Raw genomic sequence first — 57,671 nt, 5'->3', positions numbered from 1 at the left:
CTTCAGCAGATGCATTTCCGGTTCAGGGATACTGCCATCTGCGCGGGGACCAATATCCAGCAGGAGATTGCCGCCATTGCCAATGACTTCTGCAAAAATATGTATCACTTCATAAGGTGATTTCCAGGCGGTGTCGCGCTGTTTAAAGCCCCAGGAATTGTTGATGGTCATACACAGTTCCCACCAGCGATTTTTGGAAGCGCCAACGGCCCAATCCTGCTCGGGAGTGGCGTAGTCGCCATAGTCCGGAAGCCGGGCATTAATGATGGCATTCGGATTATGAGAAAGAATCTGTTGACGGATATCTGCTGCTTTCCATTGCGCAGCGGTAAGATCCCAGTCGCCGTCAAACCAGAACAGGTCTGGATTATAGCGAACGGATAAATCTTTTATTTCTCTTGCAGCCAGGTCAGTGAAGCGTTTCAGCCGTACTGTATCCTGCTTGGCATCATACCGGAGACTATCTTTCCGGAAGCGGGGAAAGTCTTCATGCGCCCAGTTGAGTAAAGAAAAATACGCGCCGCATTTAATATCGCGTTTACGAAGCTCATCAAACAGTGGTTGTACCAAATCCCGTTTGGCGGGCGTTTTTTTTACTACTGTCATTGGGTAATCGGTGGCCGGCCACAGCGCAACGCCATCATGGTGTTGCGTTACAAATACGGCATAGCGGGCGCCGCTTTCTTTGATCAGTCCGGCCATGCCGGCAGGATCGTATTTGCTGGCCGTGAAGTCTTTCAGTTGCAGCATGTAATCCGGTAGTGAAATCTGGTTGAGATAGAATGCCCATGATTCAGGAATGCCTTTTACCGCGTAGATGCCCCAGGTAATGAAGATGCCCAGTTTAGCATCATTGAACCACCTCATTTTTGTTTGGATACTGTCCGGGTTAACCGCTTTTCCCTGCGCCTGTATGGTGACACTTTTACACAATAGCATCCCTATTACCAGGCTGGTAAACAGTTTTTTCATAAATAAAATTTAAAGAGAGGGGTGTATCCATTACGGATACACCCGCTGATGGTTAGTGAAAGGTAACTTTAATGGGTATACGGTTTTCGTTGGCCAGTAATTGTAAAGTGTAGGTGCGGCCGCTGGTAATTTGATTCGGACTAAAGCTCAGCGTATGTGCGCCAGGGTTAGTGGCGGTAGCTGGTTGCAATGTACGAACGGTAGCACCGTTGTCGTCGAGCAGTGTAAACGTGGTGGTAGTACCGGCTTCTTTGATATAGTACGCCATTTCATACACCTGTCTATCCGGGTGCAGCAATAGATCATAGCTGCCGGAAACGGTTTCCGGTACGGCTTCGGGGAAACCCGTTTCATAGGCTGGAGCACCGATGCCGGCCAGTTGTAATCCCTGTTTCACTTCCGGCGCACTCATTAGCAGGTCCCATATTTTTCCGGAGCGATAGTTTTCTATCATCACTACAATAGGGCCCTGATCAATGGCGAGGTATTGATTGTCGTACCAGTTTTTGCTGATATTAAAGGCATCATGAAAACCGTATACTCCCCAAAGCTGGTAGCCGAGGTCGTTGCCGTAATGTTGTAATGCCTGCATGGAATAGTACGGCGTATACGGCATCGCAGATAATGCGGCGGTGGGCGCCAGCGTGCCTTCGTCCAGGTCCGGGGCATGTGCGCGGTAGCCGTTTACGCCATCTGCGGCGGTGAGGCCCCATTGATTAGGTGCATACTGATTCGCTTTAGGTGCGTCTGTTAAGCAGTAGGCGCGGTTGATGAGGGTGTGGTTAATGTTTTGTTGAATGTAGCTGCAGTATTGATCCTGCATCAGGTGTGGGTTTAAGCCCAGGAAAGAGTAATGCGACAGGAACAGGGGACCTCCTTTATCTCTGCCGAGGTATTGTTTGTAGCCATAAAAGGTTTTGCCGTTACGGAAGTTACCGTTACGGGTCCAGCCGGTTTTATAGATGTTGGGTGTAATGGCATGGGTGGGAGCGCCTAATGCCAGGATATATGTGATCAGGCTTTCATTCCAGCCGCTGATAGGCAGCTCAAAAATATTGCCCTGTGGATACCAGCCCCAGTAAAGACTTTGGGTGTTATTGGTATACCAGTCCCATTCAATCGTTTGATAGAACTTATCTGTTAGCTGACGAATTTCTGTTTCTTCGGCAGTGTTGCCGGTCAGGTAGGCTTTGGCGCTGAGCAGGCCTGCCATCATGAACGACGTTTCTACGAGATCGCCTGCGTTGCCTTTACCGCTGAAGGGATTGGCTTTACCGGTTTCTCCGTTCATCCAGTGCGACCACGCACCATGGAAACGATCTGCTTTATCGAGGAAGCGCACGATGCTGAGGATACGTTGTATACCTTCGGGTTTGGTGATCCAGCCGCGTTCCATACCGCAGATAGTGGCCATTACGCCGAAGCCGCTGCCACCGGTGGTAACGGTGTTACCGGAAGTAGCAGTGGCCCGCTCTGGCGCCATGCCGGAGAAGTTTTTGCCCAACTGCCAGAAGTATTGGAAGCAGCCTTGCTGTGCTTTGTCCAGTAATGCCCGGTTGGCGGCGGCGCTGTCTGTAGTAACGGTAGCTACTGCATTGGATTTTGTACAGGCGCCACCCGGCATGATCATAACGAGTACGGCTATACTAATTAATAGTTTTTTCATCGTATGTTTTTAGTGAGATATTAATAGCCGGGGTTCTGTACTAAAACGCCCTGTGCTTTGTCCATTTCATCTTGTGGAATAGGTAACAGTTCATGTTTGCCATCCACATAATTATTTTTTCCGGCGGCGGCGAGTGTTTTCTTCGCGATGCCCCAGCGTACGATGTCATAGAAGCGTTCCTGTTCCATGGCCAGCTCAATGCGGCGCTCGTTGCGGATCAGGTCTGTGAGCTTCACGGGATCGCGTTCCGTGATTTTAGGCAGGATGCCGGCATTGTTGCCCCGCGCGCGTGCGCGAACTATTTCCAGTTTCGCCAGCGCTTCATCGGTTTGTCCCAGTTCTTCCGCTGCTTCTGCATGCATCAGCAATACGTCGGAGTAGTGCAGCAGGCGTACATTCATCCACTGTCCGAAGGCGCTGTTATTTTGCGTACGTACTTTAGGGTTAGAATATACTTTCTGGTTATACATGGGATTAGGAAGACTCAAAGGTAACGTTTCCCCATATGGCGTAGTTTCTCCAGCATACAGGATGGTGGCATCTCTGCGGGGATCACCGGTTTCGTAGGCGGCCGCGAGTGCTGCCGAGGGAACATTGAATCCCCAGCCCTGATTGAATTGACCGGCGCCGCGAATGCCCTGTACCTGGGCATATTGACAACCATAAGTGGTATAAGCCGCCGTATATAATGCCTGTACTTCAAAGACAGACTCACTGCAGTTCTCTCCATCTTCCGTAAAAAGATAACTATAAGAAGGCTGTAGGCTGTACACGCCGGAATTAATCACTGCAGTGGTCATGCTCAATGCGGGTGCATATTTTTTCTCATAAAGATATACTTTGGCCAGCAGTGATTGTGCTGCGCCTTTGGTGACGCGGCCAATATATTTTGGGTCCCATTTCAGTGGCAGATCCGCTACCGCCACAGACAAATCGGCTTCTATCATTGCATAGATGGCATCTTTAGTGGCTCTCGGAATATTAAATTTCGCTTCATCTGTAATGAGGGAATCTACTTTGGGAACACCCCCAAAAGCACGCACCAGGTTAAAGTAGAAATATCCGCGGAGCATTTTGGCTTCGGCGATACTCACTTTTTTATCTGATTCAGATACGTTGCCGGTGGCCAGTGCTACTTGTTGCAGCACCAGGTTGCATTTGTTCACACCGGCATATAAGCCGGTATAGTAGGCCTTTACCAGGCCGCTGCTGGGCGCAATGGTGAATTCATCCATCGACTTCTGGTCTGCACCATCAGCAGGGGTGCTGCCTTTGTCGGCGTCATCAGAGCGGATGCCGGCGGTGGCAATGAAGGGCATGACGTGTACATTGTAATCACGCAGTTGTGCGTACATGCCATAGATATATTGTTCAAATTGACCACCGGGATAGGTTTCCGTGGTAAAGCGACCTTGTGGCTGCCGTTCCAGGAAATCTTTGCCGCAGCCTGTCATGGCAGCGGCCAGCATCATCACCAGTGAACTTTTTATATAGCGTTGCATCGGATACTGTTTTTGAAATTAGAAATTGAGATTAATACCCGCCATGAACGTGGCTGGCAGCGGATAAGTGGTTTCATCTACCCCAAACCTGATCGGAGAATCACCACCTACTTCCGGCGTATAGCCGCTGGCTTTAGTAAATGTTTTCAGGTTCTGTGCATTCACGAATAACCGGCAGCTTTTAATTTTCATCTCTTTCATATAGGCCGCATTAAAGCTGTAAGAGAGCTGTACATAGCGGATACGGAAGTAATCGCCGGGCTCAATGAAATAAGTGGACGGTTCCAGGTTCCAGCCACGGGTATCATCCATAATAGGTTCTTTGTTGGAAGTACCTGGACCTGTCCACCGGTTTAAGCGGTTGGTTTCATAGTTGAGGGTGGCAAATTTATTGCGGGAGCGGTTCACAAATATTTTGTTGCCACTTACGCCTTGTCCTTCTACTTCCAGTCCCCAGCCTTTATAGGCGAAGCTGAAAGACATGCCATACACGAAGTTGGGAGTAGGAGAGCCGATGTAGGTGCGGTCTTTGTCGGTTATTTTACCATCGCCGTCTACATCGCGGAAGCGGATGTCTCCCGGCTTCAGGCGTACATCTCCAGCCTGGGCGGATTTTTCAATTTCTTCCACCGACTGAAAAATACCATCCTGTATATAGCCAAAGAAGCCGCCAATAGGATAACCAACGATGGTGCGGGAAGGTGTATTGGTAATATTGTAGCCGATGTTGTCACCGATGGACAGCACTTTATTTTTGATGGTGGTGGCATTGGCGCTGATGGCGTAGCGTATATTTTTACCGATCACATCTTTCCAGCCGGCAGCTACTTCAAAGCCACTGTTCAGGATAGTTCCTGCATTGGTTTGCGATTGTGTAGTACCAACAGCGCCGGGGATATCGAGTGTAACCAGGATATCGTTGGTTTTACGGTGGTAGTAATCGGCTTCTATAGAGAGGCGGTCTTTCAGCATCGATAGCTCAAAGCCGGCATCGGTGCCTTCCATCACTTCCCAGTGAATATTGGGGTTGGCGATGTACTGTGGTACCACCGCGGGATACAGCTTATCGCCAAATACGGCGCTGTTGGCGTTGTTCAGGATAGGATAAAAGAGGTAGTTCCCGATTTTATCATTTCCTAAGCGTCCCCAGGAAACTTTCATTTTGAGGAAGTCGATAACGGGAACGGTTGAACGAAAGAAGGGTTCTTCACTCACTACCCAGGCGGCGCCGGCAGCAGGGAAATTGCCCCAACGTTTATTCGGACCAAATTTGGAAGTACCATCGCGGCGTACAGATACATTCAGCAGGTAGCGGTTGTGGAAGCCGTAGCCGGCGCGGAACAGGTACGATTTAAATGCCTGTTCCTCGCCACCACCACCATTGGCTTGATTTTCCCTGTCTGGGCTGGTATTCAGGTACCACAAATCCGGGTTATCGGGAATGGCGACGGAAGTACTCTGACGGGAACCACTGAGGTTATCGGTCCCTTTGTATTGTGCGGTGAAGCCGGCTAACAAAGTGAGGTGGTGCTTGCCAAAGGTGTTATCATAGTTCAGGGTGTGATCTGCCTGGAAAGTTTGATAATCTGACTTGGCCATGCTTACCGCCGTGATGTTGTTGTATTGTGCAGAATCGCCTACCATGTATTTAGGGGTGTAATTACGACTGGCATTGAATCCCAGATCGGTGTATACCACGGATTTCCAGGTGAGGTGCTGCAGGAATTTTATTTCGGCAAAAGCGCTACCTACAAAGCGATAGCCGTAGTTACGGGCGTGTCCTTTGGGAATATCCCTGTTGGCTACCGGGTTGCCTACCTGTGCACGTTGAAAAGAGGGAGAGGCGTTGTAACCACCCGCGGCATTATATGGAGCATAGATAGGTGCGGCCATGAGGGCATTGCCAATCAGGCTGTTTTCTGCACCGCTGCGGTCCCACCGGGAGCCGGATACGTCTACGCCTACACGAATATTTTTGTTTACCTGGTATTCGTCGTTGACGTGCAGCATAAACTTCTTAAACGCGTCGTATTTGAGGATACCATCCTGGGTATAATATCCCGCGCTGAGATAGGCGCGATTCTTTTGCGTGCCGGTAGAAATGCTCAGGTTATAGCTTTGTAACATGGCATCGCGGAAAATCTGGTCCTGCCAGTCGGTGTTGGCGGTATAAGGACCATAGTCGAATGCTGCACCATTCACATTTTTCAGTTGCTCATTGTACAGGGTTTTAAATCCTGTAGCGTCGGTTACTTTTATTTTATTGGTCAGCTGTTGAATGCCCGTATAGGCGTTGAAGTTAACATTCATCTCCCCGGTGCGTGCCCGTTTAGTACTGATAATGATGACCCCGTTGGCCCCCTGTACGCCAAACATGGCCAGGGAAGAAGGATCTTTCAGTATTTCCATGGAGGAAATATCGCCGCTATTGAGGAAGTCGATGTTATCATGAAATACACCGTCTACCACGTACAAGGGGTTGGTGTTGGTAATGGAGCCTACACCGCGGATACGTACGGTGGGTGCGGCGCCGGCGCGGCCGGAATTGGTGATCGTGACGCCGGTTACTTTACCCTGCAGGGCGCTCAGTGGATTGGAGCCGGCATGGTTTACAATTTCTTCTCCTTTCACGGAAACGATGGTGCCGGTGAGGTCCCGCTTGCGGGAGGTACCATAACCAATTACCACTACCTGGTCTACATCTTTCGCAGTGGTTTTAAGCCCCACCGTCAGGAAGGCGTTATTGGTGTTGGGAATGTCCTGCGTTTCATACCCTATCAGTTGAAAGCGCAACACGGCGCCGGTATGGGTGCTGATGGTAAATGAACCATCTGCGGCGCTGACGGTTCCCCGGGTAGGATGCTCTTTTTCAAAAATGGTGACTCCCGGTAATGGTGATCCGGTAGCCACGTCTTTGATTTTGCCGCGTACATTTTGTTGTGCTGTCGCCCACAAGGGAAGTAGCAACATGAATAACAGATAGTAGCTTTTCATAACGAACGTTTGGTGATAAAATGGAATAGCGCCGTTGAGGCCTGACAAGAAATTTTGTCGGCGATAAATGTAGGACAGGAAGTAACGGATACGCATATCCGCTCCCCCAACATGACTACTTCACGAAGGGCAAATGAAGGAGCGATACCTACAACATCGCTACTTCATTTGTGAATATTTGTATGTGTAAAAAGATAATTTACAGGCGTTTATATCTGTAACATGAACTCGGTGAGGTTTTGATCTCCGGGCAGCCCCAGCTTCTTGCGGAGGCGGTAGCGTTTCACTTCTACCCCCCTGATCGTGATGTTAAACCGGTGGGCAATGTCCTTGGAAGAGAGGTTCATTTTAAGGTAAGCAGCCAGTTTTAAGTCCTGGGGTGTGAGGTCAGGATACCGGAGATGCAGTTGTTGGAAAAAGCGTTCATGTGCGCTGTTGAATCCATCGTCAAAAACTTTTTGTTCATCGCCTGCCGACAAATTTTTGTCGATCATCTTCATCAGACGGTTATACCGGGTAACGGAAAATTCGGGATTACTTTGTGCTTTTAGCTGCAACAATTCCTTTTTCATCTTCAATAAAAACTCATTCTTTTCCAGCAGGGTAACACCGGAATTGGCCAGCGCTTCGCTTTTACTGACTACTGCTGCGGTCAGCTGTTGCTGTTGGAGCAGCAGCAGTTTGCGTTCGTTTTCCTGTTGCTCCCGCAGCAGTCGTTCTTCCAGCTGCTGGTGTAACTTTTCATGTGCCAGCCGCAGCTTACGCCGGTAGGTATAATATAGGAAGATGCCAGCCGCCACCGCTAATAATGCATAAACAGTCCTTGCCCACCAGCGCTGATACCAGGGCGCCTGAATGGTGAAATGAAAAACGGCTTCTTCTTCCTGCTGATCAGATTTCACATGAAAGGTATAGGCGCCGGGCGGCATATTACTGAATTCCTTATAGGGCAATGTACTCCAGGTACTCCACTGCTCATGCCCTTCGAAACCATCCATTTTTACAGCATACCGGGGCTGCTCATCATAGGCAGGCGTGGCAAATTTAAAGAGGAGGTTATTTTGTTTGCTGGAAAGACTGGCAGCTGTGCTTTCCGACAGCACGGTGCGTTGGGTGTCGGTAATTATCTGCACCTGCTGTATGGCCGGCGCCACTTCCGGCTGACGGATATTGCCGGCCACAGATACATTGTACAACGAAAAACCGTCTTCTGTACAGAACAGGGTCCAGTCGCCAAACTGGTAAAGGTTTTCAAAATCGTTGACCAGGAATATATTCCGGTGCCGCAGTGGTTGGATCACCACACTGTCGTTCAACTGCCACGTGAGCAAGACCAGCTTGTTGTCGTTATTGATCACCCACCAATGTTGTTCATCTGCCTTCATAATTCTCCGGATGCTGCCCAGTGGCGCCAGTAGCCGGTTGAGCAGGGTGTCGGGTTTAAATATACCCGGTGATGCTTCATAATAAAGTCCTTTATCCGGCGATACTACCCGTATAGTGCCGTGGTAACTGAGCAGGTTCAGCTTACCGGGAACCGGCAGCCCCTGCATGGCTTCCATGGGCACAATGCGGGATACCTTGTCGGGCACGGCCGCCAGTGTTATTTTATACAATCCCATGTAGGCGTGTCGCACCCAGATATCGCCGTTTTTATCTTCTATCAACCCTTTGGCAGCAATACCTTCGGTACCGGCCATGTGACGAAAGTGAACGATTTTTCCGGATTCATCACGTTTGTAGATATCAAGTCCGAGATAATTTCCCTGTACATAATAGCCCGGATATTTAGTCAGCGGCTTGAAACTCCAGCCACCTGGTGCATCCGATATTTTTTCCACGCGGTTCTGGTCAATGCGATAGGTAGCGGCATTATGACCACAAATCAGCTGGTGATCATATTCCACCAGGTTCCATACCTGCCCTTTGAGTTCGGGAACCAACGTGAAATCTTTGTCGCCTGGCAGGCAATAAAACAATCCATGATTAGTAGCCAGATAAAACCTGCCCTGAAATAAAGCTGCGCTGTAAACCGTGCCCAGCTTGCCTTCTATATCTTTGTAGTGCAAAAAGGGCGATTGCAGTACCACCTGGTCTATACCCTGATCCAGCGCCGCCCACAGGTTACCGGCTTTATCCGTAAATAGTCCCAGTACGGTATTATTCTGCAAGGCATTGCGTTGATGCAGATGTTGCCGGATTTGTCCTTTCCCATCCGTAATGATAATACCATTCAAAATGGACCCAAACACAAAAGTGTTTTCATTGATCCGCAAACAACGGTTGGCTTCATTGATTTTAAGGAAGTCGTTGGCGGGAGAAGAAAAAGGAGTGAAGGTGTTGCCATCATAAAGAAATAATCCTTTCCTGGTGGTGCATACCAACATTTTATCAAGTGCATAAGGCAGTATGCCGGCGATATTCATTTCTTTCATGGCCTCACTGCCACGGATAAACGTCAGGGCATTATTTTTATATTCAAACATCCCGATGCCTTTACATCCCATCAGGTAGCGCCCTGCTACATAATGTACGAAGCTGATGGGTGAAGGAGTAACGGTAGTGGTAATACGATTTTTCTTCCATTGATAGATACGGGAGAAAGAATGAAAGATGACGGCATTATCGTTTGCCGGCAGGATGTTCCATATTTCTTCTCTCCGGAAAACACTATCCGTGATGCCGCTACTCAGTGAATGATATTGCAGCCGGTTGCTACTATCTTTTTCCCAGTAGCCAAATTCAGCAAAGCCGCCGGTATATATTTTATTGTGATTGTCTACTGCTACACTCCTTACAATTTGCCGGTAGGGCAGGTGATATAGTTGCCATTCGCTGCCATTGAACCGGAGCAGCCCTCTTGAGTTGGCTACATATATTTGTCCCTGCGCATCCTGCGCCACACACCAGTTCTGTTTGTATGCATTGAATTCCTGCCGGGTATAATGTATCACTTCCGGTACGCCCAGGCTACCGGGTAGGTCCTGCGTAATACCAGCATGGAAGAAGAAAAATTGGATAACAAAAAATAAGGCAATAGGCCACCTGTTCATGTGCTTCAATAAGTTGGTTGATGAGGGCGAATGTAGCTTTTTTGCGGAATTTTGAACAGATAATCCAATACCACGAAGGGAAAACACTCGTCCTGGGGCCCGGTAGTGATCGGCTGGATTTTTTTTAGTATTTTTAAAGATGATCAACCAAAGTCGGGGCCGTCTGTATGGCGCATTTTTAGCGCAGGCTATCCAACAAAATCACCCTGAGCAAGAAAAAATATATTGCCCGTTATGCAAGTAATCAAGTTTACTTCGGCTATCCGGATTAACGCAGCTGCTGCGAATGTTTTCGAATATACGCAGGACTACGGTAAGCGCCTCCAATGGGATAGCTTCCTCAAAAAGGCCGACCTGATGAACGGCGCCAGTGCCGTCGGCAAAGGAGTGAAAGCCTATTGTGTGGCACAAAATGGCATCGGGATGGTGACTGAATATGTTACCTTCAACCCACCCAATGTGACTGCCGTCAGGATGACCAAAGGTCCTTATATGTTTAAATCATTTCTCGGATCATGGACCTTCAAAGCCATCGATCACCACACCACCGAAGTGATATTCCTGTATTCCTTTGCGGTGCGCTTTCCCTTTACCTTACTGGACAAATTTATTAAACGCCATCTCGAAAAAAATGTCAAACAACGGCTGGCAGATCTGAAGTATCACATAGAGTATCAGCCCGCTATCTGAAAAAAGATAGCAGCTGATGTCACATTGCCGGAATTCCATTTGTTATAAGGGTGTAGTACAAATTATTAAAGCACACTAAAAACTTACAAGATGGACGAGTTTATGTTAATTTTCAGACATGAAGACGGCAAAAAAGTAGCTTCTCCTGAACAGATACAGATCTGGATGAAACAAACCATGGACTGGATTGGCGGTATCGCCGCCCAAAACAAATTTATCGGTGGCAATGGACTGTTTTTTGACGACGCCAAAATAGTACATGCCAAAGGTGTGGTAACCAATGGTCCTTTCGGTGAAATAAAAGAAACCATTGGAGGTTATATCATGGTGAAAGGTAATTCTATGGAGGAAGCCGTCGCATTTGCCAAAGGATGCCCTGTTTTGCAGGGAGAAGGCAACACCGTGGAAGTGCGTAAAATTGCCAAAGCAGATGGTATTCATTAAAAAGTAAATGGTTCCGCCCCGGCGTGCCCCGCTATATCGGAGCTGTCACGGGGCGGAATTAATGTTCGTATGATGCAACCCGATCTGATACCTCACTTGTTCCGGACGGAGTTCCGGAAAATTACAGCAGTGCTCTGTAAAGTGTTTGGTATGGAACATATGGAAATTGCAGAAGACCTTGCCAGTGAAACGTTTTTGTCTGCCCTGGAAACGTGGCCCTACAAAGGTATTCCGGAGAACCCCACCGCCTGGCTTTACCTCGTGGCAAAAAATAAAGCCAAAAATTATTATCAGCGTAACCAATTATTTGCTGAAAAAATAGCGGCAAAAATAAAGACTGAATCCCCGGAAGCCACTGAAATGGACATCAATCTTTCTGAGGAAAATATCGCCGACAGCCAGTTACAGATGCTGTTCGCCATTTGTCACCCGGCTATCCCCATGGAGGCGCAAATCGGCCTGGCGCTCCGTATCCTCTGTGGCTTCGGCATCGAAGAAATTGCCAACGCGTTTTTGACCAGCAAAGACGTCATCAACAAACGATTATTCCGCGCCAAAGAAAAATTGAGAACAGAAAACATCGCGATCGTATTTCCCGGCAACGCCGATATTCAAGACCGCCTGGATACGGTATTAACTACCTTATACTTATTATTCAACGAAGGCTATTATTCAGAAAGCCAGGACGCCGTGCTAAGAGAAGATCTTTGCCTGGAAGCCATGCGCATCACATACCTGCTGATTGAACATGAACAAACTAATCAGCCGCGTGTAAATGCTTTGCTGTCGCTCATGTGTTTTCATGCTTCCCGATTTGAAGCACGCAGAAATGAAAACGGTGAAATTGTATTGTACCAGGACCAGGACGAAACCCGCTGGAATGAAGAGCTAATCGCCAGAGGCGCCTGGTTTTTACACGCCGCATCACAGGGGAAGGAAATGTCGAGGTACCATATTGAAGCTACCATCGCTTATTGGAATACACAGAAAACAGATACGCTTGAAAAGTRGGAACATATTCTGCAATTATACAATCGCCTGTTGCGGCTCGTATATTCACCGATGGCGGCACTGAACAGAACATATGCCTTGTCGAAGGTACAAGGGAAAGCGGCGGCTATTGCAGAAGCGGAGAAGCTGGAGTTAGCCGGTAACCATTACTACTATGTACTGCTGGGAGAATTATATAGGGAGATAGATAACGCTAAGGCGTTGCTGCATCTGCAACATGCGCTGACGCTTGCGAAAACGGAAACGGATAAACGAACTATACAACAGAAAATAACGGCGCTTGCTTAAATGAAAAAGCGGCCCGGGGAAGGCCGCTTTTTAGAATGCTTATTGTTGTTGTCTGAAAATTCCCAGTTCCGAAATCATCGGTGCTGTACGACTGGAAGTAATCCGTAGCCGCACCAACTGCGCTTGCACATCCGGGAAAGTGAGTATCCGTTTATAACCAATGGTAGTACCATTGGTGGCTTCTTTCCAATCATCGCCATCTTTGTATTCCAGCACAAAACTTTCCACCCGTTGTCCTTTTTTAATGTATTCCTGCAGGCGGCATACATTGAATGTTTGTGGCTTGCCGAGATCGAAAGTGACCGTGCCGGTAGTATCCTTGGGCGAGGTGGTCCAATAGGTATCTTTGTTGCCATCCGCCACGGTATTTGGATTTTTACCCGTAGAAGAAGTGCCCTTTGCGCCATGCAGCAGGTTTTGAGAGAAGATCTGATCGATGGATTTTTTCCATGCAGTCAGATTTTTTACGTCGCTATCTGCTATCAGCCCTCTTGTATCCGGTGGGATATTCAGGAGCAGTACCCCATTTTTACCAACAGAGTTAAAGTAGATGTCCAGCAGCTTTTCCGGGGATTTTACTTCATCGTCTTCCTTTTTGTGATAGAACCATCCTGGCCGGATAGATACATCTGTTTCAGCCGGATACCATACCAGGCTACCTGCTTTATAGAGCGCATCACGGCCGCCCATGTCTTCCCCGTTACCATAACCGGAAGGCTTTATCAGTAAGTCTTTCTGGGATAAAGCGGCCACCGCTTGCTGGTTCAGATTATTGGCTGGTACTACACTCCATTCGGTACTTCTGCCGTAGCCGGATTCGGTACCTACCCAGCGTACATCAGGGCCCATTACGGCAATCACCGCGTTGGGCTGTAGTTTGCGGATCAGGGTATACCAGCGTTGAAAATCGTATTCCTGTTTTTTGCCGTTAGGTCCTTCGCCATTGGCGCCATCAAACCATACTTCGTCTACACGGCCGTAATTGGTAAGCAGCTCCGTTAGCTGATGAACAAAGTAATCGTTATAGGCGTCGGTGCCGTATACCGGAGAATTTCTGTCCCATGGCGACAAATACACGCCGAAGCCCATGCCGGCTTTATGACAGGCATCCGCTACTTCTTTTACCACGTCGCCATGGCCGTTTTTCCATGGACTGTTTTTTACAGAATGTTCCGTGTACTTGCTGGGCCATAAACAAAAGCCATCGTGATGTTTGGCCGTAAGAATTAATTGTTTAATGCCACCAGCTTGCGCAGCCCGTACCCACTGGGTGGCATCCAATGCCGTAGGGTTAAAGCTGGCGGGCGATTCTTTCCCATCTCCCCATTCCCTTCCTGTAAATGTATTCATGCCGAAATGAAGGAAGCCGGTTACCTCCAGCTCCTGCCAGCGAAGCTGCCGTGCAGTAGGCCGTACATTGGCCGCTTTACGGATAATGGCCGGGCCACTATCTCCGGGCGCTATGGGTATATAGGACGACTGTTGCGCAGCAGCGCCAATAGCCGTTCCCATACTGCAGGCAAGCGCTAAATAAAAGGTGTTTTTCTTCATGTTCATCTGTATGAACAACCATAATACAGCAAAATTTTTATTAAAAAAAACAGGCCCGTAGCATATTAGCCGCTGATGGCTTAACTTAACAGTCTAATGCCTATACTTTTTAATCAGGTACTAATGAAAAAATATCATCCGCTGACGAAAAAAGTGACCCTGTTTTTTTGTTGTCTTTTTTTTCTCCCGCTAAAAATAAATGCTCAAAATAATCCGGCCAACAGTATATCCGGCATCTGGATGAATGAAGAGAAAACCGGAAAAATTGAAATTTATCAGTCGGGAAATATCTACCTGGGGAAATTATTATGGGGTATTTACATGTTAGATGAAAAAGGGCATCCCCGTAAAGATACAAAGAACCCAAATCCTGCCTTACGAAGCCGTGAATGGCCGAATATGGTGATGCTCACCGGATTTCAATACCGCAACGGGCAATGGGACGGGGGCGAAATTTACGATGCTACCAGCGGTAAATCCTACCGCGCTATCATGAAAATAAGAAATGGCCGGTTGGAAATAAGGGGTTATGTAGGTATCTCGCTGTTTGGAAAAACTATTTACTGGGACCGGGTACCCTAACTCAGGAGCGGGCATGTGCTTTTTCATGATCCAGCAACCACTTCTTCCTCCAGATACCGCCGCCATAGCCTGCCAGTTGTCCGTCTTCCGCAATCACCCGGTGACAGGGTACCAGGATGGAAATGCGATTCATACCATTGGCATTCGCCACCGCACGCACCGCTTCCGGACGCTTCAAGGCCAGTGCCTGCTGTTTATAGGAACTGGTAGTACCATAAGCAACGGTTTGTAATATCTCCCAGATGCTTTGCTGGAAAGGTGTTCCCAGTGAATACAAAGGTACGGTGAACGTTTTCCGGCTGCCGGCAAAGTACTCCTCCAGTTGTTGCTGCAGGGTATCAAAATGTGGATTGGCGCCCTGAATGATATTGGCATTTAATTGTTTGGCCAGCGACTTGAGTTCTGTTTCCAGCATCTTACGGTCTGTGAATTCCAGTAAACAGACGCCCTGTTCCACCGCACAGGCAAACATCGTCCCCAGCGGCGTTTCCAGTCGCGTGATGTTAATTACCTGCTTGTTTTTACTGTTCACGGGAGACACCCCAAATATCGATTTAAAGGAATCCGCGAAACCGCTCAGCGATTCGTAACCGGCATCAAATGCCACAGCGGTAACGGCTTCGCCCTGCTGTATTTTTTTGAAGGCCGCATTGATGCGGAACATCCTTTGGTAGGCCTGAAAGGTGACCCCATGATTTTTTAAAAACCATCTACGGATGGTAATAGGTTCTATCCCTCTTTGTGCCAGGTCGGCGTCTTTAAATTTCGTGGATGGGTCGGCATTTAAGGCATCCAGTATTGCTTTTATGGGTGGCGGTGTTTCATTCAGCTTCTCCAGTGGATTGCACACTTTACAAGGGCGGTATCCTTTCAGGATAGCTTCTTTGACGGTTTGAAAAAATTCTACATTCTCCGACCTGGGTTTGCGGGCAGTGCAGGTAGGGCGGCAAAATATGCCGGTGGTTTTTACCCCGGCAATGAAAGTCCCTTCGTAAGACACATCTTTATCAACAAGTGCCTGGTACATAATCTCGTGTGTCAGCATGTATATTCTTTTTTCAAAAGTACGCATGTTGCTACCGGACAGCAACCGGAAAATGGACAAGTATTTTCCGGCCACTACCTGCCGCGGTTTTTAGCCTTTTGTTGTGAAGCGGGTCTGTAAATATATTTCACCCACCGTTAATATTACTACCAGCAGCAGAAAAATCCAGTAGCCTTTTTTAATGAGCGGTGGTTGTTTGCGTAGAAGTCCCACCAGCAGAAGGGTTGTCATGCAACCGGTAATAATAGCCACCAGAACATTATACMAGAAGAAGAACAGCTGGCTCACCTGGTAGTAAAGGTAAAGACTGCCGTTCAAACCGCTTTGTGCGGTTATGGTGGCGAAGGCAGTCCATGAATAAGTAAAGAATAACACGAAACCAATAGTAATGACAACAAGTGTCAAAGTGTTTTTGACAGGTAATGGTATAGACATAGGATAGGAGTTTGATTTTAAATAACTGATCAGGAAGATGCCGGTATTTCAGCGGTGCAATACAGCGAATGCATTTTCCAACCAAGGGTTTCGTATAATGCTTTGCCATCATCGGTGGCTACCAGCAAACCCTTTTTAATGCCGCGGGCATTTCCGATGGCTTCCAGTTCTTTCATGATGATGGTACCCAGTTTACGGCGACGGTGATTTTCATGGGTGGCAATACGATCGTATATGCCATAATCTTCTACGAAGCCCACGCGGCCAATGGCAGCTTCGTCACCGTTGGCCGCCATAATTCTCACAATCGATACACCTGGGTTTTCCGTGATTTGCAACGTATATTCTTCGGGCAGCGGAATGTTAACCGGTATCATCCCGTCGAGGGCTGTCATCATATAGGCAGGCGATTGCAACACCCAGTTCGGTGGGAGCAAGGCCTGCACTACATCCGGCGGCGCACATACTTTGATGAACACATAAGGCTCCGTAATCCTGTCGGCCAGTTGGCGAACAGCAGGAGAAGGTGCATCAAAAATATAGCGTCTCACGTGATCGGGTAGTCCTACTTCAATGCGATAAGCACCACTGTCTGGTACCGGAGGAGTTACTTCGCGGGCGTGTGCCCATCCTTTTGCCCAAATGGCTACAATTTGCGGGTCGGCTTTATAAAGTTGGTCATGCATAGATTGTGGGTGTATATCTCCTAAAGGTAAAGTATGTGTTGGAAAATCAGCCGCTAATTTACTGTAAATCAATTTCGTTTTTTTTGCTAATTTTTTTTTACATTTACGAAATACACCAATAAACGGGCTTTGAAAAATCAACGCAATCAAATGATAAAACATACATCTATTTGATGCATCAAAAAAAGCCGGTGCCCCTATTTATAATATACCCTGAAATACATGTGATACCCTCAAAATATACGACCACAGCATGTTTAATTACATCAGAAAAGAAGTATCCAATTCCTGTGAGAGCAATTTCTTCCGGAACCATACTGCGTACATTGGTAGCAGCTATTCAGTAACACATTCGTATCCCGGTAGTAAAGTGACAGATGCCTAGCGGCAACTGACGAGCATCGATTTATTACTACTACATGGTGCATCCGCGCCGTGCAGGATAGTTATGCCATGTCGGATGGATGATGTGTGTCTGTCTAGCGCATATCTGTGATACACCCCTTATGTATTTCCCCTCAATACTGATATTAAAACCTGTTTTATGGAAACAAAGTTGAATGAATTGGACGATTTTATAGCGATCTCCGTACCACTGACCGGCTATTCAAAAGTGGAATTACAAACCACCGGCCTATGCGCCGAGTATCTAAAAGCATTGAACGACATTCTGGGCGCCACACTGTTGAAAGAGTGGTTGTCTGTGGCCACCACCCTGCTGAAAGACACGGGTGGTAAAGCGCCGGCGGTGGATAAAGCTATCCGGCAACAGCTGCTGGCCAGCCTGAAGTATGGACCCATTACCCGCAATGTAATCCAACTATGGTATTGGGGCTCCTGGCTCCCCCTGCCCAAAGATTGGGTGGCAGCGTATGGAAAAGGAATTAAGCATAACGACAACTACTTTATTTCTCCGGCCGCCTATAAAGAAGGATTGGTATGGAAAGCGATGGGTGGCCATCCACAGGGCGCCAAACAACCCGGTTTCGGCTCCTGGGAAGTAGCTCCTCTTTCCGCTACCGCCGAGGTGAAACACTAACTAATAGGTATATACGAAAATGTGAATCCTAAAAAAATCCTGCACAAATGGAAAATACAGAATATGATGTAGTGATTGTGGGCAGCGGCATTGCCGGCGCCATTGTTGCCAAAATGCTGACGCATGCCGGCAAAAAAGTATTGGTACTCGAAGCCGGCCTGGAAGCAGGGATGGCCCTGAGTGGCAACAACGCCTATGATAATTATCAGCGTTACATGGACACCTATTATACCTCGCTGGCAAAAGTACCCAATGCACCCTATCCTAATGTGAAAGATGCGGAATCGCCCACGGTACTTGATATTACCAAGGCGTCCGAAGAGCACCCGGATACAAAGGGGTATTTTGTACAAAAAGGTCCGTTACCTTTTGGGAGCGACTATAACCGTTCTCCCGGTGGCACCACACTGCATTGGTTGGGTACCTGTTTGCGTATGCTCCCCAATGATTTTAAATTATTCAGCAAATACGGAATAGCAGTAGACTGGCCCATCGACTACGAATATCTGAAGCGATTCTATGAAATGGCAGAACATGAAATAGGCGTTTCCAGCGATGTGGAAGAACAACGTTATCCGAATATGGGCAACAATTTCTTTGGAAAGGAATATGTATTTCCGATGTATAAAATTCCACAGAGCTATATCGATAAAAAGTTTATCAAAAATATGGAGGGGGCGAAAGTAACCCTGAATGGGGAAACGTATTCCCCCTGGTGTACCAGCACACCACAAGGCCGAAACTCCACCCCTAATGCTACCTATCGATATGCAGGCACCGTTTGGAATCCTGCTAAAAAGATACTGGAGATGCAGCAATTCGCAAAAGATACCGATGTATATACTGCAGTAGGCGCTATCTGGGACCCTTATACCGGCCAGCGCTGCGAAGGCAATGCCAGCTGCGTGCCTATTTGCCCGGTGCAGGCGAAATATAATGCGCTTAAAACACTCAAAAGTTCTAAACAGGAKAATATCACGCTGGTGAGCCAGGCGGTGGTGACAAATATCGAAATCGATAAATCCGGTAAGGTCAGCAGCGTGGTATACAAGCAGTATAAAAACCCTGACGACAAAACAGCGGAGAAAAAATATGCCCGTGGTAAAATATATGTGCTGGCAGCCAATGCTATTGAGAATGCTAAAATATTGCTGGCATCTGAGGCATGTAAATCCAGCAAACAGGTAGGGTGTAATCTCATGGATCATACCGTATTGCTCACCTGGGGGCTGATGAAAGAGAAGGTATTTCCTTTCCGCGGTCCCGGGTCTACTACCAACATCCCTACTTTCCGCGATGGCGACTTCAGAAAACACTTCGCCGCCTGGATATCTCCGGTCGATAACTGGGGCTGGGGCTGGCCCACCGGATCGCCGGACACCGATCTGGATAACGCTATTTATAAGTTGAATCTCTTTGGGAAGGAATTAAGGGATTACCTGGACGACTTACTATCCCGGCAATTGCTGCTGCATTTCGAATGTGAACAGCTCCCCGATAAAAAGAACTGCGTGACTATCAGTAAAGACTATGTGGATAATCTTGGCAATTATCGCCCTATTATTCGGTATAACGTTTCTGATTACACGCTGAAGGCATTCAAAGCCGCCAAAAGTGTGTCAGACCAGCTGTTTGCTGGCATGGGTGTAGCCGATTATACCAATTATCCTGTTTCCGAACCGGACTATGTTACCTACGACGGAGAACCATACGTATTCCGCGGAGCAGGCCATGTAGTAGGCACTCATTGTATGGGCACCGATAAAGGAAATTCCGTGGTAAACAAACAGCAACAAGCCTGGGATCACGAAAATCTTTTCCTGGTAGGAGCGGGGAACATGTGTACGCTGGGTACTTCTAATCCCACGCTTACGCTGGCTGCCTTGTCTTTTGCTGCTGCTGAAAATATCCTGAACGCATTGAAATAGTTACTCACCTAATCATTTGAATATGGAAGCCAATAACCTGATATCCGGTATCCGTCACCGCCTGTTATCCAAACAGGATGCCGCGCTGACCGACGGTAAAATAGCGACGATCGAAAGTTTACGTCAACACCTGCAATGGGCCATAGAGCTGGAACACGCCACMATTCCTCCCTATCTCTTTGCATTATATTCTATAAAAGAGGATGCCAACAGCATATCGTCCCGCATTATAAAAGGGGTGGTCATGGAGGAAATGCTGCACATGGTGCTGGCCTGTAACCTGCTGAATGCAGTTGGAGGTACTCCTTCCCTGAATCATCCAAAGTTCATTCCTGAATACCCCACTTATCTGCCGCATAGCGATGATGCATTTAAAGTAAACCTGGAGAAATTCTCTAAGTCCGCTATTGAAACGTTTCTGAAAATAGAAAAGCCGGCGGTGAAAGATGYACCACCACAACCGGAACATTATGCTACTATCGGTCAGTTTTATGAAGCCATCGCCGATGGATTGAAAACGCTGTCGGCCAAAGGAAACATCTTCACCGGCAAATCGTCGCTGCAGGTAACACCTGAGCAGTTTTACGGCGGCGGTGGTGGCCTCATACTGGTGCATGACCTGCCCTCTGCATTAGAAGCCATCGGCGAAATTATAGGCCAGGGAGAAGGTATTGACGGCACCATCGAGGACAGCGATCATCGGCTGTTTGGTGAAGAAGTAGAATATGCCCATTATTTCCGCTTCAATGAAATCCATGAAGAACGTTACTACAAAGTGGTTGACACGCCTAAAACAGGTCCTACAGGGGCAAAGCTGCCGGTGGACTGGAACGCCGTGTACAACATCAAAGAGAATATTAAAATGAAGGATTTTCCAGTGGATAGCGAAGAATGGAAATTGATGTACCGGTTCAATAAAAGTTACTGCAATATGCTATCCGCGCTTCATGACACGATGAATGGACATAAAGAAAAAATGAAAGACGCGGTAATGATGATGTATGACCTGAAATATCAGGCCATTGGCTTGATGCAGATACCAATGGGCAACGGATTATGTGCGGGTCCAAGCTTTGAGTATGTAAAATAGCTCCTTGTACGTTTTTATCCACTCCTAAAACAATAGTACCATGCAATCCTTTCAAAGTCTTCCTCCGTTAAAGAACTTCGTCCGCCTGGCCGGTACCAATGCGGAAATAGAAGATGAACTGGGCCCGCTGGCGGCCTTATTAGGTACCTGGAAGGGCTCCAGTGGCTGGAACCTGGTAGCGGTGCCTAATGGTGCTGAAGGCTTTCTGCTGTTGATACAAAACTATTCGGAAACGATCAACTTCACGGCCGTGAGTGCACCCGTGCCTAATCGCGGAGGCACAATAGAACAGATGGTAGGTGCAGTGATATATGACCTCACCGTAACAGATAACCTCACCGGTGGAGTACTGCATGTGGAAAACGGGATGTGGCTGAACCTGTCCAATATTGGGCCTCAGCAGCTGGCAGCGGCAGCGGCGTTACCTCCACCTGAACAAACTATCGCCCGGCAGGCCAGTATCCCTCATGGTGATGCGCTGATGGTACTCGGTAACTCTTTTGTGTCCACCGGCGTACCACTCATTGCAGATAATGATTCCACCCCACTGGCCGGCCCCAACATACCACTGGGCTATCTGGATCAATACCTGCAGGCACAAACGAAATTTCCCGATTTTGATGTGAAAAATCCCAATGCGACGCTCCGGAAAGCGTTGGAAAATCAGCAGGTCGGTAAGGTGACTACTTTTGTGTTGGATACCTCCAGCATACTGAACATTCCTTTTACCACACAACATGTAGACCCGAATAATTTTAGTACCATTTTCTGGGTAGAGGAAGTAACCATGGCAAATACCAGCTTCCTGCAGTTACAATATACCCAGCAAACCAATTTTAATTTTCTACCCCGATTTGGAGAGCCAGGACTAATTATGTGGCCCCACATCAATATTAATACACTGGTAAAACAATAAATATTTTTACGTTGGCAAGTGTTACCCCCAAACGAAACCCGCCGCAAGGCGGGTTTTTGCTTATTGGTAGTTGGTTCACTGTCGTATAATAACAGTAGTGCCTTTGTATATCTGTTAAGCGGCACTGTATCCTCATCCCGCTATCGGTATGCTGCTACCTGTTGCATTAATTCCATTGCCCTGATCACCGGGTCCCATTCTTTGCCGCTGAAAATAAAGCGAAACCACTTTTTATCCCGGTTTTCATACCGGATATTTTTGAACAACCAGATAGCTGCCCAAGTGAAAGCTCCTGTTACTGCCATCTGTAAAAGATATAACCACACATTGCCATTGTACAACATGCTTTGATTCCAGTAGAAGGTAGTCCACAGTGGTAACTGCAGGAACAATAACCGGGCGCACCAAAGTGTGGAGGATCTTAATCGGGATAGTTTTGCCTGCGTATCCAGTATAGGCGCATTGATGTTTACCTGTTGGATTAATATTAGCTGATAGAGATAGATGCCGATGGCCAGTTTGGTCAGTAATACCTGTATACCGGCTGAGGCCAGGAAAAAGAAACTGGCGCTATGGAAAGTCCGGATCAGTATACTATCTACCAAAATTACCCATATTATACCAGCCATGATAGCGAATATTTTTAGTGGTGTCATGGAAGCCAGGGCCGACTGAACTTTCATGTGCGTAATATCTGCTGCATTTTGCCTGTTGAATGACAGGGATTCTTCCAGTCGCTTATCATAAGCCTTCCAGAGATGAATCATTTCTGCGTCTTCCATTGCAATTAAGTTTTGAGGTGGGTGAATTTTTGTTTGAGAATGGCTTTAATTCTGCTGACTTTTGTGGCCACATTGCTGACCGAGATGCCAATGATATCCGCAATTTCCTGATAACTTTTTTCTTCGAGATAGAGTAGCATCAGTGCTTTATCTAACTCCTTTAATTCCGATATGCACTGCTGTAAAAAAACGATATTTTCTGTGGTGTCGTTCGGAAAGGGATGATCGGTGATATTCAGAACACCATCAGAAAGGGGACTATCAACTGTTCTTCGTTTGTTTTCCCTGCGATAAAATGAAATAGCTACGTTTAAGGCAATACGATATATCCAGGTGGAATATTTGTACTCCACGGAATAATTATCAAACGATTTCCACAGCTGTATAATAATCTCCTGTATCAGGTCTTTTCTGTCTTCCGTATCCCTGCAGTAAGCATGGGCTATTTTATACAAAATGCCCTTATGCGCTTGAATAACAGCCAGAAAACTATCCGATTTATCAGGAGACTTCATGAGTGGTAATTGTCAGAAACCAGGTTGAGAAAATTGTTTGCTTTCTTTATTATTCGCACCAACGTCTGAAAAATCACACTTCACCCATTATTTTTTTATGAGCCCTTTTCCTTTGCTCACCCACTTATTATCTTTTACACTAAAGCGATAGGGGCGATAAGCATCTTCTCCGGCATAGGCAACGCCTACACGTGTGGATACCACTACCTGATCATCCGGCAGTGCCGGGGCGTCTTCTATCCAAACCAGTGGTCCGTTCATACTTTCACCGGTCAATGTATTATTAATGCCAAGGGCTTTGCTCAGGTTACCCGGGCCGGCCGTGATATTTTGTGTGGGCTGATTCCCAAAGCGGGCTTTCATCATCTCCTGGCCGTCTGCCGGCTCCAGCGCCCGGATCAGCACCGCGTGTGGCTGATCAGCCGCATGGGTAATCACATTAAAAAGATAATGAATGCCGTAGCAAAGGTATACATAGGCCACACCGCCCGGCTGATACATTACCGCAGTGCGGTTCGTGCGCCGCTCATTCCATGCATGAGAGGCACGGTCCGTAACGCCCGCATAAGCCTCTGTTTCCACAATAACCCCGGAAGTCCGTACGCCATCTATCATGGTCACCAGCGTTTTCCCTAACAGCTCCTTCGCAATGGTGACCACATCCGGTTGCCGGTAAAATGCCAATGGTATCTTTTTCCTTTTCATGTAAGGAAGGTACAAATCGTTTGGCGATAGATTTTCAGGTACTAAAAAAAATAAGTGGGTGTCGGTTTTGTTCTATTTCCCGGAAGCCGGCCGTCTTAGTTTTGTCAAAAAGAAAATAAGCATGAAAACGAAAAAGAATATTCCTTCCAACGTATTAGTATTAGGTGGCACCGGTAAAACAGGTAGCAGGGTAGCAGCAAAACTGAAAGCAGCGGGATGGCCCGTACGTATTGGTTCCCGCAGTGGTTCACCCGCTTTCGACTGGGAAGATGCCGCTACCTGGGGACCGGCATTACAGGGAATGGATGCAGTATACCTCAGCTATCAGCCTGATCTGGCGGTGCCTGGTGCGCTGGCAACCGTGCAGGCATTTACAAAGGTAGCAGTAGAAAAAGGTATTCGTCATATTGTATTACTGTCGGGCCGCGGAGAAAAAGAAGCACAGGCCGCAGAAGAAGTAGTGATGCAATCAGGTATCGACTGGACCATCTTGCGTGCTGCCTGGTTTAGCCAGAACTTTAGTGAAGGGTATTTGCTGGACCCTATCCTGGCGGGTCATGTGGCCCTGCCTGCAGGGAATGTAGTAGAGCCATTTGTAGATGCCGATGATATTGCAGATGTGGCAGTCGCAGCGTTCACAGAAGAAGGACATGCCGGAGAATTATATGAACTCACCGGCCCGCGTTTAATGACTTTTGCAGAAGCCGTGGCGGATGTAGCCCGTGCTACCGGCAGACCACTTATCTATCAACAGCTGACCATGGAGGAGTATAAAGGTATGATGCTGGAATATCAGGTACCGGAAGATATGATCTGGCTGATTAGCTACTTATTCACCGAAGTGTTGGACGGTCGTAACACTTACCTCGCGGATGGTGTAGAACGTGCGCTGGGAAGAGCTCCGAAAGATTTTAACGCCTATGCAGCAACTGCCGCGGGCGCTGGTGTGTGGAACGCATAGTTGTTAAAAAAAAGATCGTCTCAACGGGCGTGAGACGATCTTTTTTTTATTTGGAAAGAAACGCATCTACTTGTTCATAGAACCACGCCGGGTCATCCAGCATAATGAAATGTCTGGATACATCATTGATGGCAAAAATGGTTTGCGGTGCTTTTTTATATTGTTGCTGGTAATTATCCAATACACCACCCCGGGAGGCGCCATAATCCTTATAGGCGAGCCAGTCGCCTAACGCCAGCACCGGACACCTAATAGCACCCAGCTGATCCCTTAAGTCGGTGGTATATAATTCATACATCACTTCTCCCTGTGTACGCGAATCTGAGCGAATGGCCATGTCCATAATTTTCTGGGTGTTGGCGCTGTCGGTTACCATTCCATGTGTAATATATTGCTGCGCATCACGAATCCGATCCGGTGTAAGTGCTGACATATTTTTTTTAATCATAACCGCCATTGACCGGCTGTTCTCTGGGGTAGCAGCAGCCCCTGTGATAAAGGCCGGTAAAAACGGACCGGTACTCACACATACCAGTTTACCAGGCAGGTCAGGATACAGGACAGCCAGTTGCAGGGCCAGCCAGCCTCCCATGCTATGCCCAACAATAGAGGGCTTATTTAGCTGGTTTTCCCGGATGAAAGCAGCCAGCTCACTGGTGAAGGTTTTTAGCACGCTATCGCCGGAAATAGGTGCCTGTCCGGCAAAGCCAGGCAAGGTAATTTCATAACAGGTATAGTCTTTTTTGTAGTGTGCCACGGTTTCATCCCAGATGGCGCCGGAGCAAAAAAGGCCGTGTATAAAAATAACCGGTTTGCCATGCCCTTCTTTTTTAACGGCAAAAGAATATTTGTTGGCAGCGAAATCCTGCATAGGCGCCATTACAAGTATGCAGCATGCGATAAGCAGGATACCGCCGGATAAACGTGAAAGAAACTGTTTCATAAAGGAATGTTTTTGTTGTTGCTGTAAAGGGACATATTTCCGGTTGTAGAAAGAAATCAGTTTGACCAAATAGCTGTTTAAAAGGATAAAGTTATAATATACCCAACTGCAGGCGGTTTTAAAGCCCCGCCAGGCTGTTGTTGGGTATTTGATCAACCGGATGGGTGATTTCGTCAATTAATATTGCTACATTGTAGTACGCAGTCTACCTTGCCCTCATTATGCGTCAATTCTTCACAAAATATAAAGGATTTCATATCCTGTTCTGGACAGCTGATCTGGTCTTCTGGACTGCCTTTTCATATAAGTCTTATCATACTTCCCTGCCGGAAGCATTTATTTCCATTGCTATCTGGTTGCTGATTCAGGCGGCATTCGTGTACGCCATCATTTACTGGCTATTACCCCGGTATTTTTATCAGAAAAAATACGGGCAGTTTGGAGGGATCGCTTTTCTGCTGCTGATAGCGTCGGCGTTGCTGATAGCCTGGATAGAAATATACCTGATCAGCGGAAAACGAGACAACATCGTCCGCGATGTATTTTATTTTTCGCTCTTTATTGCCATGACTAATTTCTATACCGCCTTTATGTTTATGGCGGCCAAGATGATTAAAAATAAAATCCTCAGCGACCGCCACCAGCAGGCGGTAGAAAAGGAACGTACGGAAAATGAACTGCGCTTCCTCAAGTCACAGATGAATCCCCACTTTTTGTTCAATGCGATCAACAGTATTTATGTATTGATCCGCAAAGACCAGGACATGGCTGCCGGCACATTAGCCACTTTTGCGGATATGCTACGGTACCAGCTATACGAATGTAATACACCTTATATCCCCATAGAACGGGAAATTTATTACCTGAATAACTATGTGCAGCTGGAACAATTGCGCAAAGGGAAAACATTGCAGCTGGATTATCAGGTAGCGCCCACGGTGGCAAATTTTTCTATTKCCCCTCTGCTGCTGCTGCCTTTCGTGGAAAATGCATATAAATACGTATCCGCCTATACGAATAACGACAACTATATACGACTGCATTTAAATTATCAACATCCGGTGTTTACGCTGGAGATAGATAACTCCACAGATGCCACTATGTTAACAAATGATGACAGCAGTGGAGGTATAGGCCTGGAGAATGTAAAGCGCAGACTGGAATTGATTTACAAAGGAAATTATCATTTACAAATCACCCCCGGGGCAGGAAGTTACCGGGTGTTATTGACCATCAATATTGTATGAATATCACCTGTATAATTGTCGATGACGAGCCACTTGCAAGGGAAGGACTGGAGCTGCTGGTGCAGGATACCGGCTTTCTGAAATTAAGCGCCAGCTGCAGTAATGTAATGGAAGCCAGCCAGGTGCTATCACAGGAAAAAATAGACCTGATGTTCCTGGACATTGAAATGCCCAAAATACGGGGCACTGATTTCCTCAGAGGCCTTGCCGTAAAACCGTTGGTGGTCATCACTACGGCCTATCCCAACTTCGCATTGGAAGGCTTTGAACTGAACGTGCTGGATTACCTCGTGAAACCGATTACGCCGGATCGTTTTCTGCGTAGCGTGAACCGGGCACAGGACTTCCTGCAATCCCAGCAACCAGCTGATCTGGGCACGGCTTCCTTCTTCTTTATTAAATGTAATAACAGCTACGAGAAAATAGCTTATCAGGATATCCTTTACATAGAAGGTAGTCAGAACTATGTCACCATCTATACGCAGCAGCAAAAATTTCTGACACTGGCTACTATGAAGTCAGTAGAAGACCAGCTGCCACCTGCCCGTTTTTTGCGGATACAGAAATCATTTATTGTGGCCATAGATAAAATTCAATCTATCGCTAATAATGAAATCACGATAGGGACCCATAAAATCCCCGTCAGCAAAAATTATAAAGATGAGCTCATGAAACTTATCAGTGATCACCTGATGAAGAAGTAGCGGGCTTATGCTGCACCACACTTTTTAACTTCGTAATCAGCGTTGTGTTGTCTTTGATGTTGGGTATCAGTTGCTCCGCCCGGGTAGCCCATTGCAGCGCATCTTCCAGCGCTTTATCTCCACTGTCGAGGGTATTGCCGAAGGCCGAAGCAGCCGTGAACAGCCGGAGGTATACTTCTCTCGAATAAATATTTACCACCATTGCTTTATCTTCCTGGAAGTTAGGCAGTTTGGTACTGTCCTGTGCACCCGACAGAAATGGCGCCATTATTTCTGCATACCGGCGGGCATCTTCTGCATGAATGCTGTCGATGCTAAGCTGCATCAGATCGCCTACCATGATATAGCCGTTCTTTTTCAACAATGCCGCATCTTTCGCCTGTGTGGCATACATGAGGTAAACGCGGTTCATATACGACTCCTGTTGCTTGCTGGCGGTGCCCAGTTGCTGTACATAGCCGATCAATGATGGCAGCGCAGCCATGTTTTTATCCCGGAGCGCTACCGGGATCGCTCTTTCCGCAATTTCATAAAAGAGACGAGGTGTCACCACCGCTTTGGCGGTATCGCTTAGTTGTGCATAGTGCTGCATGATGAGCGGCAGTGCGTTGGTTTGTGTGCCCTTTAGATACCGGCCGATGAACAATAACTGCGGCTCCTTTTTTAGTTCCGCAGCAGGCGTCGCTTTGATCCATGCATCAAATGCCTGACTGTTATCCATATTCAACGTGAATTGCTGCAGGATATAAGTACGCAGGAACGCCGGGTCCCGGTTACCCGCCGCAAAGGCGGCTTCCAGAGTACCCAGTTGATTTTTATCATTGGCCAGCGCCGTCACTTTATCTACCTGACTGATAAATGCCGGCGCTTCTCTTTCTCCAATTACTTTATGTATAAGGTAGCCGTTGCTGTTCAGATACAGGAAGGTAGGGTAGGCGGTGATATTAAATTTCTTAGCGAGGGAAATACCTTCTCCTTTTTCTGCATTCAGTTTATAATTCAGGAATGCCGGATTATATTTTTCACCCACTTCTTTTAACGGAAAAATAAATTTGTCCATTCCTTTACAAGGGCCACACCAGTCGGTGTACACATCAATAAAAATCATTTTGTGCTGTTGCTGCGCTTCCTGTAACAGAGCAGCATAGCTACCTTTGAAGAAGTGAATGCCGGTATCCGCGGATGGCTGCGCAAACGCCAATCCGGTGATGAAAAAGGAAATAAGGAGGGCCAGGCTTGTTTTCATACGTGTTTGTTTAGCGTTCATTTCATCCAAAATGCCCTGAGTTTACTGCCAGGGTACATAATTAAATATCCGCTGTCGTTTCCTAATGATAGATATTTCCTGTATAAATATTCGGTTCCATAATTATCGTAGTGCGGTGTTGGTGACGATTGGAAAAAGTAAATAAGGCCAAGAACTTTTTTGAAATATCATCAGCAGCCAATACCAATGATTTGTCGGGCAACTCCACCGCATAGAAAACAGGAATCAAAAGGCATATATCCCCATTAAGTTTATTTGCTTTAAATATCGCCTTCCAATCCGTTTTATTTTCTCTAATTGTTTTTCTTATTGTTTTTTCAATACGGAATTCAACACTATCGGAAAAATAGACGTCTTTTATTCTTCCTGAATTGCTCAATACTATTCCAATATTAAATAAATGTACCTCACCAAAACTAGCACTATCCATTGCGCTACTAGCAATTAATTTTACGTCAGATTTTATTTTTTCGGGAATTATGAAATTGCTTTGCCCCATCATCTTTCCTGATAAGAATTGCAAAGCTATCAAAAGGCTTAGTTGGATGAATCGTCTCATGTTTTTTTATTTACATTTAGTTCCTTTCTTTCCATTTCTATATGCTTCCATGATGGTAACCATAGCATTCCAACTTTGTGGGAAAGCCGTTTTAAAAGCTGAACCCCATATCGTTCTATCAAGACCCTCATGTGCCAGCGCATCAGCATCTGTTCCAATACCTGGATACATCTCTTTAAGACCAGCCGCGATCTCTGTCATGTATTTCTGAAACATTTCATTATGTTGTGCATCGGCTCCATCAATATGCTCATACGTTAATATACCGTGAGCTATCTCATGAAGTAGTGTCGCGGCAATATACTCCTTGCTTGCGTTTTGCAACAGTGTATTATTGAGATATACATCTACTTTTAATACTCCATCCACAAATCGAGGATAGGTGGAGCCGGTAGCAGTCTCATTAAATTTAGGATAATTAGCAGGCCAGGCATCTCGATCAAGAAAAGTTATATTGTACTTATTACTTGTACCAAAAATCTGGTTAACTTTCTGAGCTATTTTATTTGTCCATCCTTTTCCTGTAAGCGAATCAACCGTGTTTTTCATACAGCCATCTTTCATCTTATTCTTGATGTCAGTAACTGCGTTTCCATTACTAGATCCCGTTCCGCCCCCACCTCCAATAGGAATAGGGTTGTTTGGCGTTACTGGCCCCCCATGCGGCAGTGTTACTGGCTCCGAAGGAAACGGTATATTGGTTCCTGGACCAGTGGGAGTGCTTGGGGCTGGCGCTGTTACAACAACTGGTGGAAGATCTATCACTGGGCCATCGAATCCACCATCATCACCATCACCATCATCGCCGCCAGGTTGTTTTGGTTTCTTGGGATTGGATGTAGACAGCACTAAAGATTGTATGCGATATTGAAGATTGCCAACTACTTGACCATCTCTAAACCGTCGTCCTCTTAGTGGAGTGTTGTTAAATGGATCGAAAATAACAATATCTCCTGTAAAATCCTCGTTATTCACGTATGACCTTAAATTCTCGCCTATAGTTCTCCCCTTAGCTAATAGATAGGCAGCTTCCGGTCTAATCTCCTGAATAGCACCAAGAATAATACCATTTGAGTCTTTCTGAAAAGGAGATCACGATAGCCTATAGGAAGCTCATAATCAATTAAAGGAACTTTCAAAATGCTGGTTTTGTCGGGGAAATTAAATATGCTGGCATTTTCCCAATTCGGCGCTCCAGTATAACCGCGTATATTGGAGATCGCTTGGATGCCAGAAGGACCTTTGCCGAGCCAACTTTTAGCTTCATCAACAGATATACTCGAAGGGGAGCTGACTGGTAATTCAGTTGAGTTTTTTTTACAGCTACTCATCGCTATAGATAGAGTAAACAGTATGACCATGAAGGGGTTCCATGGGTATAGAATAGACTTCAGCATGATTTAGGATTATGAGTTAAGGGGCAAAAATTTCGGAGTCAAAATAACTGCTCTGGAAAAGTTTTTTACTTMACATTTATCCACATTTTTATCTATATAATGGAAATTTCTTTTTAGTTCTCAATGACTATAGGTATGAAATTAAGCTGTAGATAATTCTACAGCTTAGAAGCCAAAGGATATCTCATAAATTAAGATATAAAAATTACTTAGAGAAAACAATTCTACCAAAGAGCTCAAAAGCTCGACGATAGTAAAATATCAAATTTCGAAACTAAGATTAGTTGGAAACTAGCGCAAAGTATTACACGAGCTTAATAAAAATCCTCATACTGAATATGAGCTGATCAGGAAGTATCACGAGCTGAGAGATATTGAGGAGGAAATTTTGAACATGAAGCTGGAGGGGATCTAGTGGGTAAATAAATTGTATCTTGCCGGCATGAAAATGAGTGATTACCTCCGGCAGGGAAAGTCCGAAAACTACCAGGACGCAGAAGATAAGGGTTTGCTGAAAGCCGGTGAGGTAGCGACTTTGCTGTCGAAGCAGTTCCAGGTTAAAATAGCGGCGAAGGAGTTGGAAGTGTTTGCAACAGAATGGCACCATGCTGGTGTATTTAAGAGCAGTGCCGGCCAATCGCTCCGTGGGCGAAAAGTTTATTTTTTTTCAGCAGCTGATATTAGCCGCATCTCCCTGGAAAAAATATTAGCTAACAGGGAAAAAGCAGCAAAAAAGCCGTTACGGGATACAAGGCAGGTGCAGGGTTGGTATCCTCAGTATTTTCGTACTACCGATCCCGTTACCCGGCGCAATGTTTCAAAATCATTTATTGGCATTTATAAAGGCCCGGCAGATAAAGCGCCCAAAGGATTTAAACCATTATCTCCGGAAGCGCTGGCAGTAGCAGAACAGCGGCGGGGAAGAGCGTTGAAGCCGGGAGAAATACCTGATTTTAAATAATACCGATATGTTATCCCGTACCCTTATCCTTGTCCACTTTATGTTGGTGCTGTGTATTTCAGCCCACAGTCAACATTTCGCTAAAAAAGATTTCGATGTGGTGAATGCAGCGGTAGAGAAGGCAGTGACGAAAACTGCTTTAATGCAACAGTTGAATGCGTTGCTGAAAGATTATATGCCTTCGCGTAGTGGAATCGGAGAGCCATTTAATCGTTTGCTACAGGGCAATATTTACCATCAGCGCATTGCGCTTCGTTTTTATCCCAATAATTTTTTTATCAACCTGTTAACCAGGAATGATAGTATTGTGTTCAGCACCGTTTTTTTTACGGGAAGTGCTTTCGCGGAAGGACCGGGGTTTATGGAGGCCGACAGTACTGTCAGAGATATTCATGAAAAATCAGCTGTCTTTGCTGCTTTCCTGGAGGAACGAAATCGCTTTTATCATTCGCGTAAAACCCGGAATGATGTGGCCATAGAGCTCTCTGCCAATAATATGTATGCCATGTATTGCGGCGATGGCGCTCCCATCACTGAAAGCGGGAAACGTATACACGCGTTGGTATTGAAAGAAGATCCCTTGCCGGAAATTACCGGGATGCTGCAAAATTTATCCTGTGAAATACAAGCTTACGGTATAACGGCTATTGACATACTCGTTAATAAAGGAATCGCGATAGATAATCTCAACAGTAAACTTTATCGCTATATCCATCAAAGAAATGCGCCCGTGGTTAGCTGCTCCGGCTGCATTATAGGTGGCGTTAAAACGCTCTACGATCATAAAAACGACAGGTAAGAAATATCCCCTATATTTGCCCCCTCAAAAAAAGGAACAATGACCTACGCGGACAGATTAGCAGCGGTAAAAGCACATTACCCATTTGAAGAGTGGAGCGAAAAATTCTATCCCGATGAAAATGATATCGGCGGTATGGACCAATACAGTTCGGAAAATTGTGAGGCCGCAACTGACATTGTAAATGAGCTGATTGCCGGTTTGCAAACGGCAGGTGAAAACGCGGAAGAGGCCACCAAACTGGCCCTGTTTGAAACTGCCGTGAAAGCATATAATGAAATGAATGAAGAAATAGCCGGTTTTATAGAGACGGGAGAACGCGAGGACCTTTGCGATCTCTTCGATATGATTACCGTGGCAGCTGGCCTGGAACCGGCTGATTATGCCGACGGCGACGGGATCACTGATCTGTGGCGGGAATGGTAAGGTATGGTTATTCCGGCTTTTTTTACATATCTTGAATATAGAAAATCATCCACGATATGAAAAGCATGCACACTTTGCCACTTATCTCAAAATATGCCGCAGAGCAACCCCGCTTTACCTTACTGGACCCGGTAGCTAACAGAATTTCACTGATCGCTTTTTGCAGTGTGTTCAGCTTTCTTTTCATGTACATTTTCCTGCCCTTTAATATCAATATCTGGTATGAAGGGCAGCACCTGGCCCTGATGCCGTTATTCCTCATTTTCACTTTATGTGGCGTAGTGGTATTAAGCGTTACCCAGTTTTTGCTGGCCAATTTAAAATGGCGTCGTAAGCTCACCAATGCGACCTACGGTTGCTGGTTCCTGGGAGAAATCATCCTGGTGGCGCTGATGGTCACCATCGTCAACGTGTCCATTACCGATACTTTCTTCTTTACCTGGACTGAGTTTATCAATACCCTCCGTTATACAGCGCTGATCCTGCCTTTGCCCTACTGCATTGCGCTGCTGTGGTTTTTTACCCGGGAAAAAATAGCCCAGCTGAAAAACCTGGAACTGGCGCGGCAGCAACAGCCGGAGCCCATCGTAAAAACCGATGATACCTGCCTGTTACTCCGTGATGAACACGATAAGCCGGTGCTCACCCTGCACCCAAATAAATTACTGCTGATGAAGGCAGAAGATAATTATGTACAGGTATTTTATCTCTCTGGCAATACCATCGCCAAAGAACTCATCAGAACTTCCATGAAAAAAATGGAAAGCTGTTTGCCTGCCGGTACCTTCGTGCGCGCACACCGTTCTTATATGATCAACCTCACCAAAGTGGTGCTTTTTAAGAAAAATGCAAAAGGTCATTATCTGCAATTGGAAGGATTAGACGATATCACCGTGCCTGTATCTGCTACCTGTTTGCCCACACTACAGGATCGTTTTGCCCCGGTGGCCTGATTTTACCCCCAATAGCTCCTATTTCGCCCCAAATACAACACCACTGCCACTTTCGATCAGGGGATTTTGGTAATATCGCTATGTCACATGGCCATTATTACGAGTAAAAATCCACAACCAAACCATCTAAATCTCCCTGCCGATGTTAAGATCCATATTCATAGGATTGGTTTGCTGCTTACTGTTACAGTTTAGCGCAAAGGCTCAAATTGTCATTTCGGGAAATGTTCGAAACAGTTCCACCAAAGAAGTAGTCCCCGTTGTGTCTGTTACCATGAAGGAAGCACCTAATGGAGATTATACCAACGACCAGGGAAACTTTAAATTCTCTACCAGGAAAAATTATCCTGTTACCCTTATACTGTCATCGGTAGGCTTTGAAACAAAAGAAATCACCATTTCCGGCCCCGGATTCCAACGCATTGAGCTTACGCCGGCGTCGGTACTCGGAAAGGAAGTGGTGGTTTCGGCCAGCCGCTTTGTCCAAAAGAAAATTGAATCACCGGTGACCATTGAAAGGATCGGCACCAAAGACATCATCAACTCCCCGCAGCCCAGTTATTATAACATGATTCAGGGCCTCAAAGGCGTAGATGTAACCACCTCCAGTTTGCTGTTCACCACCATCACTACCCGCGGATTTAATACCAGCGGTAACACCAACTTCACCCAGATTGTAGATGGAATGGATAACCAGGCCCCGGGCCTGAACTTCCCCATCGGCGCTATCATCGGACTCACCGAGCTGGATGTGGACAACCTCGAAGTACTCTCCGGTGCTTCGTCAGCCCTCTACGGCTCCCGCGGCCTCAACGGCACCATGGTAATGACCGGGAAAGATCCGTTTAAATACCAGGGCCTCAGCGCACAGATCACCCAGGGCGTTAACCACGTGAAAAAAGGTAAGTCGAATGATCCGCTGGGACCATCACCTTACTACGACTGGACCGTTCGCTGGGCCAAAAAGGTAAGCGACAGATTTGCCTTCAAAATAAACGTACAATACACCCAGGCAAAAGATTGGATGGCCAATGATACGACCAATACCAACGGCCCCGGTGGCCCCTTGCAGGACCCTAATTACAACGGGGTCAACATGTACGGCAGCAAAACTTCGGTAGATATCAATCCTTTCCTGGAAGGCGCGCTGCAACAGGTGCCTGAACTGGCGCCTATCATCAATCCCATGCTGGCAGAAGGTAACCACTATGTAGCCCGCACCGGATACCCTGAATACGGATACCTCAGCAGCGATGCTAAAATGTTTAAAGCCAATCTGGAATTGCGCTATAAGATAAAACCTAAGCTGGAAGCCATTCTTTCTGGCACTTACGGACAAGGCGACGCCGTGTACAGCAACGATACCCGCTATGCACTGAAAGGCTTTCACCTCGGACAATACCGCGCAGAACTGAAAGCAGAACACTGGTTTGTGCGCGCTTATACCAGCCAGGAAAATTCTGGTCATACCATCATTGCCATGCCCACCGCCCAGTTGATCAACGAAGCCTGGAAGCCCAGCTACGATGGCAACACCGGCGATGGCTGGTATCCGCAATACACCAGCGCATTACTGGAGGCGATGTCACAAGGCAAAAGCTACCTCGATGCCAGCGCCCTGGCCAGAACGTTTGCAGATAAAGGTCGCCCCGATGCCGGCAGCACACAGTTCCTGCACCTGAAGGACAGTATCTCCGGTATCCCTACCTCTAAAGGAGGTACCTTGTTCACAGACAAAAGCCGTCTGTTTAATGCGGAAACCCAATACAATTTTACACACCTCATAAAATTTGCGGAATTGATTGCAGGGCTGAACTATCGCCTCTATCGCCTCGATTCAAAAGGCACGCTCTTCCCCGACAATGACGCACCGATTGATGTGGCAGAGTACAGTGCTTATGCCCATCTTACCAAAAAAGTAATACACGAGAAACTAAGCCTGGCGGCTGCTTTCCGGTATGATAAAAATACCCTGTTCGCCAAACCCCGCATCACTACCCGGGCATCGGCCGTACTGGAGGTAAACAAGGAAAGCTTTATCCGCTTCTCTTACCAGAATGCGTACAGCTTCCCATCGAATATTCAATCGCTGCAAAGCACGCCGGTAGACTATAACAGCTTTGCATCCGGTGGCTCCGACCGCCTGCTCAACGGCGTTTATCATTTTGATCAATACCCAGCTTATACACTGGCCAGCGTAGACTCTTTCAAACGCACCAAAAATCCGGCAGACCTGAAAACCTTTCAGCTCAACGATATCAAGCCACAATCCGTAGATGCGTTTGAGTTAGGCTATTCTTCCCTGATCGGCGGTTGCGTACTCATTGATGTATTGGGCTACTATTCTACCTGGAAAAACTTTATCGGGTATGTGAATGTGGCCAATACACCAGGCAGTAAAGATCCGAACGACTTCCTCGATCACAGCAAATATGTACAATACAATATTGCGTACAACGGGGCGGAGAAAGTAAATACCTATGGCTATGCGGCCAGCGTGAGTGTGGACCTGTCGCATCATTTCCTGGCAAAGGTGAACTTCTCTTCCGACTTCCTGAAGAACCGCAACAACAGCCAGGTGAATAATTTTAATACGCCGAATTATAAATTCAACGTAGATTTTGGAAATACCGGATTTGGTAAGAAAGAACATTTCTCTTTCAACACCACCTTCCGCTATCGTCCGGCTTACTTCTACCAGATTGGCTTTGGCAGTGGTACCGTGCCTGCATCGGCTGTAATAGATGCGCAGGTGAGTTATCGCCTGCTGCAAGCGCATTCTACTATCAAGCTGGGCGGCGTAAATTTAACCAATACCTACTACAGGAACGGTTTTGGTAGCCCTGCTATTGGTGGTATGTACTATGTCACTTTCGCATACAATGTTTTCTAAGGTTAAAAACAAACCCATATATGAAACGATATCATATCTGCTTATTATTGATTGCCCTGTTGGCGGCCTGTCATAATAACCCGGAACCCGCCAAAGACCCACAGGGGTATAAAACCCGCCTGAATTTCGGCCCTGGTGATGAAACTAAAATCGCGGAAGCGCTATTGTCGCTCACCGATAGCAGCGCTATTACGCTGAAGGAAGGACTGTATAAGTTCGACAACCTGAGCATTGCACAGTTAAAACATATCCTGATTCAAGGCGCCGGACCGGATAAAACGATCCTCGACTTTTCGGCTCAAAGCCAGGGTGGGGAAGGTATCCGTGTAACCGATGTAAAAGGTTTCACCATCGATGGACTGACCCTCCGCGATTCCAAAGGCGATCTGATTAAGATCAACAAAAGCGAAAACGTAGTGATCACCAACCTGCACGCCATCTGGTCCGTATCTGATTCTACCAGCGGCGGCTACGCTATTTACCCGGTGATGTGTAAAAATGTGCTGGTGGAAAACTGCTATGCACAGGGCGCTTCTGATGCGGGCATCTACGTAGGACAAACCGACAGCGCTATTGTACGTAAGTGTAAAGCGTTTAAAAATGTGGCAGGATGCGAAATTGAAAATACGTCACATGCACAGGTATACGATAATGAGTTTTGGGGCAATACCGCCGGCTTCCTCATTTTCGACCTGCCTGACTTATCTAAACGGGGTGGTTTTGTAAAGGCGTACAACAACTATTTCCACGATAACAACGAAAGAAACTTTGCCAAATCAGGTAGCTTCGGTTCTACCTGGGGCGTGGGCAATGCAGCGCCAGGCAGTGGGGTAGTGATTTTGGCGGCTTCAGACATTGAGCTGTACAACAACCGCATCATCAATAATAACTCCAGCGCCATTTCTGTGGTATCCGGATTTTTTATCGATGAAAGCGCGGGTGCTAAAATCAATGATCACTATTTCCCGATTCCTAAAAATGTGTCCATCCATGATAACGTAATGGAAGTAGGACCCGCGTTTCCGCCGGCAGTATATGAGCATCATACTGGTAAAATCCTTGTGGGTATTGAGCAACAGCTCAATGCAATGGACCCTTCCCGTAAAAATGCGCGCCTGCCTTTCATCACCTATGATGGTATTACCACTAATATCCTGACTAAGGGCACCGCTGTAAACCCGGATTCACTGTGTATTAAACAAACCGGTCCTAATTTATTCGTCAATGTAGACGCGCTGAATATGACGTCTAAGAAATGGCATCCCAGCACTGATGTGACGCCTTATGTTTGTAAATAGTGTTATTAAATTTTTATAGGGAGATGAGGAAGCCTTGCTTAATAATTGTGTGTTTTTTATGTTGGATAGCCGCTACGCAGAGCTGTCAGCAGAAACCGGCGCCTGCTGCGGCGGCAGGCCCGTTTCAGTTTAAAGCGAAATTGTCGGATTACGGTTTCTTTACTGGTGCGCTTAAAACGTTGACGCCCCGCAAAGGAATCATCAACTATGAACTGGCCACGCCGTTGTTCACAGACTATTCCGTAAAAGATCGTTTCATTGTGTTGCCGGATGGGAAAACCATGCAGTATACCGACCATGGTCCGCTGGATTTTCCCGATTCGACATTCATCGTAAAAAACTTTGCTTATACCAATCCGGCGCATGAAAAAATCATGATTGAAACCCGGATACTCTTCAAAGATCCGGCAGATAAGCAGTGGAAGGTGATGAACTACCTCTGGAACAAGGAACAGCAGGATGCCGAGAAGTGGATACTGGGTAAAAAGATCCCGATTACCTTCCTGGACGACAGCGGTCAGCAGCAGTCCACCGTATACCAGATGCCTAATACCAACGATTGTAAGCGTTGTCATATCAATAACAGCGTACTCACGCCCATTGGGCCGAAGGCGCGCAACCTGAACTATACCCGCGTTGGCCAGGCAGAAAATCAGCTGCAGCAGTGGGCTTCCGGTGGGCTGCTCAGCGGCTTGCCGGCCATGGATAAGGTAGCGCAGCTGCCCAACTGGAAAGACAGTGTGCACTTTACCGTTAATCAAAGGGCCCGGGCCTACCTGGATGTGAATTGCGCCCATTGCCATACTAAAGGAGGAGATGCCTATAATACAGGCCTTTTCCTGGAATATGAGCAAACGGGTCAGGATAACCTCGGCATCCGGAAGTCGCCGGTTTCCGCTGGTGGCGGTGCGGGTGGCCTCGACTACGACGTGATCCCCGGTGATGCACAGCATTCTATCCTGGCTTACCGCATGAATAGTGTGGAACCGGGTACCGCTATGCCGGAGCTGGCGCGTACGGTGATACATAAGGAAGGGGTGGCGCTGATTAAACAATGGATTAATGAAATGAAGAAATAAAAGGGAGCTTTTCCCGAATGGATCTTTTCCCTTTTTGATAAATGATGAAACAGGTATATATTTTTAATATATACCTGTTTGTTTTTTATATAATTACGGAAGATGGCGCTAAAATCATCGAATCGGGAAAACCGATTCCCGTTTCATTTTTTCCGGATTGCGTAAATCAATTTCCCGATTCGATCTTTGTTTCGGTTCGCTTTAGTGGACATTTGCGCAAAATTTACTGTAGTTGAAACATTTATACTTTATCATCGGACTCATTTTAGTAAATCTCACAGTACTCGCTCAAACAGGTGGTATTAAGGGAAAGATTAGCTCAGCAGACGGGCAGCCAGCAGCATTTGTAACCATTGGACTGAAGGACACGAAAAAAGGTACCCTCACCAACGAAGACGGAGAATTTGCTTTAAAAAATGTGAAGCCGGGTAATTATACTTTAGTGATTTCCTACACCGGTACCAAAACCATCAATAACCAGATAACGGTGGCAGCAGATCAGATCACCGCTGTAAACTTTGCACTGGAAGCTACTTCCAGCCAACTGAACGAAGTGGTGGTAGATGGTACACAAACCCGTACCATTAACCGCAGGCCGGTAACCATCGGTAAATTACCGGTACCAGCCATGGATTTACCACAGGCGGTATCCCTGATTGGCCATGAAGTAATAGAAAATCAACAGGCACAACGCATGAGCGATGTGGTGAAAAATATCAATGGTGTATACATGGCTTCTACCAGAGCCGGTACCCAGGAAACCTTCAACGCACGTGGTTATGGTTTCTCCAGCACCAATACCTTTAAAAATGGCGCCCGCGTTAACTCCGGTGCAATGCCTGAAATGAGCTCTCTGGAAAGAGTAGAAGTACTGAAAGGCAGCGCTGCTATCCTGTATGGTAACGTAGCTCCGGGTGCTATCCTGAATATGGTGACCAAACAACCTAAGTTCAATTTTGGTGGAGAAGTAAACCTTCGCGCAGGTAGCTATGGTCTGTTAAAACCATCTTTTGATGTATACGGTCCCTTGTCTTCCAAAATCGCTTACCGCGTAAATGGTACCTTCGAAACAGCTGACAGCTACCGCGATCAGGTACACTCCAAACGTTATTATATCAATCCTTCCTTCCTGTTTAAACTCAGCGACCGCACAGAATTGCTGGTACAGGCAGATTACCTGAAACACGACTTTACACCTGATTTTGGTATCGGATCTATCGGAGATACAGCGCTGAACTACAAAGCATCCCGTAATACTTTCTACGGTGAGGCATGGAACTACGCACACACACAGCAAACCACTACTTCTGCCAATATCCGCCATAAATTAAGTAACAACTGGACCCTGAATGGTATCGTGTCTTATTCTAAATACCAACGTGATTACTATTCACTGGAAAGAATTCAGGCAAAAGGAGATGGTAAATTATACCGTGCTTTAGGTGCGAATGCCACCAATGAAGACTATTTCTCCGGACAGATAGATGTTACCGGTACCCTGAAAACAGGTGCGCTGGAACACACGATCCTGGCGGGTGTGGATGCAGATAGATACCTCACCGGTACTTATGGTTATGGTGTAACGTCTATTCTCCCCAAAACCGGCGGTGTTTATGATAGCATCAGCGTATTTGATCCTGCTATGTACGCCCGTCGTACTGATAAGCCGGTGGATACTTTGAAATCTGTGTCTAATGCACCTGTAAATAGAATTGGTATATATGTTCAGGACCTGATCAGCATTTCAGAAAAAGTAAAAGTGATGGCAGGTATCCGTTACTCTTACCTGCAAACAGAAGGTCCTGCAGTATATAACTTCAACGGTGGTAAAACMATTGGTGATGCCAGATATGATCAGGCATTCTCTCCTCGCTTTGGTGTAGTATATAAACCAATTCCTACTTCTGCCATCTTTGCCAGCTATTCTACTTCCTTTACACCTAACAGTGGAAAAGATATTTACAATAAGAACCTGCCACCTTCCATTATTTCTCAATATGAAGCAGGTGTGAAAAATGACTTCCTGAAAGGGCTGTTGTCTGTAAACGTAACTGTTTACCGCATTAAGAATAATAACTACACGCAAACAGCGCCATTCGATTCTCTCGGAAAAGCGAATACTAATACCAATTTCAAAGCACTGATCGGTGAAACACTGAGCCAGGGTGTGGAAGTGGATATCGCAGGTCATCCTTTGCCTGGTCTGGACGTAATTGCCGGATATAGCTACAACAGCATGACCATCGAAAATACGCCAGGTGTTGTGGGTAGTTCTGTGGCTGGTGAGCGTTTGGTAGGTAACCCAAATCACACTGCCAATGCCAGCGTATTTTATACTTTACAGGAAACTAAACTGAAAGGCCTGAAACTCGGCGTAGGCTACTATTATATCGGTCRGCGTTTTGCTGGTTGGAATAACACAGTTCCTCCGGTTGTTAAAGATAAACCAGCTCCTCCAAGCCGCCTGATCTCTGTACCTGGTTTCTCTACCCTGGATATCAGCGCTGGTTACAATTTCAAACGCTTTGGTGTAATGGCGAAAGTGTCTAATGTTACCAATACTTACAATTACTACGTACACGAAAACTATAGCGTAAATCCAATACCGCCAACCCAATTCACCGGAACGGTATCTTACAAATTCTAATAATTGTCGTGTTATCAATAAAAGGCAACAGCCGCGCTTATTTGAGCGCGGCTGTTGCTTTTTTATTCTATCTGTATCAATAAATGAAAATCAGTATCATCAGTTTAATCCTGTCCTAAGACAAAAATTCGCATTAGTCATTCGCTGCAATAACTTTATGCTTTCTGCCTTTCGCTTTCTGCGCTATTTACACGCGCCCGATTCCAACGGAACGCTATCAAATTTCAACTGACTGTCATCCACCGGAAACACCGGAATGCCTTGTTGGTCAAAGCTTTCAGGTACTGCTTCAAAAGCCTGTTCTTTCGTTACCTTAAAAATCACGGGCCTACTGCTTTCCACGCCTTCACTATAAAAAGTGTATTTGCCCCGGACAATGCCCTGGTGAAGGATGCCCTTGAAGTCGCCGGTATTCTTATCTTTTTCAAAGAAGTTATATACCAGTTTACCGGTAGCTACGCTATCCTGGTAGGTGAGGGTGAGCTGAATGGTATCTCTGCCCAGCGTCTTTTCATAGCAATTGATCTTTTTTTCCGTTTCTACGGGTAAGGAATCCTTGACAGCCGTAGTTTGTTGCTGTCCTTGTTGATGGCAGGAAGCGAGGATGCCGGTTCCCAGCGCCAGTACGATATAAGGTATTTTCATACCCTCAAATTAAACAAAAAGTGGCAAAACGTTATACATATCCGGTTTGCTGATGTATTATTGAGGCACGTAGCAATGCACTTAATGATAACTATTGAAGATGAAAAAAATAGGATATATACTTTGTATAACCGTAGCCTTTTTTAGTAAAAGCGCCGTGGCGCAGGTAGCAACAGATACACCCGCCACGGTGGCGGATTGCAGTAAATGTATGGTGCTGGCGGAGCAGTCGCAACACCGGATTGTGATTGTAGATGTGGCCACCGGCGCCCTGATCTGGGAATGGAAACCGGAAAATTCCAACGTAAAGCCGGAACATGTTAAATGGTTTAGCAACCCCAGCGACGCTAAACCCGTATACAATAATCAATATATCCTGACAAACGCTTCCGGTGGAGGCGTGGCCCTGATCAGGATTGCAGATAAAAAAACGGTGTTCTATGCCTATGCCGGTGGAAATACCCACTCCGCTGAACTATTGCCGGATGGCAATATTGTCAGCGCTTCCAGCACAGGCAACTACCTGATGCTATTTAAAACAGATACGCTGCAGTTTCCTGATGGCGTATATACGAAAAAGGTGGCCATCGATTTTGGCCACAACGTAGTCTGGGATGCCGGGCAGCAAAGACTTTGGTCTGCTGCCATGGCTACCATGCATAGCTTTAAGTACAATTTCAACTGTGCGGCCCCGGACCTGATACCCGATACGGTGATCAGTCTCCCTGGTAAGGAGGGGCACGACTTGTTCCCGGTATATGGTGAAAAAAATCTATGGCTCACCAACAGCACCAACGTATATACGTTTAATGTGATCAGTAAGCAACTGACCCAGGTGCCTGTATTGCAGGCTAATATCAAGAGTGTATCATCTGCCGGCAACGGGCTGCCGGTACTGCTGGTAAGGCCTAAAGAGTCGTGGTGGACGGACGAAGTGCTGGATGCCAAAGGGAATAGCGTCTTCTCTCATAAAGGCTGGAAAATTTATAAAGCAAGATGGGTAATACCAAATACCTTCAGTTATCCGGTCAATGACCAGGTGCATCTTTGTAAGTAGTAGATTCTTCGTACTTTTGCCAGCAAATGCAAAAAGAAAAATACTCATTAGGTAATATCCTTACCAATCTCAAGATCGATTCACTCAATGACATGCAACAGGCATCGGTGGACGCAAACATGCAGCACGCTGATGTAATCCTGTTGTCAGCCACTGGTTCCGGTAAAACGCTGGCATTTCTGCTGCCAATACTGGAGCGACTGGACCCTGCCAATAAAAATACACAGGCCCTGATCGTAGTGCCTTCCCGCGAACTGGCCCTTCAGATCGAGAAGGTGTTTAAACTCATGGGAACCGGCTACAAAATCACCGCCTGCTATGGTGGCCACCTGAGAGAAACAGAAGAAAACAACCTGGTTCAGCCGCCGGCAGTCATTGTAGGAACACCCGGCCGCCTGGGAGATCATATCCGTCGCGAAAACATTACCGTAGCAGCCATTGAAACGCTGATACTGGACGAATTCGATAAAACACTGGAACTGGGCTTCCAGGAAGAAGTGTCTTTCATTGTGGAATCATTACCCAATGTAAAGAAACGCATCCTGACCTCTGCTACCGAAGCAGTGGAAATACCGGAATTCCTGGCCCTCAATGAGCCAGAGAAGCTGAACTTCCTGCCTGAAGAGGGTACCCCGGTAGCACGACTCACCATCAAAGAAGTATTGTCGCCAGAAAATGATAAGGTAGACACCCTGTTCCGCCTCATCTGCTACCTCGGCAACCGCTCTACTATCGTATTCTGTAATCATCGCGATGCCGTAGAACGTACCAGCAAATTGCTGTCAGAAAAAAGTATCATCAATACTTTCTATCACGGCGCTATGGAGCAACAGGAACGCGATGCGGCCCTCTGCAAATTCCGTAACGGCTCTGTAAACGTATTGGTTACTACCGATCTGGCCGCACGTGGATTAGATATTCCGAATATCCGCTACATCGTACATTTCCACCTGCCGCATACAGAAGATAGCTGGACACACCGCAACGGGCGTACTGCCCGTATGGAAGCCAGCGGTACCGCCATTGTAATACTRGCGCCGGATGAAAAACGCATGCCTTACCTGGCAGATGAAGTTGTTGAAAACATCGAACTGCCCGCTACTGCTGTTATACCTGAGAAACCAAAATGGACCACCATTTTCATCGCCGCAGGTAAAAAAGATAAAGTGAATAAAGTAGATATCGTAGGCTTCCTCTCCAAAAAAGCCCATATGAAACAAGAAGATATCGGCTTAATTGAAGTAAAAGACTTCTTCTCTTTTGTGGCCGTGGTGAAATCCAAAGTAGGACACGTGCTGGAGCAAATTAAAAACGAAAAGATTAAGAATAAGAAAGTGAAGATTGATATCGCGAGATAGGAACTTATAGCAAAAATAAAGTAACAAAGCCGCTAAGGGAATATCCTGGCGGCTTTGCTGCTTTTATAATGTTGCCGGATACGACTGCGTTATTGTAATCAACCCTACAATATGATCATTAAATTCCGCCAGTTCTTCCGCGGGTACCCATAATTCATTATGTATAACCCCGCCCACATTTTCTACGTTGTATCGTTTCAGAAAATTACTATCTACCTCAAATTTGGTCACATAGCCGGCGCCATATGCCGGTACATTCCATTCCACAGAAATTTGTATGGCATATGCCTCATTCATTACCGGATAGAAGATAGGCTGATCCGGAAGCCTGGGCGGAAATCTTTTCCAGCCGGATTGTTCAATTAATACCAGCTCTGCTGGTCCTACGGGGCGATAAAGGGTGGTTAACTCCATTGTGGTTTTTTGTCTAATTTTAAGGACGAATATAGGCAAATGAGTACCAAAAATAAGCAACCCGACATCCCGCAATACGTATTGGGCGACTTCCGTCACCTGCACCGGCAGGAAAATGATACCTCCGACTTCGGATACAACAACCTGGAAGTAGCCAAACGTATTCCGGGATTTGAAGTCTATTCCAGTGAAGGCCTCCGCTCCGCGGTAGGGCCGTTGAAGTCTGATTTTTACCGGATCAGTATTACCTTAAGCGGTGGTGTGGATGTGCAGCTCGGGCTGGAAAAGTTCCGTCATCAACCAGGTACGCTGAGTTTTACTTTTCCCGGACAGGTCTTTAGTAAAGACAATATCGCTGCGGATACTTTTGGATACTACATTTTATTCAACGCCGACTTCCTGGAAGACCTATTGCCAGCGGGTAAAATACCCATTGAGTTTCCCTTCTTCGATTATTCCGGCATCCCCTTTATTCAGCTGGATAAAGCCGCTATTACTGCTGTAGCGGATTTTGTGGGTAAGATGAATGAGGAATTAAGGCGCCACCAACCCGGATGTGACAGGGCCGTGCGGATGTACCTTTACCTGCTGTTGTTGGAGGTAAAGCGAAGCTATATCACGCAGGAGCTGCATCTAACGGCTACTGATACACGAAACACTTACCTGGTGCCCCGGTTTAAGAAACTGGTGAGCCAGCATTTTCTCACAAAGAAAAAAGTAGCAGATTATGCAGCACTGCTGGGTGTTACCCCTAATCACCTGAATCGTACGGTAAAGGACATTACCGGGCATACGGCATCAGCCGCCATTGCCGACATGCTGGTGCAGGAAGCCAAAGCCGTATTAAGGTACACGGATACCGCCATATCAGAGATCTCCTATCAGCTGAACTTCAGTGACCCCGCGGGTTTCAACCGTTTCTTCCGGGAGCAGACCGGGCAAACGCCTTTGTCGTATCGTAAAAATGCATAATCGGGTTAATACAATGCATAATCCGGATAACAATGCATCGCCTTTTATGGACCAACTTTGTGTACATAAAAGATCACGATATGTCTACCACATTTGAAAGTAAGAAAGTAATTATTGCAGGCGGTTCCACTGGTATTGGTTTGGCAACTGCTGTTTCATTGGCCAAAGAAAATGCGAAAGTAACCGTTACCGGCCGTACGGCTGCCAGTTTGGAAAGTGCTGCCGCAGCACATCCCGGCATACAAACCGCCACATTGGATAGTAACAACCGCTCCGAATTGGATGCGTTTTTCAGTACACAGGGTGGCATTGATCACCTGGTGATTGCGTTAAGCGGCGCAAAAGGAGCCGGGAAATTCGCGGATTTATCGCTGGACGATCTGAGGGAAGGTTTTGAAGGCAAGTTCTGGCCTCAGCTGAATACCTTGCAGGCAGCCCTGCCTTATATCAATAAAGGAGGCAGCATTACACTGATCACCGCTATTTCTGCCATTACACAGGCGCCGGGCGTATCCGGACTGGCCGCTATCAATGGTGCACTGGAGTTAATGATTCCTTCTATTGCGAAAGAAATACAACCCTTACGGATCAACGCTGTTTCTCCGGGCGTGGTAAACACGGGTTGGTGGGACTTCCTGCCAGCAGCAGATAAGGCTGCTACCTTTGAAGCTTATGCGGCACAAACGCCGGTAGGTAGAGTAGGAGAGCCAGAAGATATTGCGGATACCATCCGGTTTCTGATGAGAAACGGCAATATAACAGGTACGGTAATACGTTGCGATGGTGGTTTAGCGCTGTAACCCTACCAGGCTACTTCTTCATAATTTTTATACAACTTTCCAAATGCCGGCGTACCATTGATGGCCTGTACAATAGGATCATAAATGCGTGCGGCGGCATCGTCCAGCATGAGCGGTGGCAGGAAACCACTTTGTTCCAGCCTGGACTTCTTCTCTATCGGGTTACCCGTAGATACCCATCCCACATCCACACTGTTCATGTAAATATTGGCTGCTGCATAATCAGATGCACTGGTGCGTGTCATCATATTCAGCGCGGCTTTGGTCATATTGGTATGCGGGTGATAGATGGTTTTTTGCGCATAGCTGAATTGCCCCTCTGAAGAAGTAACGTTGATGATAAATTTATCGGGAAACGATGATTGCTGCATCAGCGCTTTCAGGCGACTGTTCAGCATAAAGGGAGATATATTATTCACCAGGTTGGCCGACAATACTTCCGTGGTATCCACTTCATCCAGGCGCATCACCCAGCTGTTACTACTTCTCAGGTCCAGGGGTTGATTAAAATAATCCAGCTGCCCGGGTGGAAATAAATCGGAAGTGCCAATCAGGGTAGGGGTGGCAGGTGCAGTGCCTGCAATCCGTGCCTGATCAGCCACAGGAAGTAATGGCAATTGCGCCGCCTTGTCCACTAAAGGCTGGTAATATTCCGGTGGATAGTGAATGGTTTGCGCCGCGTTGTTGATGAGAATATCCAGGGCCGGTAAGGTTTGGTAGCAATATTGCAGGAATTGTTCCACCTGCGGGATACTGATCAGATCCAGACCGTAAATGGTAAGCCGGTCTTTCCACTCGGCGTAATCCGGTTCTTTGGTGTATTGCAGCAAGGCATCTGCAGGAAAACGGGTGGTAGCAATCAGGGTGGCGCCATCGCGCAGCAAACGCAAAGCAGTGACATAACCAATTTTCATGCGTGCGCCGGTAACAATCGCGGTTCTACCGGTCAGGGTTACACGTTGCGCCTTCTTGTCCATATGAATTTGCGCGCAGCCTGGGCAAAGCCGGTGATAGTGAAAGTGTACAGTGGTATAGCGTTCCCTGCAGGCGTAACAGATGCTGGCATTTTCCAGTTCCTGTTGGATAGGTAAGTAAATGGTATCTGTAAGCACCTGGTCGACGGAGGATTGCAGCCCTTGCTGGAACACGACGGTGTTCTCTATCTTGCGCTGGTCGGATTCTCCACGGCGCGACAATTCCGTTTGCCGGATTTCTTTACGCGCGGTTTTATATATTTTGGTGACCAGTCCTTTTAAACGTTCGGTATCAGGAGAGTCAAAGGGATGTTTGCTGAGAAACTGTAGTATGGTATAAAACTTATCCCATTCGTCTGTTGAGAACTCCTGCATAGTGATGGTGCTTAAATATAATGGTGGCAGCAACAACCAGACTCGAACTGGTATTTCCTTCTTAGCTAGAAGGCGACCTTCCTGGTTTGGTCCATGCTACTGCCGCGGCAAAAGTAATGATTTAAGCGTGTATGCGAAACAGTTATTAAAGATGTCTTGTTTTTATTTCACAAACGGATCTGCATATTTCTCGTCTTTCAACAGCGATTCATCAGTGAGGGTATGCATGAAAGCGATCAGGTTCTTTTTCTCATCGGCTGTTAACGGAATGCCGCCGACCCTCAGTTGCATGCCCAGGTTGGGATTGGCTTTAATACCACTGGCGTAGTGTTCCAGCACCTGATCCAGCGTGGCAAAGCGGCCGTCATGCATATAAGGTGCTGTTAGCGCTACGTTGCGGAGATTGGGAATTTTAAAGGTACCCTGATCTTTGGGTTGATGTGTAATTTCTCCGTAGCCTTTGTCGGTGTAATCTGTTTCCAGTCCATTGTTAGAGCCGATGCCGGTATTGATACCGGTATTTTCCAGCGGTAGAAAGGAGGATTTCTGTCCCCGGCTACTGGTGCCTAAATCACTATGGCATTCCGTGCAGAAGTCGCTCTGCATGATATGCAGCCCATCTAATTCCTGTGGCGTGAAGTTGGCGAAATTGTTTTCTACGCCCTGATCATATTTTGAATTAAAGGAAACGATGGAGCGCAGGAACTGTGACAATGCTTTACCTATTTTAGCGGAAGTAACATCGGTGGTGCCGAACGCAGATTTAAACAGGGCCGGATAATAGCCTATCTTACTTAACTTCTTTTCTAAGGTGACCAAATCAGGCATTCCCATTTCTATATGATCCAGGATGGGCATCAGTGTTTGTGTTTCGAGATCGGCTGCCCGGAAGTCCCAGAACATTTTACGATCCACGAAGAAACGGATATTCACCACCGGCATGGCATTGCGCCGGGTATGCCCACCCTCAAAGCCTTTCGACGAAGCGGTGATGTCAGCAAAAGCATTGGCCTGATGATGACAGGAAGCACAGGCGATGGTATTATTCACCGACAGCGATTTATCATAAAAAAGTACCCTGCCCAAAGTGGCGCCGGCGTTGGTGATGGGATTGTCTGCAGGTGTATTATCCATCTCCGGATGTGCTTTCATGTGCGCCTTCATCCAGGCAGGCATATTATTGATGGTGTTGACATAATCATATAATGTGGCTGGCAGATGGGGGGCGCCTGGGCCGTTACCGGGTTCGGGACCGGGGCCGGGTTCATGAGGTGTGTTGGCCGAATCTTTCTTACAAGACAGCATTTGGAGGGTGATCACGGCTGTCATAAACAGCAGACCTAACAAACTTGTTGGGCGATTTACCATTGACATAGGCGGTTTTTTTAACTACCACACTTCAATAGAAAAATACCCTTATCAAGTKATAAAAAAAATGGTAAAAACGACCGGATTCGAACCGGTGACCTCAAACTTTGGGGTAAGCGTTCTTCCAACTGAACTACGCTTTTACCGGTATGAAGGTAGTGAAAAGTATATTTGTTTCCGTTAGCAGGGCAGGAATTGTGGCGGAAGATAAATGACAGCAGCAACCGGGCTCGAACCAGTGACCCTCTGCTTGCATGGCAGATGCTCTTCCAACTGAGCTACACTCCTGTCGCTGCGAAGATAATAAAAAAGTATATACGTTACCGTTATGGGCGTAGCGACTGCATTACCCGGTCAAAGGTGAGCTTCAGTAATTCGTCGTTGAGCGTGAATGGCAGGCCTGCCATGGTGGAGTTATCGAGGTGGAATTTGACGAGTGTATAGAATGTGCCATAGGCAATCGCCCAGAAAATTTCCTGCGGCAACTTTACAATTTCTTTCTTTTTTTCCGCGTTGGCTACAAAATCACGCATGGTTTGCTTGAAGCGTTGTTCGCAGGGGTCGTTTTGTTTTTCAATCAGCGGGGAATTCCTGAACTGTTCCCAGAAGCGATGATGTAGCGGATGCTGAAGGATATGGCGAAAGCGGTTACGCCACTGCTGCCAGAGGCCTTCTTCAAAAGTCATGTCTGCGCTGAAGCCAGTCAGCATGGTTTGCACGAAATTATACGCCGTTTCTGCATAGAGCTGATTCAGCAGATCTTCCCGGTTCTTAAAATAAATATAGATGGTAGATACGGATATCCCGGCCGATTTGGCCAGTTTATGCATACTCAATCCATCAAACCCCTGGGAAACGATCATTTCCATGGCTTTCTCCCGGATCACTATGGCTTTATTTTCATCTTTAGCGCGCATGGCGCAAAGATAAAAGAATGATTGTTCTTTTAAGCGTTCCGGGAGACTTTTTATTTCAGGCCATCCAGTGAACTGCCGGCAGGGAGCTCATAAGGGTCTTTCCCAGCTTCAAAAATGCGGGCAGTCAACTTTCCTTGCAGCGTTAAAGTGCCGTTGTGTGCATATACCCAGCTGCCTTCCCGCAGTCCGAGTACCGGCACCGTATTCTGTGTGAGGTATTCTTTAATACGGGTTTCCCGGGTTTCTCCCATATGCTGCGAACCTTCTATAGGGTCCTGGTAATGTGGATTCAGGTTAAACGGAATAAGTCCCATAGTATCGAAACTGGCAGGATATACAATGGGCATGTCGTTCGTATTGCGCATAGTAACGCCGCCTATATTGCTACCGGCACTGCATCCCATATAAGGCGTTCCGCCGTTAACCGCATCCCGTAAGGTATTCATAAGGCCCAGCTCATGCAGGGTTTTCACCAGTAAAAAGGTATTCCCGCCTCCGGTAAAAAAGCCTTTTGCGTTTTTAATGGCCACCGCCGGATCATCGAAAGTATGCAGTCCGCGTACCTGGATGCCAATGGCGCCAAAGGCTTCCGCCGCCCTGCTGGTATAGTCATCGTGCGAAATACCACCCGGCCGTGCAAAAGGAATAAAGATGATTTCATCTGCGCCCGCAAACAATACTTTCATAGAAGGCTGCAGATAAGCCAGGTAGGTTTCTCCAAATAAAGTGGAGGTACTCGCCAGTATAAAATGCTTCATGGTCAAAAAATTACCCGACAAATGTAGGTCATCTCCCTAAAATATATTTCAACATCACCTGAACCGACGGCGATATCGTGGCTTTATGGATAACAGAAAATCGCTTTGTATCTGATGCCGTATTCTGTATTTAGCCATGGTAATGCGTTTTGTAATTTATTTTTCTTTTTAATTGTAAAATTGACAATTATTTTGTTCTTTTGAATTGTCACAGCAAATCAACGCTGTTTGACCACATTTTAAAATCCTCGTTATGAAGAAAAAGTATCAATACATCCGCACGGGTATCCTGGGGCTGCTGCTTTCCACACAGGCCATTCAGGCACAAAATACCGTTACTTTTAAGCCGGATGCACCCACACAAACCATTAACCGCAATATCTACGGACATTTTGCCGAACACCTCGGAAATTGTATCTATGGCGGATTTTATGTAGGTGACACCTCACATATTCCCAATACCAATGGGGTACGCAAAGATGTTATTGCCGCCCTGCGCAAAATGAAGATTCCTAATTTACGCTGGCCAGGTGGCTGTTTCGCAGATACTTATCACTGGAAAGACGGCATCGGCCCGAAAGATAAAAGACCTACCATTGTAAACTCCTGGTGGGGAAATGTTACCGAAAATAACAGCTTCGGTACACACGACTTTCTGAATATGTGCGAAGAACTTGGCGCAGAACCGTACCTCTCCGGCAACGTAGGCAGCGGCACTGTACAGGAACTGGCCGATTGGGTGCAATACACCAACTTCAGCGGTAAAAGCCCTATGTCGGACCTGCGCCGGCAAAATGGCCGGGAAGAACCCTGGAAAGTACGCTTCTGGGGGATCGGTAATGAAGCATGGGGCTGCGGTGGCAATATGCGCCCGGAGTACTATGTAGACCTGTATCGTAAATTTGCCACCTTCATGCAGGGACACATTTTCAGAATTGCTTCCGGCGCCAATAGCTCTGACTACAACTGGACGGAAGTACTGATGAAAAATATTCCCGCGTCTATGCTGGATGGCATTGCCCTTCACCACTATTCTGTGATAGACTGGAATAAGAAAGGCGACGCTGTCGACTTCACGGAAGAGCAATATTTTACCACTATGAGACAGGCCCTGTTTATGGATACCCTCATCCGCAAACATTCCGCCATCATGGATAAATATGATCCAGGTAAAAAGACAGCTATGGTGGTAGATGAGTGGGGTGGATGGTATAACGTGGAAGGGGGAACGAATCCCGGATTTCTTTTCCAGCAAAATACCATGCGGGATGCTATGATCGCCGGATCTACCCTGAATATCTTTAACAATCACTCCGACCGTGTACGCATGGCCAACCTGGCGCAAGCCGTAAATGTGCTGCAATCTGTCATCCTCACCAAGGGAGATCTCATGGTGCTCACACCTACTTATTATGTGATGGAGATGTATAACGTACACCAGGATGCCACCCTGATTCCTATAGATATTCATAGCAACGACTATACGTTTGGAAATGAAAAGCTTTCCGCCGTATCAGCGTCCGCTTCAAAAGATAAAAATGGAATTACACATATTTCATTGGTCAACATAGACGCGCATAAAACCCAGGAAATTACGCTGGATACGCGTACTGAAAGTTATAAGTCTATCAGCGGCCGTTTGCTTACAGCTGCCAAACTGCAGGACTATAACAGCTTTACCAAACCGGATAATATTAAACCGGTTGATTTTAAAGGCGCTTCGCTGAAAAAGAATACCATCAGCGTAAAGCTCCCACCTTTCTCCGTGGTAGTACTGGAATTGAAATAGCCAATACGAATAATGGTGTAGTGGAGGATCTTGTTTACATGATGATGCAATGCCGGGCGTACCACCTGGCATAGTAAACAACTTCAGCCGCTCACCATTATTCGTGTTTTTTTGTCTTTTTTATAAGTGTCAATTTTACAATAAATATGAAATCAGCATATGTAATAGGCGTGGATTTCGGCACCGACTCAGTACGCTCCATTATTGTAGATGTACAAAATGGTCAGGAAGTAGCTGCCGCGGTGTTTTACTATCCCCGCTGGAAAGATGGACTGTACTGCAACGCCGCACAAAGCCGCTTTCGTCAGCATCCACTGGACTACATCGAGGGATTGGAAACCACTATCAAACAATGTCTGCAGCAAGCCGGCGGTAACATCGCTGCTCACATCAAAGCCATTTCAGTAGATACCACCGGCTCCAGCCCGGTAGCAGTAGATGAAACCGGTACACCACTGGCATTAACGCCCGCCTTCCGGGATAATCCCAATGCCATGTTTGTATTGTGGAAAGATCATACTGCTATCAGGGAAGCAGCTGCTATTAACGCCACTGCCGCCACTTTTGAAGAAAATTATCTCCGCTTTGTAGGCGGTATTTATTCCTCAGAATGGTTCTGGGCCAAACTGCTGCATATACTTCGTGTAGACGAATCCGTTAGAAATGCCACTTACTCCTGGGTGGAGCATTGCGATTGGATTCCTTTCCTGCTGTCGGGCGGCACGCATGTTAGTCAACTGAAGCGGGGAGTTTGTAGCGCCGGACATAAAGCATTGTTTGCCGCGGAATTTGGCGGACTACCACCGGATGCATTTTTCACCGCAATAGATCCGTTGTTGCAGGGCTTCACACAGCGACTGTTTACCAGCACCTATACCGCCAGCGAAGCAGCAGGACATCTCAGTGCGGAGTGGGCCGAAAGGCTGGGGCTACCCACCAGTGTGGTGATTGGCATCGGCGCCTTTGATGCACACATGGGCGCCGTAGGCGGACAAATAGCGCCTTACCATCTCAGCAAGGTAATGGGTACTTCTACCTGTGATATGCTGGTAGCACCTATGGAAGATATGCAACACAAACTGGTGAAAGGCATCTGCGGTCAGGTGCCCGGGTCCGTGATCCCCGGTATGATGGGCATGGAAGCGGGACAGTCCGCCTTCGGCGATGCATACGCCTGGTTCAGCAACGTACTGGCGTGGCCGTTACAACAGCTGTTGCCGGCTTCGTCGCTGATTGATGCAGATACCGCTGCGAAACTGGCCGCGGAAACCAGCAGTAAATTGATTGCGGAGTTATCGCGGCAGGCTGCACAGATCGCGCCAGACGAGCACAGTGAGCTGGGGATCGACTGGCTGAACGGTCGCCGTACTCCCGATGCGGATCAGTCGCTCAAAGGCACGCTCACCGGTCTCCACCTGGCTACAGATGCCCCACGTCTTTTCCGCAGTGTGGCGGAATCCACCTGCTTTGGCGCCAAAGCTATTGTAGACCGCTTCGAGCGTGAAGGAGTCCCCGTGAAAGGATTGATAGGCATCGGCGGCGTCGCTAAAAAATCTGCTTTTATCATGCAGATGATGGCTGATGTGATGAACATGCCTATCCGCATTCACCGCTCGGAACAAACCTGTGCATTGGGTGCCGCCATGTTTGCCGCCACTGCCGCCGGACTCTTCACCCGCGTGGAGGATGCCATGGAAGCCATGGGGCAGGGATTTGAAAAAACATATACACCGGAACCCCAACGGGCAGGCATATACGCCAGCCGGTATCAAAAGTATAAAGCATTAGGCGCCTTTACCAGCGCCCTCACCATAGATTAAATTTGTATGCAACGCTACCAGGACATCCGTCAGGCTGCCTACGAAGCCAATATGCAGCTGCCCGCACTGGGATTGGTGATCTTCACCTTTGGAAATGTGAGCGCCGTCGACCGCAGCAAAGGCGTATTCGCCATAAAACCCAGCGGCGTGCCGTATGCCGCACTCACACCGGATAACATGGTGATTGTGGACTTCGAAGGAAAAACCGTAGAAGGCAACTTACGCCCTTCTTCCGATACGCTTACCCATGCCGTACTCTATCAGCATTGGGAACATATCGGCGGGATTGTGCATACCCACTCTACCTACGCCACCGCATGGGCACAGAGTCAGCGTGACATTCCCATTTACGGCACTACACATGCAGACCATAACACGGTAGACATTCCCTGCGCACCACCCATGTCTGATGCCATGATTGCCGGCGACTATGAATACCAGACCGGCTTTCAGATCATGCGGACATTAATCGACCGAGGTCTCACCTACGCTGAAATTGAGATGGTCCTTGTCGGTAATCATGCCCCCTTTACCTGGGGTAAAACGGCGGAGAAGGCAGTCTATAATAGCGCAGTACTGGAGGCAGTGGCCCAAATGGCCTACCTCACCGAGTCGATCAATGGCAACGCGCCCCGCCTGAAAGAGGCCCTGATTAAAAAACATTTTGAACGCAAACACGGCCCCAATTCTTACTACGGCCAATAAATCCAATCATATGCTTCATCTGAAAACATTCGAAATCTGGTTGATCACTGGTAGTCAGCACCTGTACGGGGAAGAAACATTGAAACAGGTAGCGGCGCATAGCCAGGAAATTGCGGCGGCTCTCAACAGCAATTCACGTATACCCGTTACCGTAGTATATAAACCCACCGTCAAATCCCCGGAAGAGATTTATGCGGTATGTATGGAAGCCAACGCTGCCAGCAACTGCATCGGCGTTGTCACCTGGATGCACACGTTTTCCCCCGCAAAAATGTGGATACGCGGCCTGAAAGCGCTGGCCAAGCCTATCTGTCACCTGCATACCCAATATAACCGCGATATCCCCTGGAGTGAAATCGACATGGACTTCATGAACCTGAATCAGAGCGCTCATGGCGACCGCGAATTCGGATTTATGATGAGCCGCATGCGTATCAACCGGAAAGTGATTACTGGTCACTGGCAAGATCCGGAAGTAGTGGAAGAACTGGGCAACTGGGCCAGAGTAGCCGCTGGCTGGCACGACTGGCAAGGGGCCCGCTTTGTACGCTTCGGTGATAACATGCGCTTTGTTGCCGTAACAGATGGTGATAAAGTAGAAGCAGAATGCAAACTGGGATTCTCCTGTAACACACACGGTATAGGCGATCTCGTTAGTGTGATCAACGGCATCTCTGATAAAGAAGTGGCTGCACTGGTGCAGGAATACGCCGACAACTACACCATATCAGCTTCCCTGTTGTCCGATGTTGCCCTGAAAGACGCGGCCAGAATAGAACTGGGCCTGAAGGCATTCCTGGAAGCAGGAAACTATAAAGGCTTCTCCGACACCTTCGAAGACCTGCATGGCATGATACAACTCCCCGGTATTGCCGTACAACGCCTCATGAAAGCAGGTTATGGCTTCGCTGGGGAAGGCGACTGGAAAACAGCCGCCCTGGTGAGGGCCATGAAAGTAATGGGTAGCGGCCTGCCCGGAGGCAATTCCTTCATGGAAGATTATACCTATCATTTTGACCCCGCCAACCCGATGGTACTGGGTTCGCATATGTTGGAAATCTGCGCGTCCATTGCTGCGGGGAAACCTTCCTGCGAGAAGCATCCGCTGGGAATAGGCGGAAAAGCAGACCCTGTACGACTGGTATTCAATACCGCCGCTGGTCCGGCTATCAATGCTTCCATCATAGATATGGGCAATCGTTTCCGCCTGCTGGTGAATGAAGTAGAGGCTGTGGAGCCACCACAAAATCTGCCTAAACTGCCGGTAGCCCGGGTGCTTTGGAAACCATACCCGGATATGAAAAAGGCATGTACCGCCTGGATATTGGCGGGAGGCGCACATCATACCTGCTACAGCCAAAACCTTACCTCCATCCATATGCAGGATTTCGCGGACATGGCAGGCATAGAACTGGCACTGATAGGCAGGAATACAGATTTGCGTGAATTTAAAAATGAATTGCGCTGGAATGACGTGAGCTTTTAATATAGTGTTTTTATCCGGGGCGGGATTAAACTGATTAGACTGATTTTTATTTTATAGCATGAAGCAGATCTGTTATTATCTTTCGAAATCAAAAAATAAAAATCAGCATAATCCTGCACCCGGACAAAACACGGCATAAAATGAATAACGATATATGAGAGTACGAGGTATCGTTGCGGTTTGGGGTATGCTATTGGGCGTTTAT

50 protein-coding genes and 3 tRNA genes (2 of these 53 only partly in view) are annotated in these 57,671 nt (G+C 47.0%); 28 read left to right on the top strand and 25 right to left on the bottom strand.

The features are described 5' to 3' along the window. From AC1DFM_RS09620 to AC1DFM_RS09600, 5 genes are all read right to left on the bottom strand, one after another. Positions 1–972, bottom strand: partial view of an alpha-L-fucosidase gene (locus tag AC1DFM_RS09620; protein WP_477076498.1) — the 5' portion only. The gene continues 327 nt to the left of window position 1, outside the view; 972 of the gene's 1,299 nt are visible here — the first part of the coding sequence; it begins with the start codon at positions 970–972; the stop codon falls past the left edge of the window. 52 nt (positions 973–1,024) lie between these two features. Further along, on the bottom strand, positions 1,025–2,638 hold the full coding sequence (locus tag AC1DFM_RS09615) for a glucoamylase family protein (protein ID WP_477076497.1): 1,614 nt from the start codon (positions 2,636–2,638) through the stop codon (positions 1,025–1,027). A 20-nt stretch (positions 2,639–2,658) separates the two neighbouring features. Beyond that, the gene (locus AC1DFM_RS09610; RefSeq protein ID WP_477076496.1) at positions 2,659–4,140 is read right to left on the bottom strand and encodes a RagB/SusD family nutrient uptake outer membrane protein; all 1,482 of its coding nucleotides are present in this window, start codon (positions 4,138–4,140) and stop codon (positions 2,659–2,661) included. Between the two features lie 18 nt (positions 4,141–4,158). Continuing rightward, a complete protein-coding gene (locus tag AC1DFM_RS09605) occupies positions 4,159–7,134 on the bottom strand; it encodes a SusC/RagA family TonB-linked outer membrane protein (RefSeq protein WP_477076495.1) in 2,976 nt (991 codons plus the stop codon). A 209-nt stretch (positions 7,135–7,343) separates the two neighbouring features. Then, on the bottom strand, positions 7,344–10,187 hold the full coding sequence (locus tag AC1DFM_RS09600; protein WP_477076494.1) for a ligand-binding sensor domain-containing protein: 2,844 nt from the start codon (positions 10,185–10,187) through the stop codon (positions 7,344–7,346). Between the two features lie 234 nt (positions 10,188–10,421). Here AC1DFM_RS09600 and AC1DFM_RS09595 point away from each other — a divergent pair, with 234 nt between their 5' ends. From AC1DFM_RS09595 to AC1DFM_RS09585, 3 genes are all read left to right on the top strand, one after another. Continuing rightward, the gene (locus tag AC1DFM_RS09595) at positions 10,422–10,877 is read left to right on the top strand and encodes a type II toxin-antitoxin system RatA family toxin (RefSeq protein WP_477076493.1); all 456 of its coding nucleotides are present in this window, start codon (positions 10,422–10,424) and stop codon (positions 10,875–10,877) included. A 90-nt stretch (positions 10,878–10,967) separates the two neighbouring features. Further along, entirely contained in the window at positions 10,968–11,321 is a 354-nt protein-coding gene (locus tag AC1DFM_RS09590; RefSeq protein ID WP_477076492.1) for a YciI family protein, read from the top strand. 69 nt (positions 11,322–11,390) lie between these two features. Then, positions 11,391–12,620, top strand: a complete 1,230-nt coding sequence (locus AC1DFM_RS09585) for an RNA polymerase sigma factor (RefSeq protein ID WP_477076491.1) — start codon at positions 11,391–11,393, stop codon at positions 12,618–12,620. Between the two features lie 39 nt (positions 12,621–12,659). On the opposite strand, the gene AC1DFM_RS09580 is transcribed toward AC1DFM_RS09585, so the two are convergent. After that, positions 12,660–14,171, bottom strand: a complete 1,512-nt coding sequence (locus AC1DFM_RS09580) for an alpha-L-fucosidase (RefSeq protein ID WP_477076490.1) — start codon at positions 14,169–14,171, stop codon at positions 12,660–12,662. A 123-nt stretch (positions 14,172–14,294) separates the two neighbouring features. Here AC1DFM_RS09580 and AC1DFM_RS09575 point away from each other — a divergent pair, with 123 nt between their 5' ends. Further along, positions 14,295–14,753, top strand: a complete 459-nt coding sequence (locus AC1DFM_RS09575) for a DUF2147 domain-containing protein (protein WP_477076489.1) — start codon at positions 14,295–14,297, stop codon at positions 14,751–14,753. Between the two features lies 1 nt (position 14,754). Here the strand turns inward: AC1DFM_RS09575 and AC1DFM_RS09570 are convergent, their stop codons facing one another. The 3 genes from AC1DFM_RS09570 to AC1DFM_RS09560 form a co-directional block, all read right to left on the bottom strand. Then, positions 14,755–15,798, bottom strand: coding sequence for a bifunctional transcriptional activator/DNA repair enzyme AdaA (locus tag AC1DFM_RS09570; protein ID WP_477076488.1), 1,044 nt, complete (start codon positions 15,796–15,798; stop codon positions 14,755–14,757). Positions 15,799–15,888: 90 nt separating this feature from the next. Further along, on the bottom strand, positions 15,889–16,233 hold the full coding sequence (locus AC1DFM_RS09565) for a hypothetical protein (RefSeq protein ID WP_477076487.1): 345 nt from the start codon (positions 16,231–16,233) through the stop codon (positions 15,889–15,891). Positions 16,234–16,262: 29 nt separating this feature from the next. After that, positions 16,263–16,919 carry a GNAT family N-acetyltransferase gene (locus AC1DFM_RS09560; protein ID WP_477076486.1) on the bottom strand — a complete coding sequence of 219 codons (657 nt, stop codon included), beginning with the start codon at positions 16,917–16,919 and terminating at the stop codon, positions 16,263–16,265. A 544-nt stretch (positions 16,920–17,463) separates the two neighbouring features. Between AC1DFM_RS09560 and AC1DFM_RS09555 the strand changes: the two genes are divergently transcribed. The 4 genes from AC1DFM_RS09555 to AC1DFM_RS09540 are packed head-to-tail and all read left to right on the top strand — an operon-like array spanning position 17,464 to position 21,892. Continuing rightward, positions 17,464–17,958 carry a hypothetical protein gene (locus AC1DFM_RS09555; RefSeq protein WP_477076485.1) on the top strand — a complete coding sequence of 165 codons (495 nt, stop codon included), beginning with the start codon at positions 17,464–17,466 and terminating at the stop codon, positions 17,956–17,958. 47 nt (positions 17,959–18,005) lie between these two features. Then, the gene (locus tag AC1DFM_RS09550) at positions 18,006–19,886 is read left to right on the top strand and encodes a GMC family oxidoreductase (RefSeq protein WP_477076484.1); all 1,881 of its coding nucleotides are present in this window, start codon (positions 18,006–18,008) and stop codon (positions 19,884–19,886) included. 22 nt (positions 19,887–19,908) lie between these two features. Next, complete coding sequence (locus AC1DFM_RS09545; RefSeq protein WP_477076483.1) at positions 19,909–20,976, top strand: ferritin-like domain-containing protein; 1,068 nt, start codon at positions 19,909–19,911, stop codon at positions 20,974–20,976. 40 nt (positions 20,977–21,016) lie between these two features. Next, complete coding sequence (locus tag AC1DFM_RS09540) at positions 21,017–21,892, top strand: heme-binding protein (RefSeq protein WP_477076482.1); 876 nt, start codon at positions 21,017–21,019, stop codon at positions 21,890–21,892. Positions 21,893–22,032: 140 nt separating this feature from the next. On the opposite strand, the gene AC1DFM_RS09535 is transcribed toward AC1DFM_RS09540, so the two are convergent. From AC1DFM_RS09535 to AC1DFM_RS09525, 3 genes are all read right to left on the bottom strand, one after another. Continuing rightward, positions 22,033–22,674, bottom strand: coding sequence for a hypothetical protein (locus tag AC1DFM_RS09535; RefSeq protein ID WP_477076481.1), 642 nt, complete (start codon positions 22,672–22,674; stop codon positions 22,033–22,035). Positions 22,675–22,679: 5 nt separating this feature from the next. Continuing rightward, positions 22,680–23,189 (bottom strand): RNA polymerase sigma factor, encoded by a 510-nt coding sequence (locus tag AC1DFM_RS09530; RefSeq protein WP_477076480.1) that lies wholly within the window; start codon positions 23,187–23,189, stop codon positions 22,680–22,682. A gap of 87 nt (positions 23,190–23,276) precedes the next feature. Next, positions 23,277–23,894 carry a DNA-3-methyladenine glycosylase gene (locus AC1DFM_RS09525; protein WP_477076479.1) on the bottom strand — a complete coding sequence of 206 codons (618 nt, stop codon included), beginning with the start codon at positions 23,892–23,894 and terminating at the stop codon, positions 23,277–23,279. A 121-nt stretch (positions 23,895–24,015) separates the two neighbouring features. On the opposite strand from AC1DFM_RS09525, the gene AC1DFM_RS09520 reads away from it, so the two are divergent. Then, positions 24,016–24,855, top strand: coding sequence for an NAD(P)H-binding protein (locus AC1DFM_RS09520; RefSeq protein ID WP_477076478.1), 840 nt, complete (start codon positions 24,016–24,018; stop codon positions 24,853–24,855). A 46-nt stretch (positions 24,856–24,901) separates the two neighbouring features. On the opposite strand, the gene AC1DFM_RS09515 is transcribed toward AC1DFM_RS09520, so the two are convergent. Next, positions 24,902–25,798, bottom strand: a complete 897-nt coding sequence (locus AC1DFM_RS09515; protein ID WP_477076477.1) for an alpha/beta fold hydrolase — start codon at positions 25,796–25,798, stop codon at positions 24,902–24,904. 221 nt (positions 25,799–26,019) lie between these two features. Here AC1DFM_RS09515 and AC1DFM_RS09510 point away from each other — a divergent pair, with 221 nt between their 5' ends. Together AC1DFM_RS09510 and AC1DFM_RS09505 are read left to right on the top strand one after the other, a co-directional pair. Further along, positions 26,020–27,045: a sensor histidine kinase gene (locus AC1DFM_RS09510; RefSeq protein ID WP_477076476.1), complete on the top strand. Its 1,026-nt coding sequence runs from the start codon at positions 26,020–26,022 to the stop codon at positions 27,043–27,045. Beyond that, positions 27,042–27,749, top strand: coding sequence for a LytR/AlgR family response regulator transcription factor (locus AC1DFM_RS09505; RefSeq protein WP_477076475.1), 708 nt, complete (start codon positions 27,042–27,044; stop codon positions 27,747–27,749). The genes AC1DFM_RS09510 and AC1DFM_RS09505 overlap by 4 nt, the downstream gene beginning before the upstream one ends. On the opposite strand, the gene AC1DFM_RS09500 is transcribed toward AC1DFM_RS09505, so the two are convergent. The 3 genes from AC1DFM_RS09500 to AC1DFM_RS09490 all read right to left on the bottom strand — a co-directional run bounded on the left by AC1DFM_RS09500 (position 27,724) and on the right by AC1DFM_RS09490 (position 30,550). Then, positions 27,724–28,995 carry a thioredoxin family protein gene (locus tag AC1DFM_RS09500; protein WP_477076474.1) on the bottom strand — a complete coding sequence of 424 codons (1,272 nt, stop codon included), beginning with the start codon at positions 28,993–28,995 and terminating at the stop codon, positions 27,724–27,726. The genes AC1DFM_RS09505 and AC1DFM_RS09500 overlap by 26 nt on opposite strands. A gap of 82 nt (positions 28,996–29,077) precedes the next feature. Further along, the gene (locus tag AC1DFM_RS09495) at positions 29,078–29,575 is read right to left on the bottom strand and encodes a hypothetical protein (RefSeq protein WP_477076473.1); all 498 of its coding nucleotides are present in this window, start codon (positions 29,573–29,575) and stop codon (positions 29,078–29,080) included. A 6-nt stretch (positions 29,576–29,581) separates the two neighbouring features. Then, the gene (locus AC1DFM_RS09490; protein WP_477076472.1) at positions 29,582–30,550 is read right to left on the bottom strand and encodes a SprT-like domain-containing protein; all 969 of its coding nucleotides are present in this window, start codon (positions 30,548–30,550) and stop codon (positions 29,582–29,584) included. 864 nt (positions 30,551–31,414) lie between these two features. Here AC1DFM_RS09490 and AC1DFM_RS09485 point away from each other — a divergent pair. The 8 genes from AC1DFM_RS09485 to AC1DFM_RS09450 all read left to right on the top strand — a co-directional run bounded on the left by AC1DFM_RS09485 (position 31,415) and on the right by AC1DFM_RS09450 (position 42,028). Next, the gene (locus AC1DFM_RS09485) at positions 31,415–31,933 is read left to right on the top strand and encodes a hypothetical protein (RefSeq protein WP_477076471.1); all 519 of its coding nucleotides are present in this window, start codon (positions 31,415–31,417) and stop codon (positions 31,931–31,933) included. Positions 31,934–31,940: 7 nt separating this feature from the next. After that, on the top strand, positions 31,941–32,732 hold the full coding sequence (locus AC1DFM_RS09480; protein WP_477076470.1) for a hypothetical protein: 792 nt from the start codon (positions 31,941–31,943) through the stop codon (positions 32,730–32,732). A 39-nt stretch (positions 32,733–32,771) separates the two neighbouring features. Beyond that, the gene (locus AC1DFM_RS09475) at positions 32,772–33,158 is read left to right on the top strand and encodes a hypothetical protein (protein WP_477076469.1); all 387 of its coding nucleotides are present in this window, start codon (positions 32,772–32,774) and stop codon (positions 33,156–33,158) included. 56 nt (positions 33,159–33,214) lie between these two features. After that, positions 33,215–34,111, top strand: a complete 897-nt coding sequence (locus AC1DFM_RS09470) for a LytTR family DNA-binding domain-containing protein (protein ID WP_477076468.1) — start codon at positions 33,215–33,217, stop codon at positions 34,109–34,111. Between the two features lie 142 nt (positions 34,112–34,253). Further along, on the top strand, positions 34,254–37,004 hold the full coding sequence (locus tag AC1DFM_RS09465) for a TonB-dependent receptor (protein WP_477076467.1): 2,751 nt from the start codon (positions 34,254–34,256) through the stop codon (positions 37,002–37,004). Positions 37,005–37,024: 20 nt separating this feature from the next. Further along, the gene (locus AC1DFM_RS09460) at positions 37,025–38,302 is read left to right on the top strand and encodes a parallel beta-helix domain-containing protein (RefSeq protein WP_477076466.1); all 1,278 of its coding nucleotides are present in this window, start codon (positions 37,025–37,027) and stop codon (positions 38,300–38,302) included. A gap of 23 nt (positions 38,303–38,325) precedes the next feature. Further along, the gene (locus AC1DFM_RS09455; protein WP_477076465.1) at positions 38,326–39,381 is read left to right on the top strand and encodes an SO2930 family diheme c-type cytochrome; all 1,056 of its coding nucleotides are present in this window, start codon (positions 38,326–38,328) and stop codon (positions 39,379–39,381) included. A 232-nt stretch (positions 39,382–39,613) separates the two neighbouring features. Continuing rightward, the gene (locus AC1DFM_RS09450) at positions 39,614–42,028 is read left to right on the top strand and encodes a TonB-dependent siderophore receptor (RefSeq protein ID WP_477076464.1); all 2,415 of its coding nucleotides are present in this window, start codon (positions 39,614–39,616) and stop codon (positions 42,026–42,028) included. Between the two features lie 183 nt (positions 42,029–42,211). Here the strand turns inward: AC1DFM_RS09450 and AC1DFM_RS09445 are convergent, their stop codons facing one another. Continuing rightward, positions 42,212–42,673, bottom strand: a complete 462-nt coding sequence (locus AC1DFM_RS09445; protein WP_477076463.1) for a hypothetical protein — start codon at positions 42,671–42,673, stop codon at positions 42,212–42,214. Positions 42,674–42,773: 100 nt separating this feature from the next. Between AC1DFM_RS09445 and AC1DFM_RS09440 the strand changes: the two genes are divergently transcribed. Together AC1DFM_RS09440 and AC1DFM_RS09435 are read left to right on the top strand one after the other, a co-directional pair. Then, positions 42,774–43,730, top strand: coding sequence for a DUF6528 family protein (locus AC1DFM_RS09440; protein ID WP_477076462.1), 957 nt, complete (start codon positions 42,774–42,776; stop codon positions 43,728–43,730). Positions 43,731–43,756: 26 nt separating this feature from the next. Beyond that, positions 43,757–45,088, top strand: coding sequence for a DEAD/DEAH box helicase (locus AC1DFM_RS09435; RefSeq protein WP_477076461.1), 1,332 nt, complete (start codon positions 43,757–43,759; stop codon positions 45,086–45,088). Between the two features lie 63 nt (positions 45,089–45,151). On the opposite strand, the gene AC1DFM_RS09430 is transcribed toward AC1DFM_RS09435, so the two are convergent. Further along, positions 45,152–45,502: an ADP-ribosylation/crystallin J1 gene (locus AC1DFM_RS09430; RefSeq protein ID WP_477076460.1), complete on the bottom strand. Its 351-nt coding sequence runs from the start codon at positions 45,500–45,502 to the stop codon at positions 45,152–45,154. 39 nt (positions 45,503–45,541) lie between these two features. On the opposite strand from AC1DFM_RS09430, the gene AC1DFM_RS09425 reads away from it, so the two are divergent. Further along, entirely contained in the window at positions 45,542–46,474 is a 933-nt protein-coding gene (locus AC1DFM_RS09425) for a helix-turn-helix domain-containing protein (protein ID WP_477076459.1), read from the top strand. 80 nt (positions 46,475–46,554) lie between these two features. After that, complete coding sequence (locus AC1DFM_RS09420; RefSeq protein ID WP_477076458.1) at positions 46,555–47,274, top strand: SDR family oxidoreductase; 720 nt, start codon at positions 46,555–46,557, stop codon at positions 47,272–47,274. Positions 47,275–47,276: 2 nt separating this feature from the next. Here AC1DFM_RS09420 and AC1DFM_RS09415 read toward each other — a convergent pair whose 3' ends face one another. The 7 genes from AC1DFM_RS09415 to pepE all read right to left on the bottom strand — a co-directional run bounded on the left by AC1DFM_RS09415 (position 47,277) and on the right by pepE (position 51,666). Then, positions 47,277–48,623: an SDR family NAD(P)-dependent oxidoreductase gene (locus AC1DFM_RS09415; RefSeq protein WP_477076457.1), complete on the bottom strand. Its 1,347-nt coding sequence runs from the start codon at positions 48,621–48,623 to the stop codon at positions 47,277–47,279. Between the two features lie 24 nt (positions 48,624–48,647). After that, a tRNA-Ser gene (locus AC1DFM_RS09410) sits at positions 48,648–48,724 on the bottom strand. Positions 48,725–48,785: 61 nt separating this feature from the next. Further along, complete coding sequence (locus AC1DFM_RS09405) at positions 48,786–49,997, bottom strand: cytochrome-c peroxidase (RefSeq protein WP_477076456.1); 1,212 nt, start codon at positions 49,995–49,997, stop codon at positions 48,786–48,788. 62 nt (positions 49,998–50,059) lie between these two features. After that, positions 50,060–50,134, bottom strand: a tRNA-OTHER gene (locus AC1DFM_RS09400). A gap of 72 nt (positions 50,135–50,206) precedes the next feature. Continuing rightward, positions 50,207–50,279 (bottom strand) — tRNA-Ala (locus AC1DFM_RS09395). Between the two features lie 38 nt (positions 50,280–50,317). Further along, complete coding sequence (locus AC1DFM_RS09390; protein ID WP_477076455.1) at positions 50,318–50,908, bottom strand: TetR/AcrR family transcriptional regulator; 591 nt, start codon at positions 50,906–50,908, stop codon at positions 50,318–50,320. 50 nt (positions 50,909–50,958) lie between these two features. Beyond that, the gene (gene pepE, locus AC1DFM_RS09385) at positions 50,959–51,666 is read right to left on the bottom strand and encodes a dipeptidase PepE (RefSeq protein WP_477076454.1); all 708 of its coding nucleotides are present in this window, start codon (positions 51,664–51,666) and stop codon (positions 50,959–50,961) included. Between the two features lie 253 nt (positions 51,667–51,919). On the opposite strand from pepE, the gene AC1DFM_RS09380 reads away from it, so the two are divergent. From AC1DFM_RS09380 to AC1DFM_RS09360, 5 genes are all read left to right on the top strand, one after another. Continuing rightward, positions 51,920–53,455: an alpha-N-arabinofuranosidase gene (locus AC1DFM_RS09380; RefSeq protein WP_477076453.1), complete on the top strand. Its 1,536-nt coding sequence runs from the start codon at positions 51,920–51,922 to the stop codon at positions 53,453–53,455. Between the two features lie 146 nt (positions 53,456–53,601). Further along, positions 53,602–55,275, top strand: a complete 1,674-nt coding sequence (locus tag AC1DFM_RS09375) for a ribulokinase (RefSeq protein WP_477076452.1) — start codon at positions 53,602–53,604, stop codon at positions 55,273–55,275. A gap of 6 nt (positions 55,276–55,281) precedes the next feature. After that, positions 55,282–55,980, top strand: a complete 699-nt coding sequence (locus tag AC1DFM_RS09370; RefSeq protein ID WP_477076451.1) for an L-ribulose-5-phosphate 4-epimerase — start codon at positions 55,282–55,284, stop codon at positions 55,978–55,980. A gap of 10 nt (positions 55,981–55,990) precedes the next feature. Then, the gene (gene araA / locus AC1DFM_RS09365; RefSeq protein ID WP_477076450.1) at positions 55,991–57,466 is read left to right on the top strand and encodes an L-arabinose isomerase; all 1,476 of its coding nucleotides are present in this window, start codon (positions 55,991–55,993) and stop codon (positions 57,464–57,466) included. A gap of 154 nt (positions 57,467–57,620) precedes the next feature. After that, a protein-coding gene (locus AC1DFM_RS09360; protein WP_477076449.1) for an alpha-L-arabinofuranosidase C-terminal domain-containing protein crosses the window boundary here: on the top strand, positions 57,621–57,671 show its beginning. It continues 1,926 nt past the right edge of the window; only the first 51 of its 1,977 coding nucleotides appear in the window; the start codon lies at positions 57,621–57,623; the stop codon falls past the right edge of the window.

The organism is Chitinophaga sp. 05T412 (assembly GCF_056396465.1).
Note: the sequence above shows the minus strand (reverse complement) of the source record. Positions and strands in the feature narration are given on the sequence as shown.

Excerpts from the sequence above, each read along its gene's own strand:
- AC1DFM_RS09470 (WP_477076468.1), top strand. The coding sequence starts at position 33,215 with ATGAAAAGCATGCACACTTTGCCACTTATCTCAAAATATGCCGCAGAG.
- AC1DFM_RS09455 (WP_477076465.1), top strand. The coding sequence starts at position 38,326 with ATGAGGAAGCCTTGCTTAATAATTGTGTGTTTTTTATGTTGGATAGCC.
- AC1DFM_RS09600 (WP_477076494.1), bottom strand. The coding sequence starts at position 10,187 with ATGAACAGGTGGCCTATTGCCTTATTTTTTGTTATCCAATTTTTCTTC.
- AC1DFM_RS09515 (WP_477076477.1), bottom strand. The coding sequence starts at position 25,798 with ATGAAACAGTTTCTTTCACGTTTATCCGGCGGTATCCTGCTTATCGCA.
- AC1DFM_RS09525 (WP_477076479.1), bottom strand. The coding sequence starts at position 23,894 with ATGAAAAGGAAAAAGATACCATTGGCATTTTACCGGCAACCGGATGTG.
- AC1DFM_RS09465 (WP_477076467.1), top strand. The coding sequence starts at position 34,254 with ATGTTAAGATCCATATTCATAGGATTGGTTTGCTGCTTACTGTTACAG.
- AC1DFM_RS09500 (WP_477076474.1), bottom strand. The coding sequence starts at position 28,995 with ATGAAAACAAGCCTGGCCCTCCTTATTTCCTTTTTCATCACCGGATTG.
- AC1DFM_RS09370 (WP_477076451.1), top strand. The coding sequence starts at position 55,282 with ATGCAACGCTACCAGGACATCCGTCAGGCTGCCTACGAAGCCAATATG.
- AC1DFM_RS09480 (WP_477076470.1), top strand. The coding sequence starts at position 31,941 with ATGTTATCCCGTACCCTTATCCTTGTCCACTTTATGTTGGTGCTGTGT.
- AC1DFM_RS09610 (WP_477076496.1), bottom strand. The coding sequence starts at position 4,140 with ATGCAACGCTATATAAAAAGTTCACTGGTGATGATGCTGGCCGCTGCC.
- AC1DFM_RS09485 (WP_477076471.1), top strand. The coding sequence starts at position 31,415 with ATGAAAATGAGTGATTACCTCCGGCAGGGAAAGTCCGAAAACTACCAG.
- AC1DFM_RS09415 (WP_477076457.1), bottom strand. The coding sequence starts at position 48,623 with ATGCAGGAGTTCTCAACAGACGAATGGGATAAGTTTTATACCATACTA.
- AC1DFM_RS09615 (WP_477076497.1), bottom strand. The coding sequence starts at position 2,638 with ATGAAAAAACTATTAATTAGTATAGCCGTACTCGTTATGATCATGCCG.
- AC1DFM_RS09460 (WP_477076466.1), top strand. The coding sequence starts at position 37,025 with ATGAAACGATATCATATCTGCTTATTATTGATTGCCCTGTTGGCGGCC.
- araA (WP_477076450.1), top strand. The coding sequence starts at position 55,991 with ATGCTTCATCTGAAAACATTCGAAATCTGGTTGATCACTGGTAGTCAG.
- AC1DFM_RS09595 (WP_477076493.1), top strand. The coding sequence starts at position 10,422 with ATGCAAGTAATCAAGTTTACTTCGGCTATCCGGATTAACGCAGCTGCT.
- AC1DFM_RS09590 (WP_477076492.1), top strand. The coding sequence starts at position 10,968 with ATGGACGAGTTTATGTTAATTTTCAGACATGAAGACGGCAAAAAAGTA.
- AC1DFM_RS09520 (WP_477076478.1), top strand. The coding sequence starts at position 24,016 with ATGAAAACGAAAAAGAATATTCCTTCCAACGTATTAGTATTAGGTGGC.
- AC1DFM_RS09420 (WP_477076458.1), top strand. The coding sequence starts at position 46,555 with ATGTCTACCACATTTGAAAGTAAGAAAGTAATTATTGCAGGCGGTTCC.
- AC1DFM_RS09380 (WP_477076453.1), top strand. The coding sequence starts at position 51,920 with ATGAAGAAAAAGTATCAATACATCCGCACGGGTATCCTGGGGCTGCTG.
- AC1DFM_RS09530 (WP_477076480.1), bottom strand. The coding sequence starts at position 23,189 with ATGAAGTCTCCTGATAAATCGGATAGTTTTCTGGCTGTTATTCAAGCG.
- pepE (WP_477076454.1), bottom strand. The coding sequence starts at position 51,666 with ATGAAGCATTTTATACTGGCGAGTACCTCCACTTTATTTGGAGAAACC.
- AC1DFM_RS09505 (WP_477076475.1), top strand. The coding sequence starts at position 27,042 with ATGAATATCACCTGTATAATTGTCGATGACGAGCCACTTGCAAGGGAA.
- AC1DFM_RS09430 (WP_477076460.1), bottom strand. The coding sequence starts at position 45,502 with ATGGAGTTAACCACCCTTTATCGCCCCGTAGGACCAGCAGAGCTGGTA.
- AC1DFM_RS09475 (WP_477076469.1), top strand. The coding sequence starts at position 32,772 with ATGACCTACGCGGACAGATTAGCAGCGGTAAAAGCACATTACCCATTT.
- AC1DFM_RS09440 (WP_477076462.1), top strand. The coding sequence starts at position 42,774 with ATGAAAAAAATAGGATATATACTTTGTATAACCGTAGCCTTTTTTAGT.
- AC1DFM_RS09390 (WP_477076455.1), bottom strand. The coding sequence starts at position 50,908 with ATGCGCGCTAAAGATGAAAATAAAGCCATAGTGATCCGGGAGAAAGCC.
- AC1DFM_RS09570 (WP_477076488.1), bottom strand. The coding sequence starts at position 15,798 with ATGCTGACACACGAGATTATGTACCAGGCACTTGTTGATAAAGATGTG.
- AC1DFM_RS09425 (WP_477076459.1), top strand. The coding sequence starts at position 45,542 with ATGAGTACCAAAAATAAGCAACCCGACATCCCGCAATACGTATTGGGC.
- AC1DFM_RS09375 (WP_477076452.1), top strand. The coding sequence starts at position 53,602 with ATGAAATCAGCATATGTAATAGGCGTGGATTTCGGCACCGACTCAGTA.
- AC1DFM_RS09535 (WP_477076481.1), bottom strand. The coding sequence starts at position 22,674 with ATGGAAGACGCAGAAATGATTCATCTCTGGAAGGCTTATGATAAGCGA.
- AC1DFM_RS09445 (WP_477076463.1), bottom strand. The coding sequence starts at position 42,673 with ATGAAAATACCTTATATCGTACTGGCGCTGGGAACCGGCATCCTCGCT.
- AC1DFM_RS09405 (WP_477076456.1), bottom strand. The coding sequence starts at position 49,997 with ATGTCAATGGTAAATCGCCCAACAAGTTTGTTAGGTCTGCTGTTTATG.
- AC1DFM_RS09560 (WP_477076486.1), bottom strand. The coding sequence starts at position 16,919 with ATGCATGACCAACTTTATAAAGCCGACCCGCAAATTGTAGCCATTTGG.
- AC1DFM_RS09540 (WP_477076482.1), top strand. The coding sequence starts at position 21,017 with ATGCAATCCTTTCAAAGTCTTCCTCCGTTAAAGAACTTCGTCCGCCTG.
- AC1DFM_RS09575 (WP_477076489.1), top strand. The coding sequence starts at position 14,295 with ATGAAAAAATATCATCCGCTGACGAAAAAAGTGACCCTGTTTTTTTGT.
- AC1DFM_RS09580 (WP_477076490.1), bottom strand. The coding sequence starts at position 14,171 with ATGAAGAAAAACACCTTTTATTTAGCGCTTGCCTGCAGTATGGGAACG.
- AC1DFM_RS09605 (WP_477076495.1), bottom strand. The coding sequence starts at position 7,134 with ATGAAAAGCTACTATCTGTTATTCATGTTGCTACTTCCCTTGTGGGCG.
- AC1DFM_RS09495 (WP_477076473.1), bottom strand. The coding sequence starts at position 29,575 with ATGAGACGATTCATCCAACTAAGCCTTTTGATAGCTTTGCAATTCTTA.
- AC1DFM_RS09555 (WP_477076485.1), top strand. The coding sequence starts at position 17,464 with ATGGAAACAAAGTTGAATGAATTGGACGATTTTATAGCGATCTCCGTA.